Annotated in this window: 45 protein-coding genes (2 of these 45 cut by a window edge); 23 read left to right on the forward strand and 22 right to left on the reverse strand. The window is 68.6% G+C overall.

Features of this window, described 5'->3' with window-relative positions; translation table 11 throughout:
* A protein-coding gene (locus tag ACWPKK_RS16100) for a serine/threonine protein kinase (protein WP_452005982.1) crosses the window boundary here: on the forward strand, positions 1-396 show its final stretch. It extends 1230 nt beyond the left edge of the window; the window shows 396 of its 1626 coding nt (coding positions 1231-1626); the start codon falls outside the window, past its left edge; the stop codon is at positions 394-396.
* A 16-nt stretch (positions 397-412) separates the two neighbouring features.
* Here ACWPKK_RS16100 and ACWPKK_RS16105 read toward each other — a convergent pair whose 3' ends face one another.
* Positions 413-1267 (reverse strand): PP2C family protein-serine/threonine phosphatase, encoded by an 855-nt coding sequence (locus tag ACWPKK_RS16105; RefSeq protein WP_324867485.1) that lies wholly within the window; start codon positions 1265-1267, stop codon positions 413-415.
* Positions 1268-1514: 247 nt separating this feature from the next.
* Here ACWPKK_RS16105 and ACWPKK_RS16110 point away from each other — a divergent pair, with 247 nt between their 5' ends.
* The gene (locus ACWPKK_RS16110) at positions 1515-1949 is read left to right on the forward strand and encodes a flagellar basal body rod protein FlgC (protein ID WP_452005985.1); all 435 of its coding nucleotides are present in this window, start codon (positions 1515-1517) and stop codon (positions 1947-1949) included.
* Between the two features lie 32 nt (positions 1950-1981).
* Here the strand turns inward: ACWPKK_RS16110 and ACWPKK_RS16115 are convergent, their stop codons facing one another.
* Together ACWPKK_RS16115 and ACWPKK_RS16120 are read right to left on the reverse strand one after the other, a co-directional pair.
* Positions 1982-2182 (reverse strand): hypothetical protein, encoded by a 201-nt coding sequence (locus ACWPKK_RS16115; protein WP_452005988.1) that lies wholly within the window; start codon positions 2180-2182, stop codon positions 1982-1984.
* A gap of 26 nt (positions 2183-2208) precedes the next feature.
* Complete coding sequence (locus ACWPKK_RS16120; RefSeq protein ID WP_452005991.1) at positions 2209-2829, reverse strand: hypothetical protein; 621 nt, start codon at positions 2827-2829, stop codon at positions 2209-2211.
* A gap of 210 nt (positions 2830-3039) precedes the next feature.
* On the opposite strand from ACWPKK_RS16120, the gene ACWPKK_RS16125 reads away from it, so the two are divergent.
* A complete protein-coding gene (locus ACWPKK_RS16125) occupies positions 3040-3939 on the forward strand; it encodes a tetratricopeptide repeat protein (RefSeq protein WP_452005994.1) in 900 nt (299 codons plus the stop codon).
* Here the strand turns inward: ACWPKK_RS16125 and ACWPKK_RS16130 are convergent.
* Complete coding sequence (locus ACWPKK_RS16130) at positions 3936-5189, reverse strand: tetratricopeptide repeat protein (RefSeq protein ID WP_452005997.1); 1254 nt, start codon at positions 5187-5189, stop codon at positions 3936-3938. The genes ACWPKK_RS16125 and ACWPKK_RS16130 overlap by 4 nt on opposite strands.
* Before the next feature lie 110 nt (positions 5190-5299).
* On the opposite strand from ACWPKK_RS16130, the gene ACWPKK_RS16135 reads away from it, so the two are divergent.
* From ACWPKK_RS16135 to ACWPKK_RS16145, 3 genes are all read left to right on the forward strand, one after another.
* Positions 5300-8863: a tetratricopeptide repeat protein gene (locus ACWPKK_RS16135; protein ID WP_452006000.1), complete on the forward strand. Its 3564-nt coding sequence runs from the start codon at positions 5300-5302 to the stop codon at positions 8861-8863.
* Positions 8863-9555: a tetratricopeptide repeat protein gene (locus tag ACWPKK_RS16140; RefSeq protein ID WP_452006002.1), complete on the forward strand. Its 693-nt coding sequence runs from the start codon at positions 8863-8865 to the stop codon at positions 9553-9555. Before ACWPKK_RS16135 ends, ACWPKK_RS16140 begins: the two co-directional genes overlap by 1 nt.
* Before the next feature lie 233 nt (positions 9556-9788).
* Positions 9789-9968 (forward strand): YdcH family protein, encoded by a 180-nt coding sequence (locus ACWPKK_RS16145; protein WP_044551486.1) that lies wholly within the window; start codon positions 9789-9791, stop codon positions 9966-9968.
* Positions 9969-10085: 117 nt separating this feature from the next.
* Here the strand turns inward: ACWPKK_RS16145 and ACWPKK_RS16150 are convergent, their stop codons facing one another.
* From ACWPKK_RS16150 to pseI, 11 genes are all read right to left on the reverse strand, one after another.
* Positions 10086-14294 carry a tetratricopeptide repeat protein gene (locus ACWPKK_RS16150; RefSeq protein WP_452006005.1) on the reverse strand — a complete coding sequence of 1403 codons (4209 nt, stop codon included), beginning with the start codon at positions 14292-14294 and terminating at the stop codon, positions 10086-10088.
* Positions 14291-14725, reverse strand: coding sequence for a flagellar biosynthesis repressor FlbT (locus ACWPKK_RS16155; RefSeq protein WP_324867505.1), 435 nt, complete (start codon positions 14723-14725; stop codon positions 14291-14293). Before ACWPKK_RS16155 ends, ACWPKK_RS16150 begins: the two co-directional genes overlap by 4 nt.
* Positions 14726-14867: 142 nt before the next feature.
* On the reverse strand, positions 14868-16727 hold the full coding sequence (locus tag ACWPKK_RS16160; protein WP_452006008.1) for a flagellin N-terminal helical domain-containing protein: 1860 nt from the start codon (positions 16725-16727) through the stop codon (positions 14868-14870).
* A gap of 203 nt (positions 16728-16930) precedes the next feature.
* Positions 16931-17989, reverse strand: a complete 1059-nt coding sequence (locus tag ACWPKK_RS16165) for a 3-oxoacyl-ACP synthase III family protein (protein WP_452006011.1) — start codon at positions 17987-17989, stop codon at positions 16931-16933.
* A 56-nt stretch (positions 17990-18045) separates the two neighbouring features.
* A complete protein-coding gene (locus ACWPKK_RS16170) occupies positions 18046-18819 on the reverse strand; it encodes an SDR family NAD(P)-dependent oxidoreductase (protein WP_452006013.1) in 774 nt (257 codons plus the stop codon).
* Positions 18816-19994: an AMP-binding protein gene (locus tag ACWPKK_RS16175; protein ID WP_452006016.1), complete on the reverse strand. Its 1179-nt coding sequence runs from the start codon at positions 19992-19994 to the stop codon at positions 18816-18818. The genes ACWPKK_RS16170 and ACWPKK_RS16175 overlap by 4 nt, the downstream gene beginning before the upstream one ends.
* On the reverse strand, positions 19991-20248 hold the full coding sequence (locus ACWPKK_RS16180; RefSeq protein WP_452006019.1) for a phosphopantetheine-binding protein: 258 nt from the start codon (positions 20246-20248) through the stop codon (positions 19991-19993). Before ACWPKK_RS16180 ends, ACWPKK_RS16175 begins: the two co-directional genes overlap by 4 nt.
* 7 nt (positions 20249-20255) lie before the next feature.
* Complete coding sequence (locus tag ACWPKK_RS16185; RefSeq protein ID WP_452006021.1) at positions 20256-21101, reverse strand: alpha/beta fold hydrolase; 846 nt, start codon at positions 21099-21101, stop codon at positions 20256-20258.
* Positions 21102-21104: 3 nt separating this feature from the next.
* Positions 21105-21338: an acyl carrier protein gene (locus ACWPKK_RS16190; protein WP_149228899.1), complete on the reverse strand. Its 234-nt coding sequence runs from the start codon at positions 21336-21338 to the stop codon at positions 21105-21107.
* A gap of 84 nt (positions 21339-21422) precedes the next feature.
* A complete protein-coding gene (locus tag ACWPKK_RS16195) occupies positions 21423-22169 on the reverse strand; it encodes a cytidylyltransferase domain-containing protein (RefSeq protein ID WP_452006024.1) in 747 nt (248 codons plus the stop codon).
* Positions 22162-23217, reverse strand: a complete 1056-nt coding sequence (gene pseI, locus ACWPKK_RS16200) for a pseudaminic acid synthase (RefSeq protein ID WP_452006669.1) — start codon at positions 23215-23217, stop codon at positions 22162-22164. The genes ACWPKK_RS16195 and pseI overlap by 8 nt, the downstream gene beginning before the upstream one ends.
* 333 nt (positions 23218-23550) lie before the next feature.
* On the opposite strand from pseI, the gene ACWPKK_RS16205 reads away from it, so the two are divergent.
* Complete coding sequence (locus ACWPKK_RS16205) at positions 23551-23769, forward strand: hypothetical protein (protein WP_452006027.1); 219 nt, start codon at positions 23551-23553, stop codon at positions 23767-23769.
* A gap of 35 nt (positions 23770-23804) precedes the next feature.
* On the opposite strand, the gene ACWPKK_RS16210 is transcribed toward ACWPKK_RS16205, so the two are convergent.
* From ACWPKK_RS16210 to ACWPKK_RS16225, 4 genes are all read right to left on the reverse strand, one after another.
* Positions 23805-25100, reverse strand: a complete 1296-nt coding sequence (locus ACWPKK_RS16210) for a pentapeptide repeat-containing protein (protein WP_324871000.1) — start codon at positions 25098-25100, stop codon at positions 23805-23807.
* 61 nt (positions 25101-25161) lie between these two features.
* Positions 25162-27435 (reverse strand): hybrid sensor histidine kinase/response regulator, encoded by a 2274-nt coding sequence (locus ACWPKK_RS16215; protein ID WP_452006030.1) that lies wholly within the window; start codon positions 27433-27435, stop codon positions 25162-25164.
* 542 nt (positions 27436-27977) lie between these two features.
* Entirely contained in the window at positions 27978-28322 is a 345-nt protein-coding gene (locus ACWPKK_RS16220; RefSeq protein ID WP_324871002.1) for a hypothetical protein, read from the reverse strand.
* Positions 28323-28341: 19 nt separating this feature from the next.
* Complete coding sequence (locus tag ACWPKK_RS16225; protein WP_452006033.1) at positions 28342-29046, reverse strand: hypothetical protein; 705 nt, start codon at positions 29044-29046, stop codon at positions 28342-28344.
* Here ACWPKK_RS16225 and gpmA point away from each other — a divergent pair.
* Positions 29045-29800 carry a 2,3-diphosphoglycerate-dependent phosphoglycerate mutase gene (gpmA, locus tag ACWPKK_RS16230; protein WP_452006035.1) on the forward strand — a complete coding sequence of 252 codons (756 nt, stop codon included), beginning with the start codon at positions 29045-29047 and terminating at the stop codon, positions 29798-29800. The genes ACWPKK_RS16225 and gpmA overlap by 2 nt on opposite strands.
* Before the next feature lie 89 nt (positions 29801-29889).
* On the opposite strand, the gene ACWPKK_RS16235 is transcribed toward gpmA, so the two are convergent.
* Entirely contained in the window at positions 29890-32193 is a 2304-nt protein-coding gene (locus ACWPKK_RS16235; protein WP_452006038.1) for a helicase-related protein, read from the reverse strand.
* Positions 32194-32601: 408 nt separating this feature from the next.
* Between ACWPKK_RS16235 and ACWPKK_RS16240 the strand changes: the two genes are divergently transcribed.
* The 5 genes from ACWPKK_RS16240 to ACWPKK_RS16260 all read left to right on the forward strand — a co-directional run bounded on the left by ACWPKK_RS16240 (position 32602) and on the right by ACWPKK_RS16260 (position 41060).
* Positions 32602-33426, forward strand: a complete 825-nt coding sequence (locus tag ACWPKK_RS16240) for a WecB/TagA/CpsF family glycosyltransferase (RefSeq protein WP_452006041.1) — start codon at positions 32602-32604, stop codon at positions 33424-33426.
* 3 nt (positions 33427-33429) lie between these two features.
* Positions 33430-35772, forward strand: a complete 2343-nt coding sequence (locus ACWPKK_RS16245; protein ID WP_452006043.1) for a GumC family protein — start codon at positions 33430-33432, stop codon at positions 35770-35772.
* Between the two features lie 141 nt (positions 35773-35913).
* Positions 35914-37197, forward strand: a complete 1284-nt coding sequence (locus ACWPKK_RS16250) for an endo-1,4-beta-xylanase (RefSeq protein ID WP_452006046.1) — start codon at positions 35914-35916, stop codon at positions 37195-37197.
* 168 nt (positions 37198-37365) lie between these two features.
* Entirely contained in the window at positions 37366-38331 is a 966-nt protein-coding gene (locus tag ACWPKK_RS16255; protein WP_452006049.1) for a class I SAM-dependent methyltransferase, read from the forward strand.
* Between the two features lie 221 nt (positions 38332-38552).
* Positions 38553-41060 carry a cellulase family glycosylhydrolase gene (locus ACWPKK_RS16260; protein WP_452006052.1) on the forward strand — a complete coding sequence of 836 codons (2508 nt, stop codon included), beginning with the start codon at positions 38553-38555 and terminating at the stop codon, positions 41058-41060.
* Between the two features lie 89 nt (positions 41061-41149).
* On the opposite strand, the gene ACWPKK_RS16265 is transcribed toward ACWPKK_RS16260, so the two are convergent.
* Both ACWPKK_RS16265 and ACWPKK_RS16270 read right to left on the reverse strand, forming a co-directional pair.
* Positions 41150-41797, reverse strand: coding sequence for a serine acetyltransferase (locus ACWPKK_RS16265; RefSeq protein WP_452006054.1), 648 nt, complete (start codon positions 41795-41797; stop codon positions 41150-41152).
* Positions 41798-41829: 32 nt separating this feature from the next.
* Positions 41830-43308, reverse strand: coding sequence for a lipopolysaccharide biosynthesis protein (locus ACWPKK_RS16270; protein WP_324871012.1), 1479 nt, complete (start codon positions 43306-43308; stop codon positions 41830-41832).
* An 850-nt stretch (positions 43309-44158) separates the two neighbouring features.
* Here ACWPKK_RS16270 and ACWPKK_RS16275 point away from each other — a divergent pair.
* The 10 genes from ACWPKK_RS16275 to nadE all read left to right on the forward strand — a co-directional run.
* Positions 44159-45610, forward strand: a complete 1452-nt coding sequence (locus ACWPKK_RS16275) for an exopolysaccharide biosynthesis polyprenyl glycosylphosphotransferase (protein ID WP_324871013.1) — start codon at positions 44159-44161, stop codon at positions 45608-45610.
* Between the two features lie 272 nt (positions 45611-45882).
* Positions 45883-47211 carry an O-antigen ligase family protein gene (locus ACWPKK_RS16280; protein WP_452006059.1) on the forward strand — a complete coding sequence of 443 codons (1329 nt, stop codon included), beginning with the start codon at positions 45883-45885 and terminating at the stop codon, positions 47209-47211.
* Positions 47212-47299: 88 nt separating this feature from the next.
* Positions 47300-48331, forward strand: coding sequence for a glycosyltransferase family 2 protein (locus tag ACWPKK_RS16285; RefSeq protein WP_324871015.1), 1032 nt, complete (start codon positions 47300-47302; stop codon positions 48329-48331).
* A gap of 24 nt (positions 48332-48355) precedes the next feature.
* On the forward strand, positions 48356-49558 hold the full coding sequence (locus ACWPKK_RS16290) for a glycosyltransferase family 4 protein (RefSeq protein WP_452006063.1): 1203 nt from the start codon (positions 48356-48358) through the stop codon (positions 49556-49558).
* A gap of 378 nt (positions 49559-49936) precedes the next feature.
* Positions 49937-51106: a glycosyltransferase family 4 protein gene (locus ACWPKK_RS16295; RefSeq protein WP_452006066.1), complete on the forward strand. Its 1170-nt coding sequence runs from the start codon at positions 49937-49939 to the stop codon at positions 51104-51106.
* A gap of 86 nt (positions 51107-51192) precedes the next feature.
* Positions 51193-52125 carry a polysaccharide deacetylase family protein gene (locus ACWPKK_RS16300; RefSeq protein ID WP_324871018.1) on the forward strand — a complete coding sequence of 311 codons (933 nt, stop codon included), beginning with the start codon at positions 51193-51195 and terminating at the stop codon, positions 52123-52125.
* A gap of 331 nt (positions 52126-52456) precedes the next feature.
* Positions 52457-52750, forward strand: a complete 294-nt coding sequence (locus ACWPKK_RS16305; RefSeq protein ID WP_014188245.1) for an acyl carrier protein — start codon at positions 52457-52459, stop codon at positions 52748-52750.
* A 109-nt stretch (positions 52751-52859) separates the two neighbouring features.
* Positions 52860-54518, forward strand: a complete 1659-nt coding sequence (locus tag ACWPKK_RS16310) for a class I adenylate-forming enzyme family protein (protein WP_452006672.1) — start codon at positions 52860-52862, stop codon at positions 54516-54518.
* Between the two features lie 115 nt (positions 54519-54633).
* Complete coding sequence (gene asnB / locus ACWPKK_RS16315) at positions 54634-56688, forward strand: asparagine synthase (glutamine-hydrolyzing) (protein ID WP_452006069.1); 2055 nt, start codon at positions 54634-54636, stop codon at positions 56686-56688.
* 56 nt (positions 56689-56744) lie between these two features.
* Positions 56745-57623 carry the 5' portion of an NAD(+) synthase gene (gene nadE / locus ACWPKK_RS16320; RefSeq protein ID WP_452006071.1) on the forward strand. Its footprint extends 126 nt past the window's final position, so 879 of the gene's 1005 nt are visible here — the first part of the coding sequence; it begins with the start codon at positions 56745-56747; its stop codon lies beyond the right edge, outside the window.

A 57623-nucleotide genomic window follows, 5' to 3' on the forward strand; every position in this document is an offset into this window, starting at 1 on the left:
GGAATCGGACCGCAGCTCAGCTCCGGCGATCCGCTGATCCTGGAGATCAGGGCCCCGGCACGGCCGGTGCGGATACAGGCTGATTACTTTACGGTCGACGGCACCGTCATCCATCTGCTGCCCAACCCTTCGGACAGCGGCACGGCACTGGCGGCGGGGGCATCGCGGCGGCTGGGCGACCGGGCGGATGGCGGGCGTTACTGGACCATCGGCCCGCCCTATGGCAGCGAACTGCTGCTGACCATCGCCACGGCGGAGCCCCTGTTCCCAACCCCGCGGCCGGAGCAGGAAGCGGCGGCCGACTATCTGGCCGCCCTGGTGGAGGCGCTGGCGACCTTGCCGGACGACGCGCCGGCTCCGCTCGCCGTCGCCCGCTTCACCACCACCGGACCGTGACCCCGGCCCGTTCCCGTCAGGCGTTGGCGGTGAAGCGCCCGACCACCACCGTCACATTGTCCTGCCCGCCGGCCGTGTTGGCGGCATCGACCAGGGCGGCGGCGGCGCGGGCCGGGTCGCGCTCCTCCGTCAGGATGCGGGCGATGGCGCCGTCCGTGACCATGCCGTTCAAGCCGTCGGAACAGATCATGACGACATCGTCGGGGAGCAGCGTGTGGACGGCGACCTCCGGCTCCACCTCCTCGCCGGTGCCAAGCGCGCGGACGATAATGTTCCGCTGCGGCGGCGTTCCACGCCCGCCATTGTCGAGCCAGATCTGGTACAGGCTGTGGTCGCGGGTCAGCGTGCGCAGGTCCCCGTCGCGCAGGCGGTAGACCCGGCTGTCACCGGCATGGAAGGTCACCATCTGGGCCGTGCCCGGAACCCGCCAGAGGCCGGCGACCGTCGTGCCCATGCCGCGCCCCTGGGCGAAGCCGCGGGCGACGTTCAGGTCGTGGATCGACCGGTTGGCCATCTGCACGGCCGACCGCGCCACCGACAGCGCATGGCCCACCGCCGGCTCCGTCGCCGCCGGGTCGGTCTGGGTCCGGTCGATGTCGTCGCGGTCGACCACGGTGATCGGCTCCGACGGCGCATGATCCTTCAGGAGGCCGGAAATCACCTCCACCGCCTTGCGGCTGGCGATGTCGCCGCCGGCGTGGCCGCCCATCCCGTCGCAGACGATCGCGAATTCACCGATCGCATCGACGTGGAAGTCGTCCTCGTTGCGGGACCGGGTACGCCCGACGTCGGTCAGCCCGGCGGCGGTCAGGACAAAGGCGGTGTTGGGCATGCAGGCGGCGGCTCCCGTCTCGCGAACGTCTGGATCCATGGAGGCTGGACCGATTTTCTTGGACCGGCTCCATCGGGACCGGAGCCTCGGCCTTTCGCCCGATAATGGCGCAAGCATTTGAAAAGATACAGCGGGGATTGCCGGCAGCGGACGATTGCGCCGGGAGATAGTTCGCGTACGGAATCCATGCCGCCGAACGGCCGATTGGCCTGTCTTGCCCATCTGTTCTTGGAAACCGGATGTGGTACTGTTGGTCTAGACACCGTCATACGGAGGATGGCCCGCCATGGTCGGCAACATCGGCATCGCGCTCAGCGGCCTGACCGCGCAGACGCGCCGTCTGGACGCGTCCGCCTCCAATGTCGCCAACGTCCGCTCCACCGGCGCCGTCCCGGCGGCAGACGGCGCGGTGGCAGGCGGCGCGGTGGCAGGCGGGACATCTGGAGATCAGCGGGCGCCCTATCAGCCGCTGGCGGTGGCCCAGACCGATGCCAGCCCCGGCACGCGGGCGACCTTCACGCCGATCACTCCGGCCTATCTGCAGGAATACGCGCCGGACGACAGCGCCGCCAATGCCGATGGCATGGTCGCCGCACCGAACGTCGATCTGGCGAAGGAGCGCGTCAATCAGATCGCGGCCAACCGGGCCTATGGCGCCAACATCGCCGTGGTCCGAACCCAGGACGAGATGCTGACGTCGCTGCTGAACTCGAAAGCCTGAGGACCGGAAGCGGCCGGTTCCGACCGTATCGGTCAGACGCTGATGTTCAGGTTCTGCCCGCGCGTCGGCGTCACGTTGCCGCCGCCGCTGCCGCCCTCCACGAGGGCCGCGACCGTCGCCTGCTGCTGCTCGGCATTCCGGTTCAGCGCCTTGACGCCGAAATCCATCTGGCCCTGCGCCTGTTTCAAGGCGATTGCCGCACCGGCGGTCGAGGAGGCGATGTCCATGCCCATGACGGAACCCTTGGGAGAGGAAGCTCTCAGATCACCACATTGACCCGCGCGGCGGACGTGCCGGCGGAAACAGCGGTGCTCGTCGCCGACTGTGACACAGACGCCGCCGCGGCGGAAGCATCAACGCCGCCCGCCGAACCGGCAGCACCGCTGAGCCATCGGCCGCTGCCGACCGAGTTGCCGGCGTTTGCAGGGCCGGAAGCCGCTGACCCGGCCGCCGAACCGCGACCGTAGGCCGCGGACGCCGTCCCGTCGGCCCGGCCATTCTCCGCGCCACCGCCCTGCGATCCGCCGCCTTGAGCCCCGCCGACCGTCAGTTTCAGCAGGGCGGCGCGTTCCGCGTTCTTTTCCTGCTGCTGGGCTTCCTTGTACTGCTTCAAGGCCGCCTCGGTGGGGATCTGCGAGACGGTCTTTCCGTTCGCCGGATCGCGGTACAGCATCACCAGCCGCGAGGCATCGGTGTCGTAGCTGAAGGCGATGGTCGGGAAACGGTTGACGAGAGGCTCCGCCTCACGCGCCTCGGCGGTCGGGCCTGAGGTGGTGGCCGGAATCCGGGTGCCTGCCCCCCCATCGACGGCATCGCTGCCGCGGGGCGTCATGAAAGCGAACGGCCGTGAGACCGTCGATGTGGCGGATGCCACGTTCATGACCGGCTTACCCGAATCTGTGATAATCGGACATTAAATTACCGTAATCCCGGCACGCCGTAAAGGCTTTCTTTACTCTTATTTGAGTTTGCGAAACCAACCCATATGGCGAAATGGGAATACTCAATACGGGAGTATTCGTGCCTGAATCCGGGGCTGCCGTTGCGCGGACTTGCGGCCATGCCGTCGGGCGTCCTAAAGCACTGGCCCATGGCCACGATCCTCGAAGCCCTGACTCTCGCGCTCGACCTGCACCTCGCCGGCCGCTTCGGCGAAGCGCAGGAACTGTATACCCGCATCCTCGACGCCGAGCCGGAACAGCCCGACGCGCTGCATTACCTGGGCGTCCTGGCCGGGCAGATCGGCCATGGCGACTTCGGCCTGACCCTGATCGACAAGGCCATCGTCCTGCGGCCGGAGGCGGCCGACATTCGCGCAAACCGGGCGAACCTGCTGCGCGGCCTGAACCGGCTGGACGAGGCGGAGGCCGGCTATCGACGCGCGCTGGCCCTGCGCCCTGACTTCGCGGAGGCCTGGACCGACCGCGCCTTCGCCCGCCACGGCGGCGACGCCGCTGCCGTCGATGTCGCGGCGGACCTGCTGGAACGCGCCCTGCGGATCGAGCCGTCGCTGGAGCCGGCACGCGAGAAGCTGGTCGCCCTGCTGCACGCGCGCGGACGGCTGCGGCTGGAGACCGGGCAGGTGACGCCGGCCCTGGTCGATCTGATCCGCGCGGCATCCCTGGAACCGCAGGACGCCGACATCGCCTTCCTGCTGGGCAATGCACTGTTCGCTGCGGGGCTTCGGGCGGATTCGGTAATCGCCTTCCGCAACGCCCTGGCGCTGGTGCCCGATTTTCTGTCGGCGGCGCTGAACCTGGGCATCGCGCTGGCCGCCACCAACCGCGCCGACGCAGCCCTCGCGCCGTTGCGGCACGCCGTCCGCATTGATCCGGCCCATCCGGCCGCACGCGATACGCTGGCCCTGGCGCTGCGGTCGCTCGGACGCGCCGCGGAGGCCGACGCCCTGACGGCACCCGCCGCGGAGCCCGCACCGATGCGCAAGCCGGCCGGCAAGCGGCCATCCCACCGCCGGCCCCGCAAGACCTAGCCGGCAGGCCGTACGGCCAGAACCACCAGCCCCATCACCGGCTCCCCGCTTTCGAAGCGCAGCCGCTCATGGTCGCAGCGCCGCAGTTCCAGCCCCGCTCCCGCCAGCGCGCCGCGCACATAGGCTCTAGCATGGGCATAGCGCCCGTGGGTGGCGACGCGATGCGGACGACCGTCGTCCGCAGCCAGCTCCTCGACCGTGAAGGCCAGGCGACCGCCGGGGCGCAACGCCGCGCGCGCCGCCGCGAATGCCTCGTCGAGCACGCCGAAATAGCAGAACACGTCGGCTGCCATCACCAGATCGAAGGCCCCCGGTGCAGCGGCGAGGAAGCCGACCAACTCCGCCGCGTGCAGTTCGTCGTAGAGGCCGCGGGCGCGGGCGCGCTCCAGCATGCCGTCCGACAGGTCGACACCCACCAGCCGCCGGGCGCGTGGCCGCAGCGAGGCCGCGCACAGCCCGGTGCCGCAGCCGGCATCCAGCACGTCCAGGCTGCCGTCCGCCCTCTCGCCCGCCAGCAGCCCGGCCAGCAGGGCGGGCGCGCGGTAGTCCAGTTCCGCCAGCTTGCGGTCGAACTCCTCCGCGAACAGGTCGAAGGTCTGGCGCACATAGTCGTCGGGCGCCCGCTGGTCGGCCTCCTCGCCGGCGATGGCGGCGCCGATATGGCGGGCCAGCGGATTGCCGGGGTGGTCGCGCCGCCAGCGCCGGGCAAGCTCCGCCGCCTCCTCCGTGCCGCCCTGTTCGTGCAGCAGGTAGAGCACGGCGCCGAAATTGTCGTGGGCGTCGGCCCAGTCCGGCCGCAGCGACAGCGCCCGCCGGTAGCACGCCGCCGCCTCGCCGAAGCGGTCGAGGTCGCGCCACAGGTTGCCGCGGTTGTTCCACGCCTCCGCATGGTCCGGCCGCAGGGCCAGCGCGCGGCGGAACGCGTCCTCCGCCTCCACCCGCCGTTCGGCCTGCCGCAGGACGGAGCCGAGGTTGTAGTGCGCCATCCCCTCGTCCAGCCCATGCGCGATGGCGGCACGATAGGCGGCGGCGGCCTCGTCCAGCCGGCCCAGCGCGCGCAGGGCGTTGCCATGGTTGTTGTGGGTTCCCGCCAGCGTCGGGTCGGCGGCCAGCGCGCGGGCGTAGAGAGGCTCCGCCCCCGCCGGATCGCCGGCGGCGGCCAGCGCATCGGCCTGCCGGCTGAGCCGGACGGCCGGCGGCAGGGCGCCCGCCCGCAAACCACCGCGCAAGGACAAGCGTGACCCGGCCATTGCGTCTACTCCCGCCTTAAAACGTCGTGGATATCAATGGCATCTTTACCGTGATCCACCGATGATGGCACTCCCTTTGAGGGAACGGGCATCTGGGATGGGGCGGAACCGTGGCGAAGGACAGCAACAGGCTTGCGCAGGCAGTCGCACACCATCAGGCCGGGCGCCTTGCCGAGGCGGAGCACGGCTACCGCGCGGTGCTCTCCGCCGACCCGCAACATCCCGATGCGCTGCACCTGCTGGGCGTGCTGTCCCTGCAATCCGGTGGCGCGGCCGAGGCGGTCGAGCTGATCGGCAAGGCGCTGCAACGCTCCAGGGGGGTTCCCGACTACTGGGACAATCTGGGCAGCGCGCTGATCGCATGCGGGCGTGCGGCCGACGCGGCCCAGGCCCACCGCACCGCCGCTGCGCTCGACCCCGGCGGAGCACAGCGGCGGCACAATCTGGGCAATGCCCTGGCCGCCCTGGGCCGCCACGGGGAGGCGGAGCGGGCCTTCATGCTGGCGCTGGCGCTGAAGCCGGACTATGCCAAGGCCTGGTACAATCTCGGCAACGGCCGCGCTGCCGGGCTGCGCCATGCCGACGCCGCCGTCGCGCTGGATCGGGCGGTCCGGCTTTCGCCCGGCATGGCGGAGGCACACAGCAATCTGGGCGACGCGCTGGCGATGATCGGCCGGCTGGACGAAGCGGTCGCGCAGTACCGGCTGGTGACGCAATCCAGGCCCGACTACGCCACCGGGCACTACAATCTGGGCGCCGTCCTGCAGCAGAAGGGCGCCTATGAAAGTGCGGAAATCGCCTATCGGCAGGCGCTGAAGCGCAACCCGCGCCACAGCGCCGCGCTGAACAATCTGGGCAGCGTTTTGAAGCGGCTGGGCCGCCCCGATCAGGCGGAGCTGTGCCATCGGCAGGCATTGGACCTGCACCCCGACTTCGTCGAGGCGCGCTACAATCTCGGCAACGCTCTGCAGGCGCAGGGGCGCTACGAGGAGGCGGCAGCCTGTTTCGAGGACGCGCTGGCGCAGCAGCCGGATCTCGCCACCGCCACCTACAATCTGTCGCTGCTCGCCCTTCTGCATGGCGACCTGCCGCGCGGCTGGACCGGGTACGAGCGGCGCTTCGCCGCCGGGGAGGTGATGCCGAACCGCCGGATCGCCGCTCCGCGCTGGGGAGGCGAGCTGCTGCGTGGCAAGCGCCTGCTGATCTGGCGGGAACAGGGCGTGGGCGACGAGATCCTGTTCGCCTCCTGCTATCCCGACGTCATCGCCTGGGCGGGCGGACCGGTCACCATCGAATGCGACCCGCGCCTGCTGCCGCTGTTCCGCCGCTCCTTCCCTCGCGCCACCGTCCGGGCGGAAAGCTGCACCGGTGACGCTTTCGGCGCCATCCCGCAGGAAACCATCGAGCCGCCCGACTGTCATCTACAGGTCCCGGCCGGCGACCTGCCGCACCGGCTGCGCGAAAGCCTGTCCGCCTTCGAACCGCAGGGTCCCTGGCTGACGCCGGACCCCGCGCTGGTGGAAGGCTGGCGAGAGCGGCTGGCGGCGCTGGGACCGGGGCTGAAGGTCGGCATCGGCTGGCGCAGCCAGCTGATGACGGCGGACCGCAAGGCGTCCTACGTGATGCTGGAGCATTGGGGACCGGTGTTCGCGGTGCCGGGCGTGGTGTTCGTCAACCTGCAATATGGCGACTGCGAAGCCGAGCTTGTGGCGGCGGAACAGCGCTTCGGCGTGCGCATCCATCGTTGGTCCGACCTGAACCTCAAGGACGACTTCGACGGGGCGGCGGCGCTGACGGCGAACCTGGATCTGGTGATCTCTCCCGCCATGTCGGCGGGAGAACTGGCGGGCGCCCTGGGCGTTCCGGTCTGGCGCTTCGGCCGTCGCGAATGGACCCAGCTCGGCACCGGCGTCCGCCCCTGGTTCCCGGCCATGCGCCTGTTCCAGCCCAACGCAGGTGAGGAGTTGGAGGCAACGATGCAGGCCATCGGCCGGGCACTCCGTGCCGCGCTGCCGGAACTCCCCGTGCTACAGCCCGCAGAATCTCTCCTGGCCGCGCCCGACACTCCCCAGTCTCCGCCGGCCGGCTTCGACGTCCTGCTGAACGACGCCGTGGCCCTGCACCGCGCCGGACATGCGGCGGAGGCGGAGGCCGCCTACCGCACCGCCATCGCCGCCGACCCCGCGCGCGCCAACCCCGGCCATGCCGATGCACTCCATCTGCTGGGACTTCTTCTGCACCAAACGGGACGAAGCGCCGACGCCCTGACCCTGATTTCCGAAGCGTTGCGCCTCGATCCCGTCTTCCCCCATGCCTGGAACCATCTGGGCCTGATCCACGAGGCCGAAAAGCGGCATGCCGAATCCTCCCGCGCCTTCGCCCGCGCGCTGGCGCTGCACCCCGCCTTCCCCGAAGCACTGACCCATCTGGGTCTGGTTCATCAAACCGGCGGGCGGGTGGCGGAGGCCATGCGGCTGCACCGCCACTCCATCGCGCTCCAGCCCGAGAATTCGCCTGCTTTCTCCAATCTCGGACATGCCTGCGAATTGGAGGGGCGGAGCGGCGAGGCGATCGCCCTTTACCGGCGCGCACTGGCTCTCCAGCCGGACTCCGCCGACGCACACAACAACCTTGCCACCATGGCAATGTACGCAGGGCAACAGGAGGAGACGAGGCACCATCTGCTATACGCCTTGCGGATCGACCCTGGATTCGCGCTCGCCGCCTGGAATCTCGGGCTGATCGACCTGACCGGCGGCAGCCTCGCCCGCGGCTGGGATGGCTATGCCCGCCGCTTCTCCGCCCGGCAATTGCAGCGTGCCCGCAGGATCGACCGTCCGGTGTGGAATGGGGAGGGCTTGCACGGACGCCGGCTGCTGGTCTGGTCGGAACAGGGGGTGGGCGACGAGATCCTGTTCGCCTCCTGCTTCGACGCGCTGCAAGGGCTGGACGGGCCGGTGACGGTCGAATGCGACCGTCGGCTGGTCAGCCTGTTCGCCCGCTCTTTCCCCGGAGTCTCGGTGCGGGCGGAAACCACCGACACCGCCGGACGGGAGACGGTTGACCCACCCGATTGCGACCTGCAGATGCCGGCCGGCAGCCTGCCCGCCCTGATCCGCGACCGGCTGGACCGCTTCCCGCCCCGCCCCGCCTATCTGCGCCCCGATCCGGAACGCGTCGCGCTATGGCGGGACCGGGTCGCCCACCTGCCCGGCCTGAGGGTGGGGCTGGCTTGGCGCAGCCAGATCGTCACGGCACAGCGCGCCGCCGCCTACACGGGTCTGGCCGACTGGCTGCCTCTGCTGGACCTGCTCGGTGTCAGCGTCGTCACGCTGCAATATGGCGACTGCGCTGCCGAGCTGGCGCGAGTGGAAACGGCGACGCGCCGGCTGCATCGCTGGGACGACCTGAACCTGAAGGACGATTTCGAAGGGGTGTCCGCCCTCATCGCCAATCTGGATCTGGTGATCGCACCGGCGACCGCGGTGGGCGAACTGGCCGGGGCGCTGGGCGTTCCAGTCTGGCGGCTGGGCACCCGTGACTGGACTCAACTGGGCGCCGGCGTGCGGCCCTGGTATCCGTCGATGCGGCTGGTCCAGCCCGTTCCGGGCGAAGGGTTGGCTGCCGCAGCCGTGCAGGCGGTGCGCGCGTTGACCGCGCTGGCACCGGCCTGATGCCCGCCATCGGCACGCTGCTGGCGCAGGCCTTCGACCACCACCAGACCGGCGGCTTCGAGGAGGCCGAAGCGCTTTACCGCCATGTTCTGGAGAGCGATCCGGCCAACACGGAAGCACTGCACCGCTACGGACTTCTGATTGCCCAGCTCGGCCGGCTGGAGGACTCCGATGCGCTGCTCGCCCGCACCCTGGTGCTGGAGCCCGCCGATGCCGAGGCTGCGGTCAACCATGCCAAGATCCTGCGCGCGCTGGGGCGGCCCGACATGGCGGCTCGCCGTTTCCGCCATGCCCTGGTCCTGTCCCCCGCCCTGCTTGCCGCACAGGAGGGGCTCGGCCATGCGGAGCGGGAGCGCGGGGACGCCCCGGCGGCAGCATGCGCCTATGGCCGGGCAGCGCTGCTCGGCGCCGGTGCGGCCCTGCTGCATCAATGGGGAATCGCACTCGACGGCCTCGGCCGCTCCGGAGAGGCGGTGACGGCGCTGCGCCGATCGGCCCGGCTCGACCCGACCGTTCCTTCGGTCGCCGCGCGACTGGCTGCGATCCAGTACCGGCTGGGCCTTCTTGGCGAATCCGCATGGTGGTATCGCCGCATGCTGGTCCTTCAACCCGGCCATGCGGATGCCCAGCACGCACTGGACGTCATCGCCGGCCGCGTCATCGGCCAAGGCAATGGGCCAACTCAGGTATAACCCTTCGGGTCAAAGGGTGAGATGGCCTCCGGTTGGTGTTGCGCAAAGTGATTTCAAGATCCCACCCCTGCGACCCACTGTCATACAACCGAACGGTTGAGGCACTTTTTCGCATGGTTTGACCGCATAAAACGCAAGATTAGGGTTGTTCTGCGGTTCGGATGGGTGAACACTCATGTCACCGGCCCGTCACATTGCGGCGGGACACGGACTGATCCTATGGAGAGCGACTCATGCACACTGAAGCTCGCCTTTCGTCTCTGCAAGAAAAGCACATGCGCCTTGATCGCGCGATCCTCGATGAGGAAAAGCGGTCCTGGCCGGATGACAGCGCGGTGAAGCGCCTCAAGCTCGAAAAGCTGCACGTCAAGGAAGAGATCGATCGCCTGACGCGCTCCGGCACGATAAATTAATCCCCCCAATCACAGCATCGCCCCTCAACGGGGTTACGAAAGCCGGGTTGAGGCGATTGGCCTCACCCGGCTTTTTTAATGGCGGCTTTTTTAATGGCGGCTTGTCAACGGTAGCGTTTACCGGACTCCGCTCAGCCCGCCGGCATTTTTGAGGCGCGACAGCTCCGACGCCACCGCCGGCAGCAGATCGGCAACCTGCTGCCCCGGGCGGGTCCGGAACAACCGCATCGACGGGAACCAGGGCCGCACGGCCGTTCCCAATGCCGTCCAGTCTCCCGCCCGCGCCAGCCGCCAGACCGGTACGCCCAGCGCCGCCGCCAGTTCGCCGGTCGAGGTGGCAGGCGCGATCACCAAATCCAGCGCCAACATCAGCGCGGCGGTACCGTCCAAGTCGTTGCGCAGGTCGAGGTCGGGGAACAGCCCCGGCGCTTGGCCGAAGGCCTTGGCCGCCGCCGCCAGTTCCGTCCCGCAATCGCCATATTGCAGCGTGATCGGCACGAGGCCGGGCAGGGTCAGCACCGGCCCCCAATCCTCGATCCGCGTGTAATCGGGCATGCGGTCCGGATCCAGCTGGCCGCTGCGCCAAGCGATGCCGACCCGCAGGCCGTCCCCCAGCGCGGCCAGCCGCCGCCGCCATTCCCGCACCGCCGCCGGATCGGCCTGCAGGACTGGTTCGACCCCGGTGAAGTCGGCCAGCATGCCCCCGAGGTGGCGCGACAGCGAGCCGATCGCAGCATGGCAATCGACCTCGGCAGCGCGTTCGTCCGGTGATGCCGGACGGGGACGGACCGTCGTCTGCGGGAAGGAGCGGGCGAACAGCGGGACGAAGCGCGGATCGCATTCCACCACCACATGCCCGGCACGGGCGATCAACTCCGGTAGGCGCTGCGCGAACATCAGCTCGTCGCCGATGCCCTGCTCGCGCCAGACCAGGATCCGCTTGCCCGCCAAATCCTCTCCGCCCCAGGCCGGCACGCCGGGGCGGCGGGCCGCCGTCACAAGATCGCGCGTGTCGAAGCGGCGGTCGTAGCCGCCCCACCCTTGCGCCAGCCGTCCGGCGGCGAGATGCAGCACCCCGCCGTTGAAGGCGGCGGAAGCGTGGCCGGGCTCCACCGCCAGGGCGCGGGCGCAGGAAAGGCCGGCCGCCGCATCCTCTCCCAGTTCGCGCAGAAGCCTGCCGCGGTTCGCCAGCCCGTCGGCCAATGCCGGCTGCAGCGTCAGCGCCAGACGCCCGGCGCGGTCCGCAGCATCCGGACGCCCGAGGCGCCGCAGAGCCACCGACAGGTTGATCCAGCCGGCCACCAATTGCGGCGCCCGGCGCAGCGCCTGGACATGCGCCTGCTCCGCTTCGCCCCAGCGGCCGAGCCGCGCCAGCATCGCGCCAAGATTGTCATGCGCTTCGGCCAGTTCAGGGTCGGCGGCGACCGCCCACCCCTGCACCCGCAGAGCGGCCCCGCTCCGCCCCTGCCCGTCCAGGGCGTTGCCGAGATTGGTCAACGCCACGGCGTCGGCCGGATTGAGGGCGAGCGCCGCCCGGAAGCTCGACGACGCCTGCGCGGCCCGGCCGAGCGCCAGGCGGACATTGCCGAGGCTGATATGCGCCGTCGCATATCCGGGAGCGGCGGCCACCGCGGCTGCAATGCGTGGCTCGCCCCTTTCCGATGCGCCCAACTGGTGGTCGAGCAGGCCGGACAGGTGCAGGGCCACCGGGTCCCGTGGTCGGCGGGCGAGCACACGCCCATAGAGGGCGGCGGCCCCGGCCGCGTCACCGCCGCGGTGGGCGGCGACCGCCTGCTCCAACAGATGGTCGGGGTCGCTATCGAGAACCGGGGCGGGAACCGGGGCCGGATCGGCGGCTTCGCCGTCTCCTGCCTCCACGCCTGCCGACGGCCCGCCCCCGCATGGACCAACCTTGCCCTGCGGCGAAGCGCAGTTACGCAGAGCCTTGGCGATCCGCCCGAGCGCCGCCTCCAGCCCTTCGCCGGTGGTGGGCTGGAACAGGCGCATGGTCGGGAACCAGGGGCGGACGCCGGTGCCGAGCTGCGTCCAGTCGCGGTGGCCGAAGCGCCAGACCGGCACCCCCAGTCCACCCGCCAGTTCCCCCGCCGACATGGCGGGAGAGATCACCAGATCCAGGTTCACCGTCAGCGCCGCCGCACCGTCGAAGTCATTCCGGAGATCCAGGTCGCCCCAGCGGTGGATGCGCACGCCGAAGCGCTCTTCGGCCGCCGCAAGCTCGGCTTCGCAGTCACCGTATTGCAGGTTGACGAACACCACGCCCGCCACCGTGAACACCGGTCCCCAATGCTCCAGCATCACGTAGGACGCCTTGCGGTCGGTCGTCATCACCTGACTGCGCCAGCCGATGCCGACCCGCAGCCCCGGTCCCAACGCCGCCAGCCTCTCGCGCCAGCGCTCCACCAGCGCCGGGTCGGGGACCAGCCAAGAGCTTTGCGATCCGAAGGAGGACAGGCTGTCGCGCAGCAGTCCCGGCAGGTCGCCGGCCGCCACATGGGCGTCGACGTCCGGCGGTACGATCAGTTCCCGGCCGGCCTCGCCGACCGACTGCTCCCGCACCGTCGCCGTGGGGAAGGAACGCGCGAACAGCGGCACCAGACGGCGATCACACTCGATCACCACATGGCCGGCACGCGCGATGAGCGCCGGAAAGCAGGAGGCGAACAGGATTTCGTCACCCACCCCCTGCTCCCGCCAGACCAGCAGGCGCCGGCCGGCAGGCGCCTCGCCGCGCCAGGGCGGAACGGCGATCCGCCGGCTCACATACCCTTTTGCCCGGAAGCGCCAACGGTAGTCATCCCAGCCGCCGGCAAGATCCCCGCCGGCGAGCCGCAGCAGGCCGCGGTTCAGATGCGCGCTGCCCAGTGCCGGATTGATCGAGAGGGCCAGCGACATCCAGGGTTCGGCGGCATCCGCATCCTGGCGGTACTGCCAGATCAGCATGCCGAGATTGCCGGCGGCATCCGCATTGCTGGCGTCGATCGCCAGCGCCCGTCGGTGGGCCGCCTCCGCCTCTTCGATACGCCCGCGCATCTGCAGTGCCAGACCATAACCGGTCAGCGTCTCCGGCCGGCCGGGGTTGATCGCCAGCGCACGCCGGTACAACCGCTCCGCCTCGGCCAGATCGTCGCCGTCCAACCGCCGGCTGGCCATATTGGCATAGGCCTCTGCATTCCTCGGCTCGGCCGCCACCGCACGGCGATAGAGATCCTCGGCCACATCGGCCTGCCGCATGGCGCCGTGGACGCCGGCAAGATTGATCAAGGCCTTCCCATAATCGGGACGCAGCCGAAGCGCGCGGCGGTACCATCGCGCCGACGGCTCCGGATCGGCGTCGGGGTCGTACCGGTTCTCCAGCGCGGTGCCGTGGTTGTTGACCACCATCGCGTCGTCCGGGCTGAGCGCCATCGCCCGGCGCAGGACCGGCGCCGCCGCGTCGGGATCCCCCAGGTCGAGCAGCGCCACGCCCAGATTGTTGCAGGCGCCCTGCATCGTCGGCTCGTGCCCCAGCGCATGTCGGAGCCGGGCGACGGCCTCCGGCAGGCGGCCCAAGCCCTGCAATGCGGTGCCGAGGGTGAAATGCAGCAGCGCGTTGCCGCCGTGGGCCTCCGCCGCAGGCGCCAGGACATCGCGGGCTTCCCCATAGCGCCCCTGGGAGTTCAGCATCACGCCCAGTTCGACCGACAGTTCCTCGTCCGCCGGGGCATCGACAAGCGCGCGCCGCAGGCAGTCCTCGGCATCCGGATGGCCCAGCCCGCGCAGGCAGATCGCCAGATGGCGCCACGCATCGGGATAGGATGGGTTGGCCTGCACCACCGCGTAGAATGCATTGGCCGCCGGTGGGATCCGGCCCAGTTCCCGTTGCAGGATGCCGTAACTGAAACGGGCCGTGATGTTGTCCGGACCGTGGGTCAGGGCGCGGACATAGTCCTCGACCGCCTCCTCCCGCCGGCCGAGCCGCCGGAGAACCGTTCCGCGGTTGTTGTAGGCTTCGACATAATGGTCGTCCTGGCCGACCGCCCGCGCATAGGCGTCCAGCGCATCGTTCAACCGGTCCATGTCCGCCAGGATGTTGCCGAGACTGTTCCAGGCCACCGGGAAATTGGGCTGCACCGTCAGCGCAGCCCGCAAGCGCTTCAACGCCGCGGCAGGCAGCCCGGCCTGGTGGATGATCAAAGCCGACAGGTGCAACGCATCGGCGTTCGCCGGATCACCGACCAGGATCCGGCGATAGAGGGCCAGCGCCTCGGCAAGCCGGCCGGCCCGATGAAGCGGCAATGCGGCGTCGAGAAGTTCGGCGGTGGTCACGGCATCCGATCGTTTGCCGGTGCATCGTCGTCGTCGTCGCCCGCCCCGCCGTCAGCAGCTCCGCCATCGCCGGACTTGAACATCTTGCGGCAGAGTTTCAGCGCCCGGTAATAGTTGCGGGCTTCTACGAGACGTTCGATCTCGCCCAGCGTCTTGGCGGCATCGGGCCGCGCCTGGCGCGTTTCGTCAAGGATCGATGCGAAGCGCTGGAGGTTCAGCGTCGCATCTTCCGGAAAGATGTAGACGAGCTGGATGACGAAATAGAGCTTCTTCTCGATGCAGTCGATCTGCTCTTCCTTCAGGACTTCGCGCCCTCTCAGGAAATTTGCGGTGTTGTAGAGAAAGAATGAGCCCGGACGGTCGCCGGCACCGATGACGGCGCCGTTGATGATGACCTTCTCATTGGGACGAAGAACGAACTTGAGCGGCATGAGTGCGGAACCCGGGGCTTGCGGACCCTTGCCGTCCGGCCTTTGCCGACCCGGTCGGGTCCAAAAAAGAAACGGGCGGCGGCCTGATGCCGCCGCCCGCCGGGCGTGATCCTACCCGAACTCCCTACCCGAACTCTACGCCTTAGAACAGACGCAGGATCGACTGCTGCGACTGGTTGGCCAGCGAGAGGGCGATGGTGCCGAGCTGCTGACGGGTCTGCAGCATCAGCAGGCCGGCGCCTTCCTCGTTCTGGTCGGCCAGCGTCAGCTTGCTGGCGCCTTCCGACAGCACGTTGCTGAACTCCTTGGTGAAGTTCTCGCGGGTCGTGATGATGTTCAGGTTGTTCGACAGCGACTGCGACGCGGAGCGGATCGTCGCCTTGGCGTTGTCCAGGCCGGCAACCGCCTTATCGATGTCGGCGCGGTCGGTCCAATCGTTCTGCGCCTCGTCGAGCTTCAGGCCCTGGCCGCTGGTGGTCAGGTTCACGGCGTTCACGGTGATCGAGTTGGTGTTCGTCTCGTTCAGCTGGACCGTGATGTCGTTCGACGAGTTGGCGTCGGAGATCTGCTTGGTGACGATGTTGGCCGAGCAGTTGGCCGACGCCGCCTGCTTGATCGTCGCAGCATCGACGTTCACGTGAACGGTTCCGCTGTCGAAGGCGAACGCTTGGTCGCCGCCGGCCAGCTTGCCGTCGCCCTGCTCGTTCATGCCGTCACGGGTGACCTGGGCGCCGTTGGAGTTGGTCACCTGGATCTGCAGGTCGACCTTCTTCTCGATGGTCGAGATGCCGTTGCCCTGGTTGTTCGACGCTTCCAGCAGCTTGCGGTCGACGGTGAAGGACACCACCGTGCCCGACGCGAAGCTTTCCGAGATCTTCTTGGTCAGCGCGTTGGTCGTGCTGGCGGTCACGGTGAAGTCGCGGACCTCGCCGGCCGTGGTCGCACCGGTCAGGACGATCGTGCCGCTGGTGCCCACGCTGGCGGTGGCAACGTCCTTGCCCTGCAGGCGTCCGCCGGAGATCGCGCTGCTGATCGAAGCCGCCAGCTGGTTCGCGACGTTCGTGCTCGCGGTCTGGCCCATGGCGACGTCGCCGGCGGTCGCGGTGTAGCTGAAGGTCTGGCCTTCGACCGTGATGCTGAAGATGTCGCCTTCTTCGACGGTGCCCTTGACGTTCACACCCGATGTCTGCGGGTTGCCAGCCGTGGCGGGCGTCGCCAGGTTGGTCGTCATCGTCTGGGTGTTGTCGAAGTAGGAGATCGTGCGGCTTTCGTTGCCGTCCGACACGATGAAGTCGCGGGTGCGGCCGTTGGCGCCGCGGACTTCGATCTGGACGCTGGAGAAGCTGCCCGACGTGCTGGACATCGTGCCCGACAGCTTCAGGCCGGTCAGGCCATGGGCGTTCTCGGCCTTGCCGATGTCGGCGGTCTTGCCCTCGATCGAGCCGTCGCCCTGGATGCGGATCGAATAGGTATCGGCCCGCTGGACGTTGGTGACGCGGGCGTTGTCGACGCCGGTGATGGTGTTGACGGCGGCACGGGACTCGCTGGTGCTGTCCATGCTCATGCCGTTGCCGGCGATCAGGTTCTTGCCGCCGTAACCGCTGTCGGCGGCCAGCTTGTCGATCTGCCCGCGCAGCGTGTTGAACTGGGCGGCCAGCGACTTGCGGGTGGCCACGGAGGCGGCGTCGTTACCCAGTGCGGCGTAGGCCGCGGTGGTCAGGCCCTTGGCCTGGTCGACCATGGAGTCGATCGAGCTCAGGCCCTTGTCGGCGGCCTGGATGGTGCTGATCGACTGGCCCATCGCGTCCTTCAGCGACGTCAGGTCGCCGGCGCGCTGGTTCAGGCCCTTGGCCGAGAAGAAGGCGGTCGGGCCGTCGAGGGCGGTGTTGACCTTGTTGCCCGTCGACAGGATGTTCTGCTTCTTGTTGATCTGTTCCTGCGTGCTCTGCAGCTGCAGCAGGTTGGTCCGCATGGAAGCGGAGAGGGTAACGTTGCCAGCCATGGTAGCCACTCCTTTTGGAGGATCAATGTCCGGCCGCACCCCTCTTTGGAGGCGCCGATTGCCGGAAGGGGACTAATTCCCCCTGCCAAAGGGGTAGGCAAGAAGCGGGCCAGTTCAAATTTGCCGGGTTTCCTTGGTAATCCGTACCGGTAGGCAGAAAAACACCCGGCAAAATTTGCCGACCTCCCGGCAGAATCTGCCGGTCAGGCGGCAGGGCTTGCCGGGGCGGCAGATTCTGCCGGGTATTTCCTGCCGGGCAGGACAACCGTTTCGCACATCGCGAGCGGCCCGACGGCGATTGCGGCACTGCCCCAGGACCAGCCGACGCCGAAGCCCGACAGCAGCAGCCGGCACGTCCCCGCCGCAAGCGGCGTCGCCAGCGCGCCGGCGATCGCCAGTGGGATGGAGGCGGAACTGGTGTTGCCGACATCCCGCAACGCCACCACGGTTCGGTCGGCCGGTACCCCGAGCTTCTGGCCGAGATGGCGGATCATCTGCGCGTTGGCCTGGTGCAGGACGAGGTGGTCGACCGTCTCCATCGTCCAGCCGGCGGTATCGAGCGCAGCCCGCAAGCTGCCGGGTACTTCGCGCAGGGTGAAGGCGAAGACCTGGGTTCCATCCATGAACAGGCGCGCCGGCCGGTCGGGATGGCGCATCGCCCCGCCCTCCGCCGTCAGGTAGGGAGCGCCGGCACCGTCGCTGCCGAGGTCGAACGCCATCGGCGCCGCGGTGCCGTCCAACTCCAGAGCGGTCGCGGCGGCGCCGTCGCCGAACAGCGGCGCAACCGCACGGTCGTCCGGATCGACCAGACGGGACGTGGTATCGCCGACCAGGAGAAGCGCCCGCCGCCCGGCGGCCTTCAGCAGCCCCGCCGCGGTCCACAGCCCATAGACGAAGCCGGAACAGCCATGGGTGAGGTCCAGCACGGCGGCCCCCTTCCGCAGCCCCAGCCGCCGATGCAGGAGCGATGCGGTGCCGGGAAGCGTGTGATCGTGGGTCTGGGTCACCAGAACCAGCAGGTCGATGCTGCCGGGCTCCCAGCCCAGCCCGTCGAGCAGGCGGCGCGCCGCGGCTTCGGCAAGATCGCTGGTGCATTGGCCGCGGGCGGCGATCCGCCGTTCCTCGATGCCGGTGGCGGCGGCGATCCGGCGCGCCGCGTCCTCGCCGAAGCGGCGGGCGAGGTCGTCGACCGTCTCGCGCCCTTCCGGCACGCAGCCGACGATGCCGCGCACGCACACTCCGTCGATCCGGCTGGCGACCATCTCCGCCTCTCCCCTGTCACTTGCGGCTGTCACCCACGGCCTGAACCGGCCACGCCTCAGCAGGTGATGCCGCCGTCCACCGTAAGGGTCTGTCCCGTGATGAAACCGCCGCCGTCGCCCAGCAGGAACAGGACCAGCGGCACCACGTCCGCCGCGGTGCCGAGCCGGCCGAGCGGCGTGCGGCGCACGATCTGGTCGCGCTGCCCGTCCGACAGGGTGCCCGACATTTCGGTGTCGAGATAGCCCGGCGCCACCGAATTGACGGTGATCGCCCGGCGTCCGACCTCGCGCGCCAGCGCCCGCGTCAGGCCGTCGAGACCCGCCTTCGACGCCGAATAGGCCGCCAGCCCGACATAGCCGCGCTGCCCGATGATGGAGGAGACGTTGACGATCCGTCCACCCTTCGCACCGGCGCCGCGCTCCACCAGCTTGGCGCGCAGGAAGGCGCGGGCGGCCTGGAGCGCTCCGGTCAGGTTGGTCTGGATCACCGCCTCGGCATCCACCTCCGGGAAGGTCGCCAGCACGCCTTCGCGCGCGATCCCGGCATTGTTGACCAGCCCCCACAGCGGCGAAGCGCCGCCCCAGGCGACGGCGGCGTCGAAGAAGGCGCGCACCTCGTCGCCCTCGCCGATGCGGCAGGATCGCCAGAAAAGGTCGGGACCGGCCAGCCGCTCCAGCGCTTCGGAAGACGAACGGCTGCAGGTGGACACCCGGTAGCCGTCGGCCAGCAACGCCTCCACCAGCGCAAGGCCGAGGCCGCGGCTGCCCCCGGTGACGACGACGTGACGCTTCGGTTCCATGGATGCGGCTGCGGCTGCGGGCGCGGTCATGCGGCTCCCTTTCGGCTTTTCTTGCCCGCCGCACTCAGCGGGATATGGTCGGCGAAGGTCAGGGCGCGCGGGCGCGCGGCCGGCGGCAGGTCGGCGGTCGCCGCGCGCAAGGCGGCGCGCAAGGCCTCCACGTCAGCGCCCGGCGCCGGCACGATGGTGGCGGTCAGGAGATGGCCGGTGATCGGGCTCGGCACCGCCGACACGGCGGCATCGGCCACCCCGCCCACCGCCAGCAGCCGGCGTTCCACCGCCTCCGGCGAAACCTTCACCCCGCCGACATTGACCAGCCCATCGAGCCGGCCGGCGAACAGCACGCGGCCGTCCAGCCGTTCCACCAGATCGCCGGTGGACAGCCAGCCTTCCGCATCGGCGATGCCCGGTGCCGCACGCGGGCTGCGCACCTCCAGCACGCCATCCGCGATGCGCAGGGCAAGCCCGTCCGGCGCGTCGTCCAACCAAGCCGCCGGGAAGCCGGCGCGGCCGTCGGCGACGGCGAACAGCGCCCCCGCCTCGGTCGAGGCGTAGATATGGCGCAGGCGCGCGCCGGGAAAGCGCTCCGCCAACCGGTCGAGCAGCGGCTGGTCCGCCTCCTCCCCGCCCAGCGTCACCGCCCGGAGCGGCAATTCGGCATCGCCCAGCGCCATCAGGAAGGCGCGCCAGAAGCTCGGCGTACCGCTGACATGGGTCACGGCATGGCGCCGCGCCGCCTCCGCCAAGCCGGTGATGCCGCTGGACGCTCCAGCAGGCACGGCGATCAGCGACGCCCCGGCCGCAGCCGCGGTCAGCACCACCTGCAGGCCGGCGAAGGCGCCCGGATCATAGGTCAGCAACCAGCGCGCGCCCTCCTCCGCCACGCCGCGCAGACGCCCACGCAGACGGTCGAAGTCGTGGCACAGGCGCTTGGGCGTCCCGGTGGTGCCTGAGCTTTCCAGCGTGACGGAGAACCCCTGCCCCGGCTGCCAGCCGTCCGGATCAACGGCACCGCGGGCCAGCAGCAGCCCCCGGCCCGCCTCCTCGGCGGCGGCCAGCGCCGCCAGCACGCGCGACGGCCGGTCGGCCTGCACCACGCCGCCCGCCGGCACCGCCAGCCCGGCAAGCTCCGGCCAGCCGAACCGCTCTTCCCCCTCGATCAGGCGGAAGGCGGGATGGATCCAGGCGGGGCGGCGCCCGGTCATGCCGGGACGGCGTAGAGAGCCGCCAGTTCTCCGACCGTGGTGAACTGGCGGAAGCCTTCGCGGAAGGGATCCTGGCCGGTCCGCTGCTCCAGCACCACCAGCAGCGTCGCAAGGTCGAGGGAGTCGATGGGAAGGCCGCCATCCAGGAACCGGCTGTCGGCGGTCAGCGGCGGCAGCACCTCCCCCTTGTCGGCGGCGATGCGGCCAAGTTCCTCGGCGATCAGGGCGAAGATGGGGGCGGGGTGATCGGTCATGGAATCGTCAGCTCTGGGTGGGGGCATCGTCGCAGCGGTCCAGGAAGGCCCGGATCGCGGCGGTCACCGGGCTGGCGGCTTCGATGTGCGGCAGGTGTCCGGCGGTGTCGAAGACCCTGAACGGGGCGCCCGGCGGCAGCCGGTCGGCGGGCGGCAGCGGGATGATCCCGTCGGCGCGGCCCCACAGAAGCTGGATCGGCATCGGGTAGGCGCTCCAGTCCACCGGCGGGCCGCCACCGTCGGCGTGGGCGGCGAAGGAGACGTCGATGATCCGTTCCAGGCCTGCCCGGCGGACCGGGTCGGCACCCTGCGCGTACAGCACCTCGCCGAAGCGCGGAATCAGCGGCGACGGGCCGGCGAACAGGCGCGCCGCGCAGGCCCGCCCCTCCTCCACGTCGGCCGGCGCGATGGCCCGCCTGAGGAAGCCGAGGTCGAAGGGCGTACCCAGTCCGGCGCTGGCTAGCAGGGTGAGGCTCGCCACCCGGTCCGGCGCCAGCAGGGCAAGTTCGCGCCCCACGTAACCGCCCATCGAATGGCCGATCACGTGCACGCGCGCCAGTTCCAGCGCATCGAGGAATTCGACCAGCCAGGGGGCGAAGTCCGAAACCCGGCCGCTGCCCACGTCGGGGGTGGAACCGCCATGGCCCGGCAGGTCCACCGCAACCGCACGCCGCCGGGACGACAGGGCCGACAGGTTGAACTGCCAGGTCAACCGGTCGCCGCCGAAGCCGTGCAGAAGCAGGACGGGCACGCCGCCGCTGCCGACCGACAGGTAGGCCGCCGGACCGCCGGCGACGGTGGCGACACCGGCGCGCAGGCGGCTGCCTTCCGAAACGGGCTTGGAAACAGGCACCGGTCAGGCCGCGACCGGGGCACCCGCCAGGGCCAGCAGATCGGCGACCGTCTTGGCCTTGGCCAGCTTCTCGCCTTCCACCACCACGCCGGTCTTCTCGTCGACCAGCGCGATGAAGCTGATGACAGCCAGCGAATCCCAGGCCTCCAGTGATTCCAGGGCCTCGTCGCCGGTCAGCGTGCCGGGATCCAGTTCAAGCATCTCGTCAAGAGCGAGCAGGAAGTCTTTGCGATCCATAAGCTGATCTCCTTGATGGGCCTTGTGAAGCCGGATCGGTGGGTTCCGGTTGGCCAGCCCCTTCTTCCGGACGGGCGTGTCTCGTCAGTGCAGCGTCTTTTGCCGGACCGCACGGTTGATGTCCATCCAATCGGGATGGTCGCGAAGCAGTTTGCAACAATCCTGCCAGCCGAAGGCGGGATTGGAGGGCAGCAGAGCCTCGAGAATGCGGCGGACCAGCTCGTAGTCGGCCGGTTCGTCCACGCACCAGCGCTGATCGGGCGGCTCGACCGGCCCGGCCGGCACCAGCGCGGTCCCCAGCCGGAAACGCTCCGGACGGCGGTAGATATAGGGGGTGACATGCTCCCGCTCGGCAGGGTCGGCGGCGTTCGCCGCCGCCTCGTCCAGCAGGCGGCGCGGGAAGATCTCCGCATCCAGGCCGCGCGGATACCGGCTGCTGTCGATCGACAGATAGTCCAGCGACGGATCGTCGCGGAAGGCGGTGATGAGGCGGCCGACGAGTGCCGGATCGATCAGCGGGCAGTCGGCGGTGACCCGCACCACCAGATCCGCCCGCGCCAGAGCCGCCGCACCGGCGAATCGACCCAGCACATCCTGCTCGTCGCCCCGGAAGACCTGGATGCCCAGGCTTTCGGCACATGCCACGACCGGATCGTCGGTGGCGTTCACCGTCGTCGCCAGCACCACGGCATCCAGGCCGGGGGTGCGGGACAGCCGGTCGAGATGGTGGGCCAGCAGCGGCCGGCCGGCGGCCGGCATCAGCACCTTCCCCGGCAGACGGGTGGAGGTCATGCGGGCCTGCGATATGGCGACGACGCGCGGCTTATCCATGCGGTTCCTCTCCTCGCGGCGCCAGCATGTCCCAGCCCAGCGGTTCCCCCCGACGCAAGCGGCGGGCGGCACGCCGGCCCAGCACGTCGGGCAAATGTTTCGGCGCCATGCCGAAGCCGGGGCGGATGGAGCGGAGATTGGCGGCGGTCAGCGGCTCCCCCGCCTCGACGTCGGCGACGACATAGAGCGAGCGGCGATAGTCGCGCCCGCCGGCCTCGCTGGCCTTCACCGTGTAGTCGACCCGGCCCATGGCGGCGGTCGCCGTACGGACGGCCTCGGCCATCGCCTTGAATTCCGCCGGCTCCAGGGAAAAGGCACTGTCGACCCCGCCGTCGGCACGCGACAGGGTGAAGTGCTTTTCGATCACCGTGGCGCCCATCACAGCGGCGGCGACCGGCACGGCGATGCCCTGGCTGTGGTCCGACAGGCCGGCTGTGATGCCGCCGAAACATTCCGCCAGATGCGGGATCGTCCAGAGATTGCAGTCCTCCGGCGGCGTGGGATAGCCGCTGACGCAATGCAGCAGGGCCAGCGGCACGTCGCCGGCGGCCGTCACCGCCTCCTCGATCTCGCCAAGCGTGGCGAGGCCGGTGGACATGATCAACGGTTTGCCCGACCGCGCGGCGCGGCGGATCAGCGGCAGATCGATCAGCTCGAAGGATGCGATCTTGAAGGCCGGCGCGTCCAACTCCTCCAGCAGTTCGACGGCGGTCTCGTCGAAGGGGGAGCTGAAGATGGTCAGCCCCAGCGCCCGCGCCCGCTCGAACAGCGGGGCATGCCACTCCCACGGGGTGTGCGCCTCGCGGTAGAGGTCGTGCAGGGTGCGTCCGCCCCACAGCCCGCCCTCCAGCCGGAAGCCGGGACCGTCATGGGCGATGGTGATGGTGTCGGCCGTGTAGGTCTGCAGCTTGACCGCATCGGCCCCCGCCTCCTTCGCGGCCTCCACCAGCGCCAGGGCCCGGCCCAGGTCGCCGTTGTGGTTGCCCGACATCTCCGCGATCAGATAGGGCGGATGACCCCGCCCGATCGGCCGGCCGGCGATGGACATGGGGGGCCGGGCCATTGAAGGATCGGCCTTGGGGGGATGGGCGGAGCCAGTGTTCGACAAGGGTCGGCTTTCCAACGGGATACGGGGCGTACTGGATCAGTCTTCCATGAAAACGTGAAGGAAGGTTAATTCATGCCGGCGCGTTCGGCGCGCAACAGCGCCCGCACCTCCTCAGCCCTCCCGTGTGTACTGCCGCCGCCCGCGGCCATGCAAGCGGGCCTTGCCGGAACGCGAGAGCACCCCTCTCATTGTGCGGCGCAGCAGAAGACGTTGCGCCGCAAGCAGGAATGCGACACACTCGCCAAAGACCACAATTTAATAATGGATGTTCCCATGGCTGGTTTCGACAGCGCCGCCGGCCCAGCCGGCGTGGTGACCGGACTGATCGAGAAGGCGGCGGCGGAGTTGGACGCGATGTCCGATGCGGCAGGCGAGATCGCTCCTGAAGTCGGCGATCTCACCGGCATTCTGGTGGAGGCGCAGCGCGTCGCCGACCGCGCCGCGCTGGAACTGCGCCGGCTGGCCCGGAAGGTGCCGCGTACGGCGGCCTGACACGATGCGCGGCCTGGCGCGATGCGCGGCCTGGCCTACAGCTTCAGACCTGCAACCCCATCCAGGATCGCCCCCTCGGCCAGCGATCGGCGCTCCAGCTTGGCGCCGAACAGTTTGGCGCCGGTAAGATCCGTGCGGGCGAGGTCGCAGCCGCGCAGGTTGGCGAAGGACAGATCGGCGTTGCCCAAGTTGACCGAACGCAGGCAGGCGCCGCTGAGGTCGGCGTAGCGCAGCTTGGCCCCCGACAGGTCGGCGGGGCGGGAGCGCTGCTCGTCGAACACCAGAGGCCGAAGGTTGACGTTGCGCAGGTTGGCGTTGTTCAGCTTCGCATGCCGCAGGCTGATGCCGCGCAGGTCGCCGTCGGCAAGGCTGGCGCCGCGCATGTCCGCCTTGTCCAACACCGCCGCCTGCAATTGAACGCCCGACAGGTCCAGGCCGTAGAGCGTCGCCCCCTGCGCCCGCAGCATTGTCAGGCACAGGTGGGCCAGCGACGGCGCATGACGCAGGTCGAAGCCCGACAGGTCAAGCATCGCTCCCTGTGCCCCGCTCGACCCCACCCATGCCATGTGGTCGGCCAGCAGATCCTCCAGCGACCGCCCGAGTTCCGCCACCACGCGGCCGACGGGCTTGTCGGTCAGCGCTTCCTCCATGTCGGCATCGGTCAGGTCGGTCATCACCATGGTGGCGCCGGTCAGCACGGCCCCGCGCAGGCAGGCGCCGCGCAGGTCGGCGCCGGACAGGTCGGCGCCCTCCATGTTGGAACCGGTGAAATTGGCGCCGCGCATGGTGGCCCGCACCAGCTTGCAGCCGCGCATAACCGCGTCTGAAAAATCGGTATGGATCGCCATGATCCCCGACATCCGGGCGTTGGTCAGGTTGGCGCCGGACAGGTCCGCGCCATCGGCCTCCGCCGGGCTGGTGTCGATCTGCACCATGTGCAGATGCCCGGACCGGTCCTTCTCGGCCAGGGAACCGTCGCGCAGATCCGCCTCGAACAGGTTGGCGCCGACCAGGATGGCGCCGCGCAGACAGGCGCCGCGCAGGTCGGCCTTGATCAGGCTGGCGCCGTCGAAATTCGCCTGCCGCAGATCGGCGACGAAGAAGGAGGCGCAGTCCAGCCGCGCCCCCGCCAGATTGGCGCCGCGCAGGCCGGCCCCGACGAAATCCGCATGGGCAAGGTCGCGGCCCGACAGATCGAGCCCGGACAGATCGCAGAAGGACAGGTTGGCGCGCGCACCGCCTACCCGGGCATTGCGGAACATCTCGTGCCGCCGCACTGCCTGATCGAGTTGCGTCTGGTCGAGACGCTTGAGCGTGCGATTCTGCACCATGGCCCCATGAACTCCCTTTCCGGCACCAGTTTGGCAGCGTCCGGCTTCAGAAAGGGTTAATTCAGGCCACCGACTGGTCTTCCAGCGTCTGTTCGCCGCCGTCGGCCGGCCGGCCGGCCGACCGTTCGGACAGGATTGCGGCGATGGCGTCCCGCAGATCGTCCGGCGTCACCGGCTTGTGCAGCAGGCGGCAGCCGGTCGCCACCGCGTCGCGGATGCGCTCCGGCGCGGTATCGCCGGTCAGGATCAGGCCCGGAACGGAACGGCCCAGCCGCTCGCCGACCTTCGTCACCGTCTGGACGCCGGTGTACCGGCCGGGAAGGCGGAAGTCGCTGACGATCATGTCCGGGTTCGGCATTTCGGGCACCTCCCCGGCACTTCCCGCGAACAGGGATAGCGCCGCCTCGCCGTCGACCGCTTCGATCACGCGGTGCCCCCAGCTTTCCAGCAGCAGGCGCACGGCGTCGCGCTGGACCGGATCATCCTCCACCACCAGGATCAGCTGGTCGCCGGTTTCGGCCGGGGCGGCTTCCTGAACCATCACCTGCGCCTGCAGCCGCTCGGTTCCCACCACCGGCGCATTGACGGCAAAGACGGAACCGCGGCCGGGAAGCGACCGCACCTCCACCGCATGGCCCAGCAGTGCCGCCTTGCGCCGCACCTTGGCGAGGCCGAGGCCTAGCCCCTGCCGACGGTCGCGCTCGGGATTCCCGAGCTGCACGAAGTCCTCGAAGATGTTGTCCAGCTGTTCGGCCGGAATGCCGGGGCCGGTGTCCCAGACCTCAATGCGCAGCCAGCGCCCCCGATGCCGGCAACCGATGGTGACGCGCCCGGCGTCGGTGAAGCGGATGGCGTTGCGCACCAGATCGCCCAGCATGCGGGTCAGCAGCGTCCGGTCGGTGCGGATCACCATCCGCGCCGGGATCGCGCGCAGCACCAACCCCTTTTCCGCCGCCATCCCGCGGAACTCGTTCGCCAGATCCTCGAGCACGGCAGAGACCGGCACGTCGGCCAGCTGCGGCCGCACCACGCCGGCATCGAGCGTCGCCACTTCCAGCAGTGCATGCAGCAGCTTTTCCCCGGCATCCAGCGCCTCGCCCATCTTCTCGGCGATTCCGCGGTCGCGGGGGTCGGCCAGGCGTTCCATCAGAATGTGATGAAACAGCCGTAACGCCTGGAAAGGCTGTCGCAAATCGTGATTGGCGGCGGACAGGAAGCGGCCCTTGGCCTGGTTCGCCCGCTCCTTCTCCTCCAGCGCCCGGCTCAACTTCAGATTGGCGGAGCTGAGGGCGGCCGTGCGCTCCTCCACGCGCTGCTCGAGCTGTACGTTCGCCAGTTCCAACTGGGCGTTCGCCTCGGTCAGCGCATGGCGGGCGGCGGCCTCGCGCCGCAGGCTGGCCACCCCCAGCAGGGACAGTCCGGCAAGCGCCGCGACACCGGCGACGATGACCACCAGTCCCCGTTTCAACCGGGTATACCACGGAGCCAGCACGGCCGGCCGCGGGATCGCCACCGCCGACAGGACCGGCAGGCGCGTCATCCGCTTCAGGCCGAGGACCGACCGCTCCCCGCCTACCGTCCACTCCGCCTCCACCCGCTCCGCACCCGGCTCCAGCCGGGGCAATATGCCAAGCGACCCGGCAGCCTCGCCGGCGAGCCGCACGCCGTCCGGACGGTACAGCCCGACCACGCGCTCGGTGTCGTCGGCGAAGGCGTTCAGCACGGGAGTCAAGGCCGACACCGGCACCGCGACCAGCAGCGCGCCGTCGAGAGCGCCCGTCACGCCGTGGATGCGGCGGGCAAGGAGAATGGAGGGCTGGCCGGCCATGTGACCGGCCGCCGACTGGATCGCATGCTCCTCATCCGGGGGCAAGGGACGGACCAGCAGGGACAGGCCGTCGGCGGTCTCGGGCTCCGCGAAGGCGACGGAGTGGCCGAACTGCACCGACCCATCGGCACCGATCAGGGTCATGCGGCCGAATCGTTCGACCGCCATCGCTTCGGCAAGGCTGCGCTCGGCCCAGGCCGCAATGCCGCGGCCATCCATGCGGCCGGCGACGCGCTCCAGCAGATTGACGCTCGATTCCAGCACGCCACGCGCATGGCTGTCGAACAGGACCGCGGCCTGGCGCGCGTCCCGTTCGGACCGCTCAAGCGTATCCTGGTAATCGAGCACCGTCACGGTGGCCCAGGAAGCGGTTCCCAGCAGCGCCAGCGTCGTGCACAGGACGGTCAGCAGCGCACGGGGGGAAGAGGCGATCCGGCGTAGAAGCGTGGGGGAGCGCCGCTGACTGTCGGCGGCACCCTCGGGAGATGGCATGCGGAGGTCGGACATTCGATGTGATGACCCGACCCGGTCAGGCCGGCGCCGGCAGGACCGGCGGAGCCTGCCGGCGCTGCCTCGGCAGCAACGGCTTCGGGTGCGGAAAAGTCATCAGGGAGCGGTCCTCGACAATGGCGTGGGCAGGCTGCGATCCGATCTGGATCGACAATCAAAGGTTCAGCTGAAGAAAACCGATCCCGACAAGGTGAAGCTTACGTTCTCTCGAATGTTCGACAGCCAAGTCGGCAGAGCGTCACCCAATGGTCGAATGCTTTCGGAACAATAGCTTAGCTCTACCGGACCAGGGAACAATATCACACGAAGAAATGCAGTGCGATCCACCTTGGCGACTATGACCATCATCATAATCGATGCATCCATTGGGTGAATGCACCGTTGGTCCAGCCTTGCCTTTGGGAAAGCTCCAGAAGGTGCTGCGAGGGAAGGCAAAAAAAGCCGCACGCGCAAGATGCGCGGCGGCTTCCGACAGGGACAGGCCATGTCCGGTTGGGAGAAGGTGAACCGGAACGATCACGGTTCAGCAGGACTGCGGCTCAGGGCGGCGGGGCGCTCGTGGCGGTTTCGCCGCGCACGATCAGGATCAGTCCGTCGTCGGCCGCCTCGAGCTCCTTCCCGGCGTCGCGGGGAATGGGAACCTTCTGGCGGCGGCAGAACAGCAGAAGCAGCGCCAGCGTCTTGCTGGGCGTGAAGACGACCTCCCGCGACTTGGAGGCGCCGCTCTGCTGGATTTGTACCGACAGTCCGCCGTCGGGCTTGGGCGCCACCGAAGTGACGACGCCCAGAGGCAGGTCCGTCTGGTTGGGGGCCTTCTGGTACCAGGCGATGGCTTTCTTCAGGGCGGAATTTGTGAAGAACAGTTCACGGGTCTCGACGATCATTCCATCCCTGACCAAACACTCAGGCCCGGCCGCCCTCCAGTCCCGGATTCAGCCGGAACGTGATCGCGCGCCCCAGTTTGGATTCCCGCAGAAGGATCTGCTTGGTTTCCAGCAGCTTGATGGCCCGGTTCACATTGGGCCGCTGCATGCCCAGCGCATCAGCCAGTTCGGACTGGAGCACCGGAACGGAGCGATCGAAATGGAGCCTCCGGCTCAGATAAGTGAACACACGAAGCGCCTCCAGAGTGATCTCTCGGTCGGTCGACACAGCTCTGGAGATGACGTCATGATGATGCAGCATCGTGGCCTCGGTACGCAAGGTTGTCAGGTTGCTGGTGCGATAATCGGAAAGCGTGGGCGCGCCCCGCAGGCCCGCTGTGCGGCACGAGGAGAGCTGCGTTCCGGCATCCGGTTCCGCCATCGTCCCTATTCCTTCCGCAGGGGCCGGCTGGGCCGGCAATTTCAACAGCACTGACGCTACCGCACGATTATTGTCCGAGTATGTCGCCATGATTTCGCGGCTGACATAATTGGTGTCTCCGGAAGCAATCATGAAATCGGACTGAAACGGACCCTGTTTCGGCCACCCTAAGCCGAACCGCTGCGGCGATCCGCCGCGGGAACCCGCGGGTTGCGGACCCGTTTCAAACCGGATGCGTCCGGCCGCGGCACGCCGCCCGACATGCCTGCCGAACTGCCTGCCGAAGCAAGGGAGACCCGCCATGCACCGACTGATCCTGCTGCGCCATGGCCAGAGCGTCTGGAATGCGGAAGACCGTTTCACCGGATGGACCGACGTCGGGCTGACCGACCGCGGCATCGCCGAAACCCGTCAGGCGGCCGAACTGCTGAAGGGCGCCGGCATCGATGTCGACGTCGCCTTCACCTCGGTGCTGAGCCGCGCCATCGAGACGCTGCACCTCGTCCTGCGCGACATGGACCGGCTGTGGCTGCCCGTGCACAAGCACTGGCGCCTGAACGAACGGCATTACGGCGCGTTGCAGGGATTGAACAAAGCGGAGACGGCCGACCGCCACGGGGTGGAGCAGGTGTTCCAGTGGCGGCGCAGCTGGGACATCCCGCCGCCGCCGATCGAGCCGGACGATCCGCGCTCCGCCGTCACCGACCGCCGCTATGCCGGACTAGCCCGGTCGAACCTGCCGCGCGGCGAAAGCCTGAAGGACACCACTGCCCGCGTCGTTCCCTTCTGGACCGAGGCGATCAGCCCGGCGCTGCGGCTGGGCGCCCGCGTCCTGGTATCGGCGCATGGCAACAGCCTGCGCGGGCTGGTCAAGCATCTGGACAATGTCGCCGACAACGACATCCCGTTGTTCGAGATCCCCACCAGCCGCCCCCTGGTTTACGAATTGGGCGCCGACCTGACGCCGCTGCGCCGCTACTTCCTGGGCGAGAACGGAGCGGTGGAGGAGATCACTTGGCCGAAGCACGAGACGGGTCGGGATAGTGCGGCGGCGTAATCCCCCTCTCCCCCCCGGGGAGAGGGTCGGGGTGAGGGGGATGCACAGGGTGGATTCTTGATGGAGGGCCGCCGCGCGTCCCCCTCACCCTAACCCTCTCCCCGGGGGGGAGAGGGGACTCCGCTTCGCCGCTTGGGACCACCACGGCCGGTTCGGGGAGAAGCACCCCGCCCGGCATCGCGGCCACCGTCCTTCGCCACCGGGTGGTGGAAATGGTGCTGGTGACCCGGCGCCTTCTCGCCGTTGCCGCGCGCCGGCCCGCCGCGATGGCCACCGCGGCGTTCCTCGACGCGGCTGCTGTAGCAGTTGTCGCAGACGCGGAACCGGTGGTTGGCCTTCAGCCGCGTGCCGCAGACCGGGCAGGCGCGGGCGAGCGAGCGCTCGGCGAGCGTCCGCTCGATGAAGGCGTTCAGATGTGCCCGGCGCTCCTGGCACAAATCCATCTCGGGATAGGCGTCGGGGAAGCGGTAGGCCAGCCAGGCGTAGGCGGTCAGCTCCTTCACCGCGCGCTCGGCCTTCTCCAGTTCCACGTCGGTGCCGACGCTGTGGCGGAACCGTTCGGCCGCATCGGGGGCGGCGTTGGGGATGCCCCTGCCCTGGTTGACCGCCCAGCCGCCGAGAAGGCGGAGGTTGTTCTGGTCGCGCGTGTCGATCGGGCAGCGGGCCAGCATGTCGCGCTGCGCCAGCGGCAGCTTGGCGCGGTCCACCGCCGCCGCCGCCTGGATGCGCTGCTCCAGGTCGGTCATGCGGAAGGTCTGGTTGGCGCGCAGCAGCTCCTGACCCGCGGTGCGCAACACCTTGGCGAGGCTGTCGGTGTCCAGTTCCTGCGCGATGGCCTCGACATGGCTGAGGTTGGGCGAAATCCACGAGCGCGGGTCTTCCGGCGGCACCGGCGGCGAGGTGAGCGCCCGGCGCACCGGGTTGATGTTCTCGCCGTCCAGCACGGCGACGCGGCCTTCCTCATGCATGCCGAACCGGCCGGCGCGGCCGCCGATCTGCCGGATCTCCGACGCGGTCAGTTCGCGTTCCTCCCGCCCGTCATATTTGCGGGTGGTGGACAGCACGACGCGGGCGACCGGCAGGTTCAGCCCCATGCCGATGGCGTCGGTCGCCACCAGCACGTCGGCGGTGCCCTCGCGGAAGCGGCGCGCCTCGGCCCGGCGGACCTCCGGCGACAGGGCGCCGTAGATCACCGCGACATTGTGGTTGCGGCCCAGCAGGTCGTGGCGGAGCGCCATGACGTCCTTGCGCGAGAAGGCGATCAGCGCGTCGCCCGGCTTCACCTCCTCCAGCTTCACCCGCTCCTCCTGGACGCGCAGCGGCGACTTGCGGGTGAATTCGACGACCTCCAGCTCCTCGCCCATCGCGTCGGCCAGACGCTTGACGTAGGGGATGGCGTCGGCCGATCCGGTCATCAGGATTTCCGGAGCGGCCACGCCGGCCACCGCCTGGGTCCAGGCCCAGCCGCGGTCGGGATCGCCGATCATCTGGATCTCGTCGATGACGCAGGCGCCCCAGACCTTGGAGGTGTTCACCATCTCGATGGTGGAGGAGGTGAAGGCGGCGCCGGGCCGCACGTCGCGCTCCTCGCCGGTCACGAGGCTGCATGGCCGGCCGCGCGTCTCCAGAGCCTCCTGCCCTTCCAGCGCCAGCAGGCGCAGGGGCGCAAGGTAGCAGCCGCTCTCCGCCTCGGCCAGCCGGTCCATCGCGGCGTGGGTCTTGCCCGAATTGGTCGGGCCGACATACAGCCGCAGCTTGCGGATCATCGCGCGGGCGGTGGTGAAGCTGTCGAGATAGACGCCCATCCCGGACGCGTCCTCCAGCCGCTCCCGCCGAACCTTCAGGCCGGCGCGGGCGGCGGCGGTGGAGAATGCCTCCTCCATCGCGTCGAGCAGGGTCTGCAGGCGCGGGATGCGGCCGCCGAAGCCGACGACGCGGCCCAGCTCGTCGGCAAAGCCTTTCGGCCGCCAGGACTCGCCGAAACCCGACGCCCGCTCCGCCATCGACGCGAACCAGCCGTCGACCCGGTCCCTCGCCTTGGCGATGGCGGGGGAGGACAGGCAGGCGCCCTTCACCCGCTTGCCCAGCGCCTTGGCCTGCGGCCGGCCGACCCCCTCGTCGGTTGTCAGCAGGCCCCACAGGTCGGCCTCGATGTCCGGCAGGGGGCCGAGCGCCACCTTGAAGCGCAGCTTCAGCTTCCGGTCGGTGCCGGGGATCTGGACGACGTGGTTGACCGCGACCGACCAGCGCGCGGGGGTGCTGTCGGAGTCCACCTCGATCCCGTCGCCGCGCACCACCGCGGCCACCGCGCGCAGGGCGACACGGCGGTCGAATTCGTCGGCAGTGCCGGGAGTACGGCCCGAGCGGGCGTTGTCGGAAGTGTCGTCGGTCATGATCGTCTTTTCTTGGATTTGCCCTGGTCATGCAAGCGCTTCACCCGGCCACATCGGCCGGGCGGCCTGTCCGGCAGGCCGGGGCAGAGGCGCCCTCCAACAACAGCCATAGAGCGCCAGGGTCTCTCTTTATGGCCGGGGTCTCTCTTTATGGGTCGGACCGGCCGATTCGGCAAGCCGAATCCCCCGAAGGGAGCAAGCCCGGGCTAATTCGAATCCGTCGCCGTTTCGCCGATCTCGCCCGTGCGAAAAGGGGGGAGCACCGGCCACATAGAGCCACGCAGGTTTGGTGGTCCGCCCCCAACGGGTTAGCCGCCGCTCACCGGCAAACCGGTTGGCCGGATCGACAACAAGATCCGGCGCGAAACGATCAACGCTTTGCTCTGATTAATTTTCTGGGAGATGCGCATGCCGAATCCTCGTGAGGTCCTGGAACTGATCGAGCGCATGCGGTGCATTTCGAACGACGGCGAGCGCCGGGCCCTGGTCGATCGGCTGGGCGCGGTGGACCGTCCGACGGTGCTGTCCTTCCTGAACGCGCACGGGCTGAACGTCTGCATGGGGTCGGACGAGGCATTGGCCGCGTTCGCCGCCTCGGACGTGCTGCTGCGCGACGGGATCGGGCTGCAGGCGGTCCTGCCGGTACTGGGCATGCCGGCCGGCCTGAACATGAACGGCACCGATTTCATCCCGCTGCTGCTGAAATCTCTCTCCCCCCGCACCGTCGCGATCTACGGCACCGCCACCCCGTGGCTGGACCGCGCCCGCGTCGTGCTGGAGGAGGCCACGCCGCACCGCTACGCCGACCTGCAGCACGGTTTCCACCCGGTGGAGCATTACATCGCCCAGGCGCGGGCCACCCGTCCCGACGTGATCCTGCTCGCCATGGGCATGCCCAAGCAGGAACAGGTCGCGGCGGAGCTGAAGCGCTCGCTGGACCACCCGGTGCTGATCGTCAACGGCGGCGCCATCGTCGATTTCCTGGCCGGCCGCTTCAAGCGCGCCCCGGAAGCGGTCCAGCGTTCCGGCATGGAATGGGCCTTCCGGCTGGCGCAGGAGCCGCGCCGCCTGTTCCGCCGCTACTGCATCGGTGCCTTCGGCTTCGCCTGGTGCACCCTTCGCCTTCGTCGTGCCGCATCCCTCCGCACCCGCGAAACGGGCGCCGCAGCGCCCGATCAACCCCGGATCCCTCCGTCGCCGATCCGGCGGTCGCCCATCCAGAAGGAGCTTTGAGACGTGGAAAATCTTCCCCAGATCAATAACGGAGGCCATGGTGGCCCGCCGGCTCCGGCGTGGCCCACCCAGGTCGGCCACCACATGCCGCGCGAGTTCGACGGCCCCGCTCCGGCCATGGGCCCCGACTTCCGGTTCATCCTGCGGGTGCTGGCGGCGCACAAGACGCTGATCGTCGTCATCGTGCTGGCGCTGACGGCCCTGTCGGCCTTCGCCGTCTCGCTGATGAAGGACAAGTACACCTCCGAAGCCCTTCTGCTGGTCGACAACCGTCAGGTCCGGGTCGTCCGGGCGGAAGACCAGGCGCTGAACGCCATCACGCCGGAAGACGGCGCGATCCTCAGCGAGATCGAAATCCTGAAGTCCACCGCCGTGCTGAGCCAGGCCGTCTCCGACCTTAAGCTGGCGACGAACCAGGAGTTCAACCCGCCGGTCCAGGCCGACGAGACGAAGCCCTTCGTCGAGCGCGCCACCGCCTGGACGCGCGAGCAGGCCCATGCCGTGTTCGGCCCCGAACTGCCGGGCGTCGTCCAGGCCGTGCTGGCCCACGGCGACGACATGACCAAGGACACCCAGCTGCGCGAGACGCGCGCCGCCGACAGCATCGACGGCGTCCTCGACCGCGTCCGCCGCAACCTGGAAGTCGGCGTCGTCGGCCGGTCGCGCGTGATCCAGGTCCGCTACACCGCCCGCGAACCGGAGATCGCCCAGAAGGTGGTGGACACCGTCGTCCGCCGCTACATGGAAACCCGCCAGCAGATGGACCGCGACCTGTCCACCAGCGCCGTCGCCTGGCTGGAAGACCGCATCGCCACCCTGCGCCGGGAAGTGGCCGAGGCCGACACCAAGGTCGACGCCGTCCGCTTCAAGGCCGGCCTGGTCAAGAACGGCACCAACGGCCTGATGGCCACCACCGAGCTTGAACAGGCCCGCCTGCGCCTTGCCGAGGCCGCGGCGCTGCGCGCCCGCGCCGTCGCCCAGGCCCAGACGCTGGAGCGCAGCTCCGGCAACGGCGGCAGCCTCGCCTCCCCGGTCGTGGCCCAGCTGCGCGCCACCGTCGCCTCCATCTCCACCGAGCTGGCACAGCTGTCGCGCCAGTACGGTCCGAAGCACCCGCGCATCCAGGAACTTCAGGCCCGCCTGAACGAGGCCAACTCGTCGCTGCAGCAGGAGGTCCGCCACGAGATCGCCGGCGTCCGCGAGGCGGCCAACGTCGCCATCGAGCAGGAAAACGCCCTGAAGAGCATGATCGCCAAGCTGGAATCCGGCTATCAGACCATGGCCGTGGAAGCGGTGCCGCTGCGCACGCTGGAGGCCGAGGCCCAGGCCAAGCGCCAGCTGCTGGACAGCCTGCTCGGCCGTCTGGAAGAGGTGCAGGCCCAGCAGGACAACCGCGCCTTCCCGACCGCCGTCAAGCTGGTGTCGGCGCCGCAGGTCCCGCATGAGCCGTCGGGTCCGTTCCGCATGCTCCTGCTGCTGGCCGGCTTCGTCGCCTCGCTCGCCGTCGCCATCTTCATCGTCTTCGGCATCGAGCTGTTCCAGCGCCGCATCCGCACCCCGGACGCCGTCCGCCGCATCCTGGGCGTCGGCACGGTCCACATCGTCCCGCACCACTCCACCCGCGGCACCCGCGGCCGCCTGGACCAGATCTTCCAGAACCACCCCTTCTCGCTGTTCTCGGAATCGATGCGCGCCCTGTTCCGCAACCATCTGTCGGATCTGGGTCCGGTCGGCTCCATCGCCGTCACCTCGGCCCGCCCGCAGGACGGCAAGACCTCGATGAGCCTCGCCGTCGCCCAGGTCGCGGCCCAGGCCGGCCGCCGGGTGGTGGTGGTCGACACCGACTTCCGCCGCTCGCGCATCGACGGCCTGTTCAACCTGTCGGCCAAGAAGGGCCTGTCGGACTGGATCGCCGGCACCGCCACCCTGGACGAGATCGTGCACAGCAGCGACCAGGCGCCCTACGCCATGATCCCGGCCGGCCGCCTGATGCCGGAGACGCTGGACCGCTTCAACGTCGACGGCCTGATCCACCTGATGGCCGGCCTGTCGCCGCACTTCGACCTGGTGGTGTTCGACACCGCCCCGGCGCTGGCCGTGTCGGATGCCCGCATCGTCTGCGGCGCCGCCTCCAAGGTGCTGTTCGTCAGCCGCTGGGGCCACACCACGGCCAGCGACCTGCAGGCGGTCGCCGACCTCGGTCCGATCGACCACTCCAAGTTCGTCGCGGTCATGACCGACGTGAACCTGAAGAAGGCGGCGTCCCGCGGCTACCAGGGTCCCTACAACAGCTACATGGCGACCCGGAAATACTACGGCGACACCACCCTGCGGACCGCTCCGTAAGCGGCACGTGGGCACGGTGACCCGAAAAAGGTGACCTGAAGCTCCTTCGACCCCGAGGCCCTTTTCCTCCGGACGCTGCGGCGCCCGGAGGAAGGGGCCTCTTCATGACGGGAAACCGCGACCGGAAGAGAAGCCCTCCCTATGATCACGTTTCCGAAGCCCAGCCTTCCCAAATGGCGCCCCTCCCGGCGCGAGCTGCTGTGGACCGCGGCCGCCGGCGCCGTGCTGGCCAGTTGCCGCGGCGCCTCCGGCCCGACGCCGGCCGAGGCCGCTTCATCCCATGCCGCCGGGGCTGCGGAGCCGGCGGTGACGCTGCGCGACGCCTGCCGGGCGCTGGGCATCCGCCACGGGGCGGCGCGCGACCACTACATCGACCCGGAAGACCCGATGCTGGACCGGCTGATGGCGCTGGAATGCGACGTCGTCACACCGGAAAACGGCGGCAAATGGGGTCTCTTCCAGCATACTGAGGGCAATTACGACTGGCGCCGCTTCGATGCGGCGGTGGAACTGGCACGCTCCATCGGCGCGGCGCCGAACTGGCATACGATCATCTGGCAGCATATGGGCATGCCGCCCTACATGAAGCTTCCGGCATCCCGGCAGGCGGAGCTGGGCATCTCGGAAAGCGCCTATTTCTCGCCCGAAGGCACGCTGAGCGAAGAAAACGTCTGGCCGCGCTTCACCGGCGTGGTGGAGGCGGTGCGCCAGCGCTACGGCGACATCTTCTACCGCATCGACGTCGCCAACGAGGTCTTCTTCTGGGAGACGGTGGAAAGCCACCCGCGCCAGCAGGACCGCTACGGCTTCCGCCGCGGCATGTGGTGGGTGGCGGCAGGCGGCGCGGAGAAGGGGCCGGAATGGCTCGACCCCTTCTTCCACCACGTGCACAAGGCCTTCCCCAAAGCGAAGCTGGTTCTGAACGAGTTCGGCATCGAGATCGACGAGGGCTGGCAGCAGCGCAAGCGCGCCTATCTGCTGGACTGGCTGACCGGGGCGGTGAAGCGCGGCGTGCCGATCCACGGCCTCGGGCTGCAGAGCCACCTGATCGGCGGCAAGCCCTATGACAGTGCCGGCATGCGCAAGTTCCTGCGCGCGGTCGACAAGCTGGGCCTGTCCGTTCACATGACGGAGACGGACGTCGACGAGACGCGCCTGCCCCGTTCCTGGTCGCGGGCGGAGAAGGATCGGGCGATGGCCCTGCTGGCCCGCAACTATCTGGCCGATGTGCTGGACAATGCCCGGCTGGAGGAACTGTGCTGGTGGCACCTGCGCTCCGACCTGAATTTCATCGCCAGGGAGCATGCGGAGCTGAAGCCCCACCCCTCCCCCTATGATGCGAGTTCCCGGCCGCTGCCGCTCTATGCGGCGGTGGTGGACACGTTGCAGGACAAGGCGCGGACCGGCAGGGCGCGGTCGGGCTGAGCCGCCTGCGACCTGAAGCGGTGCGGTGCGCAGCGGGGGTACGCCCTTCTCGGTTTCCACCCCCTCCGATAGGCCCGCGCTCCCGCCCCTTCGCGTGCGAGCGTCCGCTTACGCTCCCGTTTAGAGTCCCTCAAAGCGTCCGGCACCCCCCTGAAGGAGAGGTCGATCGTGCAGAACACAGCCGACACATTGCCGATGGATCGCCTGCCCGCCGACCAAGCGGGCGGAGACGCCCTCGTCGAACGCTACCGGCGGAAGTTCCACCTCTCGCCGACCTATCCGCTGACGGCGGAGATGGTTCACCGGCACTGGGACCTGGAACGGCGCCTTGCCCGCGAATTGCTGGCGACCAAGCCCGAAGAGCGCTGGGACGCCTTCGAGCAGGCCTACACCACGCTCTACAGCAGCTGCCCCTGGCTGAACGAGGCGGAGACCGACTCCACCACCCGCGACGATGACCTGGACTTCCGCCACTTCCTGACCCTGCTGGGCGGGCCGCAGGACGTGTACGAGGTGGGTTCGGGCAAGGCGCGGCTGCTGCGCTATCTCGCCCGCCACGGCTATCGCTGCGTTGCGACCGAGGTGACGCGCGAACGCGGCGCCAGCTGGATCGAGCAGGACTCCAACATCACCTGGAAGAACAGCGACGGCGTGCATCTGGCCCGGTTCGAGCCGGCCGACCGCTATGACAGCGTGATCTCCACCCATGTGGTCGAGCACATGCATCCCGACGACGTCGTCACCCACATGACGAACGTCCGGACCATCCTGAAGCCGGGCGGGAAATATGTCCTGAGCATGCCGCACAAATTCGCCGGCCCGGCCGACCTGTCGGAGGTGTTCGGCCTGGACGAGCCGGTCTGCATGCATCTGCGCGAATACCGCTGGGGCGAGACGGCGGCGATGCTGCGCCAGGCCGGCTTCGACCGCGTCGAGGCGGTCTACGTGGTGCCGATGGCGGTGCGCCGCCGGCTGAACCTGCATTTCGCAAGCCGCGCCTATTTCGGCTACGTGCGCCTGGTTGAGGCATTTTTGGGACGGCTCCCATTAACCCTTAATCGCAAGCTCGGAAGGGTTGGTCAGCTCTTTATGTTCCGGCCTGAGGTGTTCGTGGTGGCGCACAAGCCCAAGTGACACGTTTTCGCACGCCGCTAAAGCACTGAAAAACAAAGCGCCAGGGACACGATCTACCCCTTTGTTGCAGCAATGCATCGACAAAGGGGTTTTTCGTGTCCCTTTCTTTTCACAGGAGACAGTGGCATTAGAGCCGCATTTCCCTAAAATTTGAAATACCTCGTTAACCTTTTCCGGCCAGTCTGGGCTCCAGCGAAAACACGGAAAAGAGGATACTTCCAATGGCAACGAACCCCGTCGATATGACCTTCGTCGTCAATGCCTCGGGTGTGGCTGCCGGAGGAGTCTGGCCGCACTTCAAGTTCCTCGTCGACGGCGTCTCCGTCGGCCAGGCGACGGTCAATTCCACCAGCGCAGGCAAGTACAGCTTCACCACCAAGGTGGCGCCGGACGCCGCGCACAAGGTCCAGGTCGTGTATGACAACGACTGGCTGTCGACCGACAAGGCCGGCATGTACCGCGATCTGATCGTCAAGTCGATCGAAGTCAACGGCAAGACCATCGCTTCCAACAGCTCGACGGTCTCCTACGCCGCTGATGGCCAGGGCACCCTGTCCGGCCGCGAAGTTCTGTCCTGGAGCGGCTCGCTCGACTTCAACATGTCCAAGGACGTGTTCGCCGGCGCCGCCGGGACCCCGACCACCCCCACCACGCCGACCACCCCGACCACCGGCGGCACGCCGATCGTCGTGAACGCCTACGGCAATGCGGCCGGCGGCGTGAACGCCCACTTCAAGGTCCTGGTCGACGGCAAGGTGATCGGTGAAGCCACCGCCGGCACCGCCGCGAAGGACTTCACCTTCAAGGCCAACGTCAGCGCCGACGTGGCCCACAAGGTCCAGATCCAGTACGACAACGACGGCGTCGTCGGCGGCATCGACCGCAACCTGCACGTCAACACGATCACCATCGGCGGCCACGCCGTCGCCCCGACCGACAGCGTCGTGTCGATCGACAAGGGTGCGCTGGACGGCAAGGACATCATCGCCGGCCAGAAGTCGCTGTGGTGGAACAGCACCATGGAAGTGAAGGCCGACAAGTCCTGGTTCGCCGGCAGCACCTCCACCCCGACCGAGCCGGCGACCAAGCCGACCCTGTCGGTCAACGACGTGTCGGTGGCCGAGCCGACCGGCAGCACCTCCTCCGGCGGCATCCAGGGCTTCCTGAGCACCAAGGGCAACCAGATCGTCGACGAGGCCGGCAACACCGTCCGCCTCACCGGCATCAACTGGTTCGGCGGCGAGGGCTACAACTACGTGCCCGCCGGCCTGTGGGCCGACAGCTACCAGGGCCACCTGGAAAAGATGAAGTCGGTCGGCTTCAACACCATCCGCCTGACCATGTCGGACGAGATGTTCGACAGCTCGGCGGTGACCAACGGCATCGACTATTCGAAGAACCCGGATCTGGCCGGCCTGACCCGTCTGCAGGTCTATGACAAGGTCATCGACCATGCCGGCAAGCTCGGCATGAAGGTGATCCTCGACCACCACCGCAACGACGGCGGCGCCGGCACCAACGAGCACGGGCTGTGGTACACCAGCCGCCACCCGGAATCGACGGTGATCGCCAACTGGAAGATGCTGGCCAAGCACTATGCCGGCAACGAGACCGTCATCGGCGCCGACCTGCACAACGAGCCGAGCGTCACGGCCACCTGGGGCGGCAGCGCCGCCACCGACTGGGCCTCGGCCGCCGAGCGCATCGGCAACGCCATCCAGACCGTGAACAAGGACTGGCTGCTGTTCGTCGAAGGCACGGAGTGGAGCAGCACGCTGGCCGGTGCGCAGTCCCGCCCGATCCATTTCGACACCCCCAACAAGCTCGTCTACTCGCCGCATGCCTACGGCCACAGCGTCGGCAACTTCAGCTGGCTGAACGACCCGGCCTATCCGAACAACCTGCCGGCCCAGTACGATAAGATGTGGGGCTACCTGTACAAGAACGACACCGCGCCGATCCTGCTCGGCGAATGGGGCGGCTTGTTCAACAGCTCGGCCGAGCAGACCTGGGCCCGGACCATGGGCAAGTACCTGAACGGCGACTGGAACCTGGACGGCAAGAGCGACATCGCCGCCGGCGACAAGGGCATGAGCTGGACCTTCTGGGCCTGGACGCCGGAATCGGGTGACGTGGGCGGCATCCTGATGGACGACTACAAGACCATTAACCAGTCCAAGATCAACCTGATCAAGCCGGCCATGGAAGGCTCGATCTTCGACACCAACAGCGGTTCCAGCAGCCCGAGCACCGCCAACGCCACCTTCACGGTGAAGCTGTCGGCGGCCTCCGGCACCCCGGTCACGGTGGATTACGCCACGGTGGACGGGACGGCCAAGGCCGGTTCGGACTACGCCGCCACCAGCGGCAAGCTGACCTTCGCCGCCGGCGAAACCACCAAGACCGTCTCGGTCAAGGTGCTGAGCGACAGCGTGACGGAAGGCAACGAGACCTTCAGCCTGAAGATCTCCAACTCGACCGCCGCGACCATCGCCGACGCCACCGGCACCGGCACGATCACCTCGGCCGCCGCCAAGGCCGCCGCCGCGTCGCTGAGCTCGGCCGACCTGCTGGCCCACTCGCTGACTACCGCGAGCAGCACCGCCGCCGACCTGCCGACGGCGTCGGTCGCCAGCATCGACAGCTCGGTCACCGACCTGTCGCACGCCGCCTACGACACCGCTTACCACGGTGCGGAGTGGCACGACCCGATGGCGCACGCCGCCTGACGGTCGGTCCTTCGGGGCGAACCACGGTTACGGGAAAGGGCCGGCAGCATGGCTGCCGGCCCTTTTTCCGTGTGAGGCGTGCTTCAGCTTCAGCCCGGAACCGGCGAGGCGGCGGCGGTTGCCGCCACCGTGGCTGCCGGGCCGACCGGCGCCGGATGCGGGATGTCGGGGATGGTGACCTCCGCCACCGCCTTGCCCGGATTGCCGGCGACGACGGTGCGCCGCGGCATCGGCTTGGTGACGACGGAGGACGCCGCGACGATGCATTCGTCGCCGATCGACACGCCGATCACCACCGCATGCGGGCCGACCCAGACGCCGTCGCCCAGTGCCGGATAATGGGTTACCCGCCCGGTGGGGAGCAGATCGTCCTTCTGGCCGAGCGTGACGCCATGGAACAGGGTGACGTTGGCGCCGATGCGGGCGTTGGCGTTCACCACCAGCCCCCAGCCGTGCAGGATGCGCAGGCCGGGCCCGACCTCGGTCTCCCATGGCAGGTCCATGGCGGCGGAATGCTGGGTCCAGCGGTGCAGCAGCCGGCAGGCGGCCAGCAACGGCTTGCGTAGCGGCCCGGCTATCCGGTTCGCCGCCTGGCAGCTGCGCAGGGTGAAGGTCACCCGGAACATGCGGTTGCCGGCCAGCAGTTTCAGCACCGCCCCGAGGCCGGAGCCGCCGCCGTAGCGGACGGCGTCAGCCGCGACGGTCTGCCGATAGGTGTAACGGGGAGCGTCCTGCATCGCGGTGTGATCCTCCCGGGGGTCAGGTGTCGTCACGCCGTCTGCGGACGGCGAAGAAATCGGCCGGCCATACGGAACAGCATCGCACGGTCGGTCTTGCCGAAGCTCGGCCCGAACAGGGCGACGATGGCGAACAGCATGGTCAGGCCGACCTTGGCGGCGGTATAGGTCGGGTTCACCTCGAACTCGAACAGGGCCAGTCCGGCCAGATAGGCGACGGCGCCGGGCGCCAGGATGCCCAGGATGCGGAGCACGCTCAGCGGCGGCTCCTTCGGGCTGAGGCGGCGGCACAGCGCCTCGGTGGCGCCCAGCATCACCAGCTCGCGACCCAGCACGCCGATGGCCCCGCCCATCAGGCCGAGCGGCCCCAGGGTGACGGCCATGATCAGCACGCCGACCGCCAGCCCGCCCAGCGAGATCGCCGGCAACACGCCGACCTTCTTGGTCTTCACCAGCCCGACCTCGGCATGCATGCGCACGCCGTGCACCACATAGGCCAGCACCAGCAGCGGCATGCAGGGCAGCACCGTGTCGTACTCGCTGGACGCGATCAGCCACAGCACCTCCGGCGCGGTCAGCGCCATGCCCAGCGCCGCGGCCGACAGCAGCACGACGAACAGGTAGAAGACGAATTCCGACTGTTCCCGGCCGGCGGTGTTGTCCTGCGCCTCGATCCGGCTGACCGACCAGATCTGCAGGAAGGACGCGGTCAGGAACATGTAGAGCATGGTGGAGAGCCGCAGCCCGAAGGACAGCACGCCGACCGCCGCCACGCCCATCAGCAGGTTGACCAGATAACGCATGGCGAACTGGTTGCCCATGTCCAGCATGGTCTGCGGCATGAAGGGCAGGCCCAGCACCGTCACCCGCTTCAGAAGCCCGAAGGAGAAGCCGAGGCCGTTCGCCGCCAGGATCGCCACGGTCAGCCCGACGCCCAGCCCGACGAAGGTGATGGCGTTGGCCAGGAAGATGCCGGTAACGCCCAGGTCCATCCACAACAGGAAGCTGAGGTTGAGGCCGATCAGCCCGACCGCCTTGCCGACGGAGATCAGCAGGCAGGTGCCCGACCGCTTGTGGACCCGGTAATAGGCGAGCGCCAGTTCGAACACCGCGCTGAAGGCGATGCCGGCAAAGGCGAAGGCGATGATCGGTCCCTGGTCCCGGCTGCCGAACAGCAGCTCGCTGGCGCCCCAGCCGGCCGGCAGCGCCACCGCCAGCAGGGCCAGCGAGGCGGCCCACAGGCCGATCATGGTCGTGCTGACCACGCGGGACCGGCCGCGATCGTCCGAATGTTCGAAATAGACGACGGTGAACGCGTTGATCATTCCGATCATCAGCATGACGGCGACGATGTCGCCCACGACGCTGATCAGGGCGTAGACGCCGAACTCCGCCGGTGACAGGACCTTGGCATAGAGCGGCAGCAGAAGCAGTCCCGCGGCGCGGTTGACCACATTCGCCACCATGAACATCCAGCCATGCTTGATGATGGTGCCAGCTTCGAGAGCCATCCGGTTTCCTTCGCCCCCTGTTACCCACCGTCCCTCCCCGGCCCCGCTCGCCCCGGTCCCGCTCGGGATGGGTAGGCGGCGTCCGGTGCATCACACAGGCGCACAACGGGAATGGAGCGCGGGAAAGGACCGCGCCAAATCTCGGCGGCGGTCCGGAAAGCGTCAATTCGGCCTTGAAGCGACGGCGGCACTCTTCGGTGCTAGTCACCACGGCTTCGGTCAGCGGACCCGCCAGAGAAACCGGACCTCCGGATTAGGCTTTCCGGCGGACTGGCACGCTGCCTCCTACGCCCTGCAACAGGCAAGGGTGCGTTCGCGCCACGCCTTCGCTCGGAATCGTTGACCATCCTCCATCGGGAAAACCGGGGGGACACCCCTCCCCGCAAGTTTGGAGATCGCCCCCTTCCGCGCCCCGGCAATCCGACCGGTCGAGGGAGGCCACAGCCCGCTCCTACCCACAATTCGCGGTGCATTCAGGTGTCGACAGGGGTGCGGCACCACCTTGCCCTTACCCCGAAACGCTATCCCTGCCGGGTAAAGCATCCAAAAGTATCCCCATTAATATTCGGGTGTGCGCACCCTTTGAAACTCCGGTGGTATCGCGGACGCGAAATCAACGTCCGTATGCACTGTTGCTGCCTGCGCCTCCTCATCCTAATTCGTCCTCAACGAACCGCGGATCGGCTGACAAAAATCATGAAAGAGCGATCTTTACACAAATGCGCCTCTGCAGACTTCGCGGCGCAGCAAAGTAAAGACGGGCCGTTTCCTAAGAGACGCTGATGACGAGCGACCACCCGCACGAATGGCCGTGCGGTGGCTGGCATTCCCTTCAACCACGGGACCTGCGATGAGCAAACTGGACCCAGAAGCGGTCATTGATCTGACCTCGGCAAAGAAGGCGACGTTCCCGACGATCGCCCCCGGGCTGTTGCTGGCACTCTCCGATGGCCTCGTTCTCGCCCTGGTGGGTTGGACGCTCAACCATTTCCTCGGCACCGACCCGCTGATCGATCCGGTGGAGGCCGCCGCCTGGCAGCGGTCGCTGGTCACCGGCCTCATGCTGGTGCCGCTGGTGAAGTCGGTGTTCGGCATCTACACCCTCGGTCGTTTCGACTACATGGAACGGACGAGGCGGACCTTCCAGGCGGCCTTCCTGTGCTGCGCCGTCCTGGCCGTCCCCTTCATCGTGATGGAAGGCTTCCGCTCCTTCTTCGTGGAAGCGCTGTCGATCGCGCTGCTCGGCTTCGCCGTCACCTATGTGGCGGACCTGCTGCTGATCCAGGGGCTGCTGTCCAGCGCGCTGGACTGGCGCACGCCGGTGATGATCGTCGGCGCCGGCCCGCAGGGTGCCGCCATCGCCGAGAAGCTGCAGCGCCTGCCCTGGCTCGGCATGCGTCCGGTCGGCTTCGTCGACGACGACGACAGCCTGTGGCAGACCCGCGTCGCCGGCCTGCCGGTGATGGGTCCGGTCGAACTGCTGGCCAAATCGCCCGCAGTCGCCCGCCAGGCCACCGCCGCCATCGTCGCCGACATGGGACGCCACGGCAGCGACCTGACCGGTCTGGTCCGCACCCTGCCCTTTCGTCAGGTCTACTGCGTGCTGGGCGAGGGCAATGTCAGCGCCGTCGACGCGACCTATCACAACCTCCACGGCTCGCTGGCCCTGCGCGTCAGCGTCCGTCCGCCGACCGGTTACCTGCGCATCCGCCGCGCCATGGACATCGTGCTGTCGGCGATCCTGCTGGTCGTGGTGGCGCCGCTGATGCTGGGCCTCGCCGTCGCCATCAAGCTGGACAGCCCCGGCCCGGTGATGTTCCGCCAGAAGCGCTGGGCCGGCGGCAAGCAGACCTTCGACCTGCTGAAGTTCCGCTCCATGCATGTCGATGCCGAGGAGCAACTGCAGCAGCTGCTGGAGAACGACCCGGTCGCCCGCGAAGAGTACATGACCTACCACAAGCTGACGGTCGATCCGCGCATCACCCCGCTCGGCCGCTTCCTGCGCAAGACCTCGCTCGACGAGCTGCCGCAGCTGTGGAACATCCTGATGGGCGACATGAGCCTGATCGGCCCGCGTGCCTACATGCCGAAGGAACTGCCGGAGGTGGGTGACTCCGCCGCGGTGATCGGCACCGTCCGTCCCGGCCTGACCGGCTACTGGCAGGTGTCCGGCCGCCACCGCACCACCTTCCAGGAACGCGTGTCGATGGATGTCTTCTATGTCCGCAACTGCGGCCTGCTGTTCGACTTCTTCATCCTCTGCAAGACCGCGGTAATGGTGCTGAAGGGCGACGGTTCGTAAAGCCGCCGCCATCCCGGACCGAATGCCAGCCGGACCCCCGCGCCACCCGCGCGGGGGTCTTTTTTTCGTCCATGCCGCGCCGTTCCTGAAAATGCTTAGGGTCCATTCCCTTTTTCGGGCGGTAACGGGAGCGGGAAACGCGATTCCGGCTACCCCTTTCGGGCACGGCCTCCTTCGGTCTAATGCCACCGCCCGGCTACGAGATGGGGGGTGGCAATCGCATCTTCAGTGCTGCAAAGCCGAACCCGGTACGGCAGCCTAAGGGAAAGCCGATGAAAATCCTCGATTTTCTGGAAAAAAGCATCGCCGTCATCGGCATCATGGCCTTCGGGGGCTCGGTGCTTCCGCTGATGCTGACCGGCGGCGACCCGCTGGCCGGCGACCTGGAAGCGGCCGGGGTCACGGTTTTTTACGGCGGCATCTATGTCCTGCTGCTTGCGGCGATCGCGCTTAGGCCGGCGATCGCCTTCCAGATTCCCTTCGCCAGCCCGGCACTGACGGCGATGATCGCCTTCGCCTTCCTGACCGCATTGTGGTCCCTGTTCCCGGACGTGACGCTGCGCCGGTCGATCGCCTTCCTGTTCACCACGGTGTTCGGCATCTGGCTCGGCCTGCGGTTCCGCTTCCCGGAGATCATGCGGCTGATCGTGGTCGGGCTGTCGGCGCTGATGTTCGTCTCCTACTTCATGATCTTCGCGATGCCCGAGATCGGGCTGGACAGCGCACAGCATGTCGGCGCCTGGAAGGGCGTGTTCTTCCAGAAGAACGTGACCGGACGCATGATGGTCTGGCTGATCCTGGCCCTGGTCTGGCTGGACTGGCAGAAGGAGCAGAGCCGCTGGGTCACCCGGCCGCTGATGATCCTGGCGATGCTGCTGATCGTCATGAGCCGGTCGGGCACCGGCCTGATCACCTCCATCCTGGTGTCGGTTGCGCTGCTGTCCACCACCATGCTGCGCGGCAGCATCCGCAACTTCGCCCCCACCATGGCGCTGCTGCTGGCGCTGCTCGTCATCATGGTCACGGCGGGCGCCACCTTCTGGTACGACGTGCTCTACGCTCTGGGCCGCGACCCCACCCTGACCGGACGCACCGTCCTGTGGGAGCACATCGTCCATTCGGTCGGCGAGCGTCCGCTGCAGGGCTACGGCTATGCCGCCTACTGGTTCGGCTTCAACGGTCCTGGGTCCAGCTTCACCCGCGACTGGGGCATCACGTCGGCCCACAGCGGCTGGCTGGAGCTGACGCTCGACCTCGGGCTGGTGGGCGTGGCGCTGGTGTTGGCGCTGCTCTGCCGCCTGCTGTTCCAGGGCTTCTTCGCCGCCCGCTACGGCAACAGCCGGCCCGAGGCCGCCTGGACCTTCGCCGTCGGCTGCGCCCTGCTGGCGGTGTCGGTGTCCGAGAGCGTGTTCGCCGAGCGCCATTCCATGAACTGGGTGATCGCCACCGTCGCCGTGGTCCGTCTGGTTCAGCAGAGCCGTTGGCAGCGGCTGCTGAACGACCGCGCCGCGGAACGGGCCCGACTGCACGGGCATGCCCCGGCCGGGATGAACCCCTCGGGCATGGGTCCGGCCTACGCCACCCAGAGCCGGGGGCTCTAGCCGCCGCATCCGGCCTTCGAACATCCGGCCTGCACAAGGCCACGTCACCAGCGACCTTTCCCATTTTCCTTCGACCGAAGGCAGACCCATGAGCCAGAAGAACGAGCCGGCAAGCTTCAACCGTCCGGCAATCGGCAAGCAAGGGGCCGGCAAGCAAGGGCCCGGCGAACAGGCGGCCAACGACGAGGCGGCGCCCAACGAGCAGGTCACCGTCGTCATCCCCACGCGGAACCGTCCGGACATGGTGATGCGGGCGGTGCGCAGCGCCCTGGACCAGACCTACGGCGACCTCGACGTGATCGTGGTGATCGACGGCCCGGATCCCGCCACCGCCTCCCATCTGGCAACGCTGGCCGATCCGCGGCTGACCGTGATGGAACTCGAGACGAACCACGGCGCGGCGGAGGCCCGCAACATCGGCGTGCGCAGCGCGCGGGGCGACTGGATCGCCTTCCTCGACGACGACGACCATTGGATGCCCGAGAAGGTGGAGCTGCAGATGGCGGCCCGCCCGGCCGACGTCCGCTTCCCCATCATCAGCTGCCGCTGTCAGGTGGTGACCGCCCGCGGCACCTTCGCCTGGCCGCGCCGGCTGTCGACGCCCGCAGACGCCATCGGCGACTACCTGTTCGTCCGCCGCGGGCTGTTCAAGGGCGAGACCTTCGCTCCCACCACGACCCTGCTGACGCCCAAGGCGCTGCTGCTGCGCAATCCCGTTCCCAAGTCCCGCTTCGACGATTGGGAATGGCTGATCACCTGCGGCCGGATCGACGGCGTGGCGCTGATCCATATCCCCGACGTGATGGCCGTCCATTACACCGAGGAGAACAACCGGGTCACGCTGTCGACCTGCCACAACATCAACCACGCGCTGGAATGGGCGGAGGAGATGCGCAACCACCTCTCCCCACGCGCCTACGCCAGCCTTCTCCTCCAGGCGACCGGCGGCGAGCAGGCGGCACGCACCGCGGGCACCCGCTGGAGAATCCTGAATTCCGCCTTACGCGACGGGCAGCCGACGCCGATGGCGCTCGCCACCTTCACCATGCACTCGCTGATGCCCGTCGGACTGCGACGCCGGCTGCGCCAAGCCCTGTTCTCCGCGTCCGACGCTGCCTGAGCCGGAAAAAGGACCCTGACGCCTATGGACAGCATCAACGACAGCCGTGCCCCCAGCCGCCAGCCGGAAACGGCCAAGCGCACCGTGGTCGTCTTCGCGACGCCGGGTGCGCTCGACGGCGGCGGCGGCATCGGCCGCATGACGGGCTATGTGGTCGACCAGTTCGACAAGACGGGGACGACCCAATCGATCATCCTCGACACCCGCGGCACCGGGAGCGTTCTGCTGTCACCCTTCTACCTCGGCTTAACCCTGGCGCGGATGGCCTGGATCCTGGTCCGCCGCCGGGCGTCGGTCGTGCACATCAACGTGTCGGAGCGCGCCAGCTTCCTGCGCAAGGCGGCGGTGCAGACGGTGGCCGGGCTGCTGTCCTGCCCCACCGTCGTCCATCTGCACGGCGCGTCCTTCGTAGAATATTTCGAAGGCGGCGTCTTCGCCCGCGCGATCAGCCGCTGGCTGTTCAACCGCTGCGGCCGGGTCGTCGTTCTGGGCGACAACTGGCGGGACTATCTGGTCCAGTCGGTCCGCACCGACCCCCGCAAGATCCGGGTGCTCTACAACGCCGTGCCCGACGTCGGTGCCGATCTGGGTCCGCGCAGGCCGCCGGAACCGGGGGCCGTCCTGTCCCTGCTGGTGCTCGCCAACCTGTCCGAACGCAAGGGCATCGGCACCCTGCTGCGCGCCTGCGCCCTGCTGAAGGAGCGTGGCCAGCCTTTCCGGGTCACCATCGGCGGCGGCGGCGACGTGGACGGCTACCGCGCCATGGCCGCGGAACTGGGGGTGGCTGAGGAGTGCAGCTTCCTCGGCTGGATCGGCCGGGAGGAGGCGCACGCCCACATCCGCTCCCACGACATGCTTCTGCTGCCCTCGACCCATGAAGGTCTGCCGATGGTGATCCTGGAGGCGCTGTCGGCACAGCTGCCGGTGATCACCACCCCGGTCGGCTCGATCCCGGAGGTGCTGGCCGATGGCGAGACCGCGCGGATCATCCCGGTCAACGACGCCGCCGCCCTGGCCGGCGCGATCGTGGAGGTCGGCAGCGACTCGGCGCTCTACAGCCGCCTGGCGGAGCAGGGGCGCCGGCTTTTCCTGAAGCAGTTCGTGATCGATGCCTACGCCAAGTCCCTTTTGGCCATCTACCAGGAGCTCGACCGCAGCGGAACCGAGCTGTCGGGGGAACTGGACAAGCTGGCCGGATCGGCCGCCACGGCCTCCAAACGGAGGTGACGGCGACCCGCCTCCGGTTCGGTGATCGGGGTAGGAAACAATCAGGAAGCATATAACCGGAATGGAGATTGTACATGCACAGGTTGGGTAACCATACCGGCAGGCCAACCCGTTCGGTCGCTCCACAGCGTGCGGGTGCGGCATCGCGTAAACTTGCACCTGCATGTCGCCCGGCCTCCGGCCGCGGGACATTCCAACCGGCGGCAGCCGATCGGCCGCACCACAGCTTGCAGTTCTCCGGCGCCTGACCGACAGGCAAAAGGGATAGAGGCCGAAAACAAAACAAGCCCGCCGCAGCCGTCGAAGGACGGACGTCACACGGCAAAATGCCGGGACGCGAAAGAGGAAAGGCGGGCAGGGAAAGGATCAGGAGTGGACATGATTTACATCGTCTCCCCCGGCGGTACCCAGGAGAAAGGCGGAATGGGCCGTGTGGTCGACAACTTCACGACCGATCTCCGGCAGAACTGCCCGGATGTGAAGTTCGAGGTGGTCGACAGCTACGGTCCGGGCAAATTCCACCTGATGCCCCTCTACTTCGCACGGGCCACCGCCCGCCTCGCCGGCTGCTTCGTCGCCGGAAAAGCCGATCTCGTCCACATCCACATGGCGGAATATGGCAGCGTCCTGCGCAAGGGCATCCTGATCGCCATGGCCCGCGCCTTCGGCGTGCCGGTCGTCCTGCACCTGCATGGCGGGCGTTTCCCGAAGCACTTCAAGGACTCCAGCCCGATCATGCGCTGGGCGATCCGCCGCATGATGGCGATGACCAGCGAGATCGTCGTGCTGGGCGAATTCTGGCGCGACTGGGTGGCCGAGGCCTTCGGGCCGGAGGCGCGCCAGCGCACCACCCTGCTGCACAACGCAGTTCCCGGCCCGGTGAAGCCCCCCGTCCGCGACGACGCGGAGGACGGCTTCTCCGGTCCTGTGCGCCTGCTGTTCCTCGGCCGGCTGATCAAGCTGAAGGGCATCGACGTCCTGCTGAACGCATTGGCGTCCCCCGCCTGCCGCGACCGCAACTGGCAGGTCACCATCGCCGGCGACGGCGACCTGGAGACCTACCGCAGCCTCGCGACCGAACTGGGCGTCGCCGACCGCGTGACCTTCACCGGCTGGCTTGATCAGACCGGCTGCCGGCGCGAACTGGCCAACGCCCATGTGCTGGTCCAGCCCTCGATGTTCGAAGGCCTGCCGATGTCGGTGCTGGAGGCGATGGCGGAAGGTCTGACCATCGTCGCCACCCCGGTCGGCAGCGTTCCCGACGCCATCGCCGACGGCGAGACCGGGCTGCTGGTGCCGCCGGGCGACGTCGCCGCGCTGGCCGACACGCTGTCGCGGGTGATCGACGACCGCACCCTGCGCCGCAACCTCGGCGCCGGCGCCCGCGCGCGGTGGGAACGCCAGTTCGACGTCGTGGTGTTCCGCGAACGGCTGCTGGAAATCTACCGCCGCAACGCCCGCGGCAGCCTGAGCACGACACCCGCCGTCCCGGCGGGGCCGGTGCCGGCCTCCGGGCCGACCGGCCACTCCAAGAGCACGACCGGCTGAAGCGACGTGTCCAGCCTTGCCCCCGGCCCGGAGATCGGGTCTCCCGGCACGGACCGGGGGCATCGACAAGAAGGAGGGTATGCACCATGAAGAACGCCATCGCCAATCTGGTGCGCTGGTCGGGGTTCGGTGCGATGCAGCGGTTCCTGAAGGCGCGCCACGGGGTCACGATCGTCGTCTACCACGACCCGACCCCGGAGGTGCTGCGCGAGCATATGCGGTGGTATTCGAAGCACTATGGCTTCACCACGCTGGACGCGGTGGCGACCGCGATGGAAACCGGCCGGTGGGACAAGCTGCCCGCTTATCCGCTGGTGATCACCTTCGACGACGGTCATCGGAACAACACGGAACTGGCGCCGGTGTTCCGCGAATTCGACCTGCGTCCGACAATCTATCTCTGCAGCCAGATCGTCGGCACCGCCCGCCCCTATTGGTGGAAGACCCCCGCCGCCGACGGCATCGGGGTGGAACGGCTGAAGCGGGTGCCCGATCCCGAACGCCGCCGCCTGCTGGCGGAGGCCGGCAACGACCCCGACCGCGACGGCTCCGACCGCCAGGCGATGACCTGGGACGAGATCGCGCGGATGACGGACGTCGCCGATTACGGCGCCCACACCCGCACCCACCCTATCCTCCTGCAATGCGACGACGGCCGCTGCGCCGACGAGATCGCGCTGTGCCGCACCGAGCTGGAGGAGGCTCTGGGCCGGCCCTGCCGCCACTTCGCCTTCCCCAACGGCGATTTCAGCGACCGCGAGGTCGAGGAGATCCGCCGCGCCGGCTACCGGACCGCGCGCACCATCGATCCCGGCTGGAACGACGCCTCCACCGATCCCCTGCGGCTGAAGGCGTTCCCGGTGTCCGATGACGCGACGGTGGAATGGCTCAGCGTGCAGCTGACCGGCATTCCCGCCTGGCTGCGCAAGCGCAAGGGCGGCACCGGCGGCGCCGAGGCCGGAGAGGTCATGTCCGGATGGTCGGGGCCGATGGCGAAGCCCAAGTCTGCAGGCGTATGACCGCCAATTACTTTCGCACGCCAAAGGTCAGGACACCGTCATCTAGCCCTATAACCAGACAACAGAGTGGCTAACCACAGACTTCAAGGCACTCCTATCCTTTGATCCCTCGCAAAGCAGCGCGATCGTCACAATAAAATTGCATATCACGCTGATGCGAAATCGAAGGCCGGAACGACGAAAGGACAGCACGCAGGGGGTCAGCCGGAACCCGCCCCCGGACAGTCCCTACGAAGCCCCAGGACCCGGTTTCGACCGAACCCTCTTTGCCACAGAACCCCTTTTGCGACGCAACCCAAGTCGACCGAACCCAGCAGGAGTTTTCAGAGACATGCGGACCGCCACCCTGACCGACACGACCCTGACCGCTCCCGCCCTGCCGGAAATCCGCGCGTTCATCGTGGAGAACTTCCTGCTCGGCAAGGACTCCGGCTTCGACAACAGCGAATCCCTGCTGGAGTCGGGGATCATCGACAGCACGGGCATCATGCACGTCGTCGCCTTCCTGGAAGAGCGCTTCGGCATCGCCGTCGATGACGACGACATGATCGCCGACAACCTGGAATCCGTGGACCGCATCGCCGCCTTCGTCGGCCGCAAGCAGGAACTCCGCAACGCCGCCTGACCCCGCGGGAACGACGGCGGAAGCGGCCAAAGCGGACATGGCCGAGACGGACATGGCCAAGACGGGCGCGGCCAAGAAGACGGGCAAAGGCAAAAAGGACATCCTCACCATGGCCCATCTGGTTCACCAGTTCCTCACCGACACGGCCCGGCGCGATCCCGACCGCACCGCGCTGATCGCCGGGGATGCCCGCCGCAGCTTCGCCGAGCTGGATCGTGAAAGCGACGCCGTCGCCTGCGCGCTCCAGTCGGCGGGGATCGCCCGCGGCGACCGCGTCGCGGTGATGCTGGAGAACTCCATCGAGTATGTCGCCGGCCTGTTCGCCACCCTCAAGGCCGGCGGCGTCTTCGTCCCCGTCAATCCGTCCACCAAGGCCGACAAGCTGACCTACCTGCTGGCCGATGCCGGCGTCCGGGTCCTGATCGCACCGGCGGCGCTGGCCCGGCAGGTCCTGCCGGCGTTGGAGGCGGTGGAAACGCCGCCGGCCGTCCTGTGGGTCGGCGCCGGCCTTCCGGCCGGTGCGGCGGGGCTCCTCTATGCCGACGCGGTGGCGGGCCAGCACCGCCAGCCGGTCGATCCCGGTCTGATCGACCAGGATCTGGCGGCGATCATGTACACCTCCGGCACCACCGGGCGGCCGAAGGGCGTGATGCTGACACACGCCAACTACGTCAACACCAGCTGGGCCATCTCGACCTATCTGGAGAACACGCCCGACGACGTGGTCATGTGCGTCCTGCCGCTGACCTTCGGCTATGGCCTGTCCCAGGTTATGACCGGGATCCGCGTCGGCTTTACCCTGGTGCTGGAGCGTTCCTTCGCCTTCCCGATGGAAACGCTGAAGCGCATGGTCCAGCACCGGGTCACCGGCCTGCCCGGCGTGCCGACGGTCTTCTCCACCCTGCTGGGGCTGGATGCGGCGAAGACCGCCGATCTCGACTGCCTGCGCTATCTGACCAACGCCGCCGCGCCGCTGCCGGCCGCCCATCTCCGCCGTCTGCGCGAGCGGTTCCCGCAAGCCGTCTTCCATTCCATGTACGGCATGACGGAGTGCTGCACCCGCATCAGCACGCTAAGCCCCGCCGAACTCGACGCGAAGCCGGCCTCCGTCGGCCGCGCCATCCCCAACTGCGAGGCCTTCGTCGCCGACGAGGAGGGCAACCGCCTTCCCCCCGGCCAGATGGGCGAGCTGGTGGTGCGCGGCGCCAACGTGATGCGCGGCTACTGGAACCGGCCGGAGGAGACCGCCCGCCGCCTGCGCCGCGGTCCCCGGGGCGAGACGCTGCTGTTCACCGGCGACCTCTTCACCCAGGACGCCGAAGGCCACCTCTACTTCGTCAGCCGCAAGGACGACGTGTTCAAGTGCCGCGGCGAAAAGGTCAGCCCGCGGGAAGTCGAGAACGCACTGTACGAGTTGGACGGCGTTCTGGAGGCCTGCGTGATCGGAGTCCCCGACGATGCCGACGGCTTGGCGGTCAAGGCCTTCCTCGTCCCGCGCGACGGTGCGTCCCTGTCGGAGGCGGCGATCCGCCAGCACTGCCGCGGCCGGCTGGAAAGCCACCTCGTGCCGAAATTCATCGAGTTCCGCGACAGCCTGCCGAAGACCGACTCCGGCAAGATCCGGCGGGCGGAACTGGTGGAGGAGATGCGGGCAGAGACCCCCACCCTAACCCTCCCCCGCTCTCAGCGGACCTATGGTCCGCCTGCCGCGTCAGCACAAAGCGGAGCTTTGTGCGAGAGCTGGGCGGGGGAGGGGGGCAGCCCCTGATCTGGAAAACAGCGGCAGTCCCTCCCCCGCCCAGCGGGGGAGGCTAGGTGGGGGTCTAACCTCCCCTACACAGAACACCACCACCAACACCCACCCCAGGACAGAGAGCACGCTCATGTGTGGTGTCGCCGGAGTTCTCGCAGGATCGCGTGCCGAACCGCCCGGTCTGGACGAGCTGAAGCGCATGATCGCCATGCTGGGCCACCGCGGTCCGGACGGCTACGGCTTCTATCGTGACGACCGGATCGGGCTTGCCCATGCGCGGCTCAGCATCGTCGGCCTCGCCGGCGGTTTCCAGCCGATCCACAACGAGGACCGCACCCTCTGGATCAGCTTCAACGGCGAGATCTTCAACCACATCGAACTGCGGCGGGATCTGGAGGCGCGCGGCCACCGCTTCTACACCCGGACCGACACCGAGGTGATCGTCCACGCCTTCGAGGAATACGGCCCCGCCACCTGGGCCAAGCTGAACGGCCAGTTCGCCATCTGCCTGTGGGACACCAAGCGGCGCGAGCTGTGGCTGGTCCGCGACCGGCTGGGCATCCTGCCGCTGTTCTATGCCCGCCGCGGCGACCATCTGGTCTTCGCGTCGGAGGCCAAGGCCCTGTTCGGCGGTGGCCGGGTGACGCCCGCATTCGACCCCGCCCGCCTCGCCCAGGTCTTCACCCATTGGAGCACCGCGCCGCACGGCAGCGTGTTCGCAGGCGTTGAGAGCGTGCCGGCGGCCACCGCCATCCGCATCGACTCCACGCTCGCCCTGCATGTCGACCGCTACTGGCAGCCCGACTTCGCCACCGATCCATCCCTCGCCAACCTGTCGCTGGACGAGGCGGCCGACCGGCTGGAGGAGAAGCTGCTCGACGCCATCCGCCTGCGTCTGCGCGCCGACGTGCCGGTCGGCGTCTACATCAGCGGTGGGCTCGACAGCTCGGTGATCGCCGCGCTGGCCCGCAAGCTCGACACCACCCACATGCACAGCTTCGGCGTCCGCTTCACCGATGCCGGCTTCGACGAGACGCCGCAGCAGCGGCTGGTCGCCGGCCATGTCGGGACCGAGCATCACGACATCCTCTGCAGCCCGCAGGACATCCAGGCCGCTCTGCCCGACGTCATCCGCCACGGCGAGACGCCGCTGGTCCGCACCGCCCCCGCCCCGCTCTTCCTGCTGTCGCGTCTGGTGCGCGAGAGCGGCATCCGCGTGGTGCTGTCCGGCGAGGGCGCCGACGAGTGGCTGGCCGGCTACGACATCTTCAAGGAAGACAAGGTCCGCCGCTTCTGGGCGCGCCAGCCCGGCAGCAAGGCGCGGCCCAAGCTGCTGGGCCGCATCCATCCCTTCGCCGCCGTCAACGGCCAGAAGGACAGCCCGCTGTGGCAGGCCTTCTTCAAGCGCGGGATGATGGATACGGAGGAGACCTTCTACGCCCACCGCACCCGCTGGCGGAACACCGCCTGGTCGCAACGCCTGCTGTCCGCCGACGTCCAGGCTGCGGCCGACGATGCCGCCTTCGAGGCGCATGTGGCGGCCCATCTGCCGGACGGCTGGTCGCGCTGGTCGCCGCTCGCCCGCAGCCAGTGGGCGGAGATATCCTCCTTCATGACCCCCTACCTGCTGTCGGCCCAGGGCGACCGCGTCGCCATGGCCAACAGCATCGAGGTCCGCTATCCCTTCCTCGACCCGGCGGTGGACGACCTCTGCGCCGCCCTGCCGGACCGGGTGAAGATGCTGGGGCTGCGTGACAAGCTGGCCCTGCGCCGGCTGGCCGCCCGTCACCTGCCGGCCGAGATCTTCCAGCGGCCGAAGCGCCCCTACCGCGCGCCGATGACCACCGCCCTGTTCGGCGACGGCGCCCCGGACTATGTGCGCGACCTGCTGTCGCCGGAGGCGCTCGCCCGCTACGGCCTGACCGATGCCGACGCCGTCTCCGCTTTGGCCGACAAGGCTCACCGCCAGAACGGCCGCATGGCCGGCGAGCGGGAGGAGATGGCGCTGGTCGGCACCCTGACCCTGCAATTGCTGGCCCATTACGTCCACGACGAGCTTCCCCAGCGCATCCGCGACCAGCGGGCCGCCCTGGACCGTGCCGAAATTCATGTGCTGGAGGATCAGACGTTGGATGACTTGGCCGGCAACGCCCGGACCGCCACGCCCCAGCCCACCGCGGCCTGACCGCCGCGATACACTTTTGACCGACGATGCATCAACCCCCATCGGGAACCGTGACCATGCTGAACGCCCTTTCCTCGTTCGACTCCAAGGCCCTCGATCTGGATTGCGCGGCCGCGGCGCGCGAGATCGAAGACGCCATCCAACGCATCGTCGCCCAGGATCTGCGCCGCCAGGGCATCGTGCTCGGCGTGTCCGGCGGGATCGACAGCTCGGTCTGCGCCACGCTCGCCGTCCGCGCCCTCGGGCCGGAGCGCGTGCTGTGCATCCTGATGCCGGAGAAGGAGAATTCGCCGAAGAGCACCCGCCTCGGCACCCTGCTCTGCGAGCATCTCGGCGTCACCCCGGTGATGGAGAACATCACAGGTCCGCTGGAGGCTCTCGGCTGCTACGAGCGGCGCGACAACGCCATCCGCCGGCTGTTCCCGGAATTCGGGCCGGGCTGGAAGCAGAAGATCGGTCTGGCCGGCAACCTGCTGGACGCCGACCGTGTCAACTACTTCACCCTGACCGTCGAATCGCCGGAGGGGGAGCGCCAGACCAGCCGCATGCCGGTGGACGTCTATCTCGATGTCGTCGCCGCCACCAACCTGAAGCAGCGCATCCGCAAGACGGTCGAATACACCCACGCCGACCGCCTGAACTACGCCGTGCTCGGCACGCCGAACCGGCTGGAGTATGAACTGGGCTTCTTCGTGCGCGGCGGCGACGGTCTGGCCGACCTGAAGCCGATCGCCCACCTCTACAAGTCCCAGGTCTACCAGATGGCGGCCTATCTCGGCCTGCCGGCGGAAATCCAGGCCCAGTCGCCCAGCACCGACACCTACACCCTGCCGCAGTCGCAGGAGGAGTTCTACTACGCCCTGCCCTACGACAAGCTCGACCTGGCGCTCTGCGCCTATGGCCGCGGCGCCACGGAAGAGGAAGCGGCGGCGGCC

Source organism: Azospirillum largimobile (assembly GCF_977007025.2).

What these genes read in the sequence shown, in the direction of transcription:
- ACWPKK_RS16275 (WP_324871013.1), top strand. Translation starts at nt 44,159, where the DNA reads ATGAGCAAACTGGACCCAGAAGCGGTCATTGATCTGACCTCGGCAAAG.
- ACWPKK_RS16140 (WP_452006002.1), top strand. Translation starts at nt 8,863, where the DNA reads ATGCCCGCCATCGGCACGCTGCTGGCGCAGGCCTTCGACCACCACCAG.
- ACWPKK_RS16240 (WP_452006041.1), top strand. Translation starts at nt 32,602, where the DNA reads ATGCCGAATCCTCGTGAGGTCCTGGAACTGATCGAGCGCATGCGGTGC.
- ACWPKK_RS16170 (WP_452006013.1), bottom strand. Translation starts at nt 18,819, where the DNA reads ATGACCGCGCCCGCAGCCGCAGCCGCATCCATGGAACCGAAGCGTCAC.
- ACWPKK_RS16310 (WP_452006672.1), top strand. Translation starts at nt 52,860, where the DNA reads ATGGCCCATCTGGTTCACCAGTTCCTCACCGACACGGCCCGGCGCGAT.
- ACWPKK_RS16260 (WP_452006052.1), top strand. Translation starts at nt 38,553, where the DNA reads ATGGCAACGAACCCCGTCGATATGACCTTCGTCGTCAATGCCTCGGGT.
- ACWPKK_RS16235 (WP_452006038.1), bottom strand. Translation starts at nt 32,193, where the DNA reads ATGACCGACGACACTTCCGACAACGCCCGCTCGGGCCGTACTCCCGGC.
- asnB (WP_452006069.1), top strand. Translation starts at nt 54,634, where the DNA reads ATGTGTGGTGTCGCCGGAGTTCTCGCAGGATCGCGTGCCGAACCGCCC.
- ACWPKK_RS16120 (WP_452005991.1), bottom strand. Translation starts at nt 2,829, where the DNA reads ATGAACGTGGCATCCGCCACATCGACGGTCTCACGGCCGTTCGCTTTC.
- ACWPKK_RS16205 (WP_452006027.1), top strand. Translation starts at nt 23,551, where the DNA reads ATGGCTGGTTTCGACAGCGCCGCCGGCCCAGCCGGCGTGGTGACCGGA.
- ACWPKK_RS16190 (WP_149228899.1), bottom strand. Translation starts at nt 21,338, where the DNA reads ATGGATCGCAAAGACTTCCTGCTCGCTCTTGACGAGATGCTTGAACTG.
- gpmA (WP_452006035.1), top strand. Translation starts at nt 29,045, where the DNA reads ATGCACCGACTGATCCTGCTGCGCCATGGCCAGAGCGTCTGGAATGCG.
- ACWPKK_RS16145 (WP_044551486.1), top strand. Translation starts at nt 9,789, where the DNA reads ATGCACACTGAAGCTCGCCTTTCGTCTCTGCAAGAAAAGCACATGCGC.
- ACWPKK_RS16155 (WP_324867505.1), bottom strand. Translation starts at nt 14,725, where the DNA reads ATGCCGCTCAAGTTCGTTCTTCGTCCCAATGAGAAGGTCATCATCAAC.
- ACWPKK_RS16305 (WP_014188245.1), top strand. Translation starts at nt 52,457, where the DNA reads ATGCGGACCGCCACCCTGACCGACACGACCCTGACCGCTCCCGCCCTG.
- ACWPKK_RS16300 (WP_324871018.1), top strand. Translation starts at nt 51,193, where the DNA reads ATGAAGAACGCCATCGCCAATCTGGTGCGCTGGTCGGGGTTCGGTGCG.
- pseI (WP_452006669.1), bottom strand. Translation starts at nt 23,217, where the DNA reads ATGTCCATCGCCGGCCGGCCGATCGGGCGGGGTCATCCGCCCTATCTG.
- ACWPKK_RS16130 (WP_452005997.1), bottom strand. Translation starts at nt 5,189, where the DNA reads ATGGCCGGGTCACGCTTGTCCTTGCGCGGTGGTTTGCGGGCGGGCGCC.
- ACWPKK_RS16115 (WP_452005988.1), bottom strand. Translation starts at nt 2,182, where the DNA reads ATGGGCATGGACATCGCCTCCTCGACCGCCGGTGCGGCAATCGCCTTG.
- ACWPKK_RS16220 (WP_324871002.1), bottom strand. Translation starts at nt 28,322, where the DNA reads ATGATCGTCGAGACCCGTGAACTGTTCTTCACAAATTCCGCCCTGAAG.
- ACWPKK_RS16180 (WP_452006019.1), bottom strand. Translation starts at nt 20,248, where the DNA reads ATGACCGATCACCCCGCCCCCATCTTCGCCCTGATCGCCGAGGAACTT.
- ACWPKK_RS16210 (WP_324871000.1), bottom strand. Translation starts at nt 25,100, where the DNA reads ATGGTGCAGAATCGCACGCTCAAGCGTCTCGACCAGACGCAACTCGAT.
- ACWPKK_RS16215 (WP_452006030.1), bottom strand. Translation starts at nt 27,435, where the DNA reads ATGTCCGACCTCCGCATGCCATCTCCCGAGGGTGCCGCCGACAGTCAG.
- ACWPKK_RS16250 (WP_452006046.1), top strand. Translation starts at nt 35,914, where the DNA reads ATGATCACGTTTCCGAAGCCCAGCCTTCCCAAATGGCGCCCCTCCCGG.
- ACWPKK_RS16165 (WP_452006011.1), bottom strand. Translation starts at nt 17,989, where the DNA reads ATGGTCGCCAGCCGGATCGACGGAGTGTGCGTGCGCGGCATCGTCGGC.
- ACWPKK_RS16290 (WP_452006063.1), top strand. Translation starts at nt 48,356, where the DNA reads ATGGACAGCATCAACGACAGCCGTGCCCCCAGCCGCCAGCCGGAAACG.
- ACWPKK_RS16105 (WP_324867485.1), bottom strand. Translation starts at nt 1,267, where the DNA reads ATGGATCCAGACGTTCGCGAGACGGGAGCCGCCGCCTGCATGCCCAAC.
- ACWPKK_RS16195 (WP_452006024.1), bottom strand. Translation starts at nt 22,169, where the DNA reads ATGGATAAGCCGCGCGTCGTCGCCATATCGCAGGCCCGCATGACCTCC.
- ACWPKK_RS16285 (WP_324871015.1), top strand. Translation starts at nt 47,300, where the DNA reads ATGAGCCAGAAGAACGAGCCGGCAAGCTTCAACCGTCCGGCAATCGGC.
- ACWPKK_RS16265 (WP_452006054.1), bottom strand. Translation starts at nt 41,797, where the DNA reads ATGCAGGACGCTCCCCGTTACACCTATCGGCAGACCGTCGCGGCTGAC.
- ACWPKK_RS16225 (WP_452006033.1), bottom strand. Translation starts at nt 29,046, where the DNA reads ATGGCGGGTCTCCCTTGCTTCGGCAGGCAGTTCGGCAGGCATGTCGGG.
- ACWPKK_RS16160 (WP_452006008.1), bottom strand. Translation starts at nt 16,727, where the DNA reads ATGGCTGGCAACGTTACCCTCTCCGCTTCCATGCGGACCAACCTGCTG.
- ACWPKK_RS16280 (WP_452006059.1), top strand. Translation starts at nt 45,883, where the DNA reads ATGAAAATCCTCGATTTTCTGGAAAAAAGCATCGCCGTCATCGGCATC.
- ACWPKK_RS16125 (WP_452005994.1), top strand. Translation starts at nt 3,040, where the DNA reads ATGGCCACGATCCTCGAAGCCCTGACTCTCGCGCTCGACCTGCACCTC.
- ACWPKK_RS16110 (WP_452005985.1), top strand. Translation starts at nt 1,515, where the DNA reads ATGGTCGGCAACATCGGCATCGCGCTCAGCGGCCTGACCGCGCAGACG.
- ACWPKK_RS16175 (WP_452006016.1), bottom strand. Translation starts at nt 19,994, where the DNA reads ATGACCGGGCGCCGCCCCGCCTGGATCCATCCCGCCTTCCGCCTGATC.
- ACWPKK_RS16295 (WP_452006066.1), top strand. Translation starts at nt 49,937, where the DNA reads ATGATTTACATCGTCTCCCCCGGCGGTACCCAGGAGAAAGGCGGAATG.
- ACWPKK_RS16270 (WP_324871012.1), bottom strand. Translation starts at nt 43,308, where the DNA reads ATGGCTCTCGAAGCTGGCACCATCATCAAGCATGGCTGGATGTTCATG.